The 55916-nt window shown below is 71.3% G+C and carries 52 protein-coding genes (2 of these 52 only partly in view); 24 read left to right on the plus strand and 28 right to left on the minus strand.

All coding sequences use genetic code 11. The features are described 5' to 3' along the window. Together ACFWYW_RS41190 and ACFWYW_RS41195 are read right to left on the minus strand one after the other, a co-directional pair. A protein-coding gene (locus ACFWYW_RS41190; protein WP_379610873.1) for an AAA family ATPase crosses the window boundary here: on the minus strand, positions 1-1919 show its 5' portion. Its footprint begins 796 nt before the window's first position; the window shows 1919 of its 2715 coding nt (coding positions 1-1919); its start codon is at positions 1917-1919; the stop codon falls past the left edge of the window. A gap of 160 nt (positions 1920-2079) precedes the next feature. Further along, a complete protein-coding gene (locus ACFWYW_RS41195) occupies positions 2080-3267 on the minus strand; it encodes a cytochrome P450 (protein WP_379610874.1) in 1188 nt (395 codons plus the stop codon). Between the two features lie 109 nt (positions 3268-3376). Here ACFWYW_RS41195 and ACFWYW_RS41200 point away from each other — a divergent pair, with 109 nt between their 5' ends. After that, positions 3377-4024 carry a TetR/AcrR family transcriptional regulator gene (locus ACFWYW_RS41200; RefSeq protein WP_379610875.1) on the plus strand — a complete coding sequence of 216 codons (648 nt, stop codon included), beginning with the start codon at positions 3377-3379 and terminating at the stop codon, positions 4022-4024. A 113-nt stretch (positions 4025-4137) separates the two neighbouring features. On the opposite strand, the gene ACFWYW_RS41205 is transcribed toward ACFWYW_RS41200, so the two are convergent. The 5 genes from ACFWYW_RS41205 to ACFWYW_RS41225 form a co-directional block, all read right to left on the minus strand. Further along, entirely contained in the window at positions 4138-4704 is a 567-nt protein-coding gene (locus tag ACFWYW_RS41205) for a class I SAM-dependent methyltransferase (RefSeq protein WP_379610876.1), read from the minus strand. 11 nt (positions 4705-4715) lie between these two features. Next, on the minus strand, positions 4716-5876 hold the full coding sequence (locus tag ACFWYW_RS41210; RefSeq protein WP_379610877.1) for a cation:proton antiporter: 1161 nt from the start codon (positions 5874-5876) through the stop codon (positions 4716-4718). A 12-nt stretch (positions 5877-5888) separates the two neighbouring features. Further along, entirely contained in the window at positions 5889-6371 is a 483-nt protein-coding gene (locus tag ACFWYW_RS41215) for a cation:proton antiporter regulatory subunit (protein WP_379610878.1), read from the minus strand. Positions 6372-6502: 131 nt separating this feature from the next. Then, on the minus strand, positions 6503-7492 hold the full coding sequence (locus ACFWYW_RS41220; RefSeq protein WP_379610879.1) for an alpha/beta hydrolase family protein: 990 nt from the start codon (positions 7490-7492) through the stop codon (positions 6503-6505). Then, positions 7489-8412, minus strand: a complete 924-nt coding sequence (locus tag ACFWYW_RS41225; protein ID WP_379610880.1) for a zinc-binding dehydrogenase — start codon at positions 8410-8412, stop codon at positions 7489-7491. The genes ACFWYW_RS41220 and ACFWYW_RS41225 overlap by 4 nt, the downstream gene beginning before the upstream one ends. Positions 8413-8500: 88 nt before the next feature. On the opposite strand from ACFWYW_RS41225, the gene ACFWYW_RS41230 reads away from it, so the two are divergent. After that, positions 8501-9433 (plus strand): LysR family transcriptional regulator, encoded by a 933-nt coding sequence (locus ACFWYW_RS41230; protein WP_379610881.1) that lies wholly within the window; start codon positions 8501-8503, stop codon positions 9431-9433. Here the strand turns inward: ACFWYW_RS41230 and ACFWYW_RS41235 are convergent. Next, positions 9423-12524 (minus strand): BTAD domain-containing putative transcriptional regulator, encoded by a 3102-nt coding sequence (locus tag ACFWYW_RS41235; protein ID WP_379610882.1) that lies wholly within the window; start codon positions 12522-12524, stop codon positions 9423-9425. The genes ACFWYW_RS41230 and ACFWYW_RS41235 overlap by 11 nt on opposite strands. 64 nt (positions 12525-12588) lie before the next feature. On the opposite strand from ACFWYW_RS41235, the gene ACFWYW_RS41240 reads away from it, so the two are divergent. Then, positions 12589-13440 carry an NAD(P)-binding domain-containing protein gene (locus ACFWYW_RS41240; protein WP_379610884.1) on the plus strand — a complete coding sequence of 284 codons (852 nt, stop codon included), beginning with the start codon at positions 12589-12591 and terminating at the stop codon, positions 13438-13440. Position 13441: 1 nt separating this feature from the next. Here the strand turns inward: ACFWYW_RS41240 and ACFWYW_RS41245 are convergent, their stop codons facing one another. Continuing rightward, entirely contained in the window at positions 13442-13888 is a 447-nt protein-coding gene (locus tag ACFWYW_RS41245; protein WP_379610885.1) for a winged helix-turn-helix transcriptional regulator, read from the minus strand. Between the two features lie 89 nt (positions 13889-13977). On the opposite strand from ACFWYW_RS41245, the gene ACFWYW_RS41250 reads away from it, so the two are divergent. The 4 genes from ACFWYW_RS41250 (at position 13978) to ACFWYW_RS41265 (ending at position 18769) form a co-directional block, all read left to right on the plus strand. Further along, complete coding sequence (locus ACFWYW_RS41250; protein ID WP_379610886.1) at positions 13978-15177, plus strand: MFS transporter; 1200 nt, start codon at positions 13978-13980, stop codon at positions 15175-15177. Between the two features lie 81 nt (positions 15178-15258). Further along, the gene (locus ACFWYW_RS41255) at positions 15259-16731 is read left to right on the plus strand and encodes an FAD-dependent oxidoreductase (RefSeq protein ID WP_379610887.1); all 1473 of its coding nucleotides are present in this window, start codon (positions 15259-15261) and stop codon (positions 16729-16731) included. A 98-nt stretch (positions 16732-16829) separates the two neighbouring features. Next, positions 16830-17036, plus strand: a complete 207-nt coding sequence (locus ACFWYW_RS41260; protein WP_379610888.1) for a hypothetical protein — start codon at positions 16830-16832, stop codon at positions 17034-17036. A gap of 881 nt (positions 17037-17917) precedes the next feature. Next, positions 17918-18769: a hypothetical protein gene (locus ACFWYW_RS41265; RefSeq protein ID WP_379610889.1), complete on the plus strand. Its 852-nt coding sequence runs from the start codon at positions 17918-17920 to the stop codon at positions 18767-18769. 66 nt (positions 18770-18835) lie between these two features. Here the strand turns inward: ACFWYW_RS41265 and ACFWYW_RS41270 are convergent, their stop codons facing one another. Further along, positions 18836-19447, minus strand: coding sequence for a hypothetical protein (locus ACFWYW_RS41270; protein WP_379610890.1), 612 nt, complete (start codon positions 19445-19447; stop codon positions 18836-18838). Positions 19448-20051: 604 nt separating this feature from the next. Between ACFWYW_RS41270 and ACFWYW_RS41275 the strand changes: the two genes are divergently transcribed. After that, entirely contained in the window at positions 20052-22601 is a 2550-nt protein-coding gene (locus tag ACFWYW_RS41275; protein WP_379610891.1) for a DUF262 domain-containing protein, read from the plus strand. Here the strand turns inward: ACFWYW_RS41275 and ACFWYW_RS41280 are convergent. Genes ACFWYW_RS41280 through ACFWYW_RS41325 form a run of 10 tightly spaced genes read right to left on the minus strand, consistent with a single transcriptional unit; the run spans position 22546 to position 31304 of the window. Continuing rightward, complete coding sequence (locus ACFWYW_RS41280; RefSeq protein WP_379610892.1) at positions 22546-23241, minus strand: O-methyltransferase; 696 nt, start codon at positions 23239-23241, stop codon at positions 22546-22548. The genes ACFWYW_RS41275 and ACFWYW_RS41280 overlap by 56 nt on opposite strands. A gap of 4 nt (positions 23242-23245) precedes the next feature. Beyond that, positions 23246-24337: an HAD-IIIC family phosphatase gene (locus tag ACFWYW_RS41285; RefSeq protein ID WP_379611134.1), complete on the minus strand. Its 1092-nt coding sequence runs from the start codon at positions 24335-24337 to the stop codon at positions 23246-23248. A 34-nt stretch (positions 24338-24371) separates the two neighbouring features. Continuing rightward, a complete protein-coding gene (locus ACFWYW_RS41290; protein WP_379610893.1) occupies positions 24372-25481 on the minus strand; it encodes an acyl-CoA dehydrogenase family protein in 1110 nt (369 codons plus the stop codon). Next, on the minus strand, positions 25474-25737 hold the full coding sequence (locus ACFWYW_RS41295) for an acyl carrier protein (RefSeq protein WP_379610894.1): 264 nt from the start codon (positions 25735-25737) through the stop codon (positions 25474-25476). Before ACFWYW_RS41295 ends, ACFWYW_RS41290 begins: the two co-directional genes overlap by 8 nt. Continuing rightward, positions 25734-26600, minus strand: coding sequence for a 3-hydroxyacyl-CoA dehydrogenase family protein (locus tag ACFWYW_RS41300; protein WP_379610895.1), 867 nt, complete (start codon positions 26598-26600; stop codon positions 25734-25736). The genes ACFWYW_RS41295 and ACFWYW_RS41300 overlap by 4 nt, the downstream gene beginning before the upstream one ends. 17 nt (positions 26601-26617) lie before the next feature. Then, positions 26618-27721 carry a Gfo/Idh/MocA family protein gene (locus ACFWYW_RS41305; protein ID WP_379610896.1) on the minus strand — a complete coding sequence of 368 codons (1104 nt, stop codon included), beginning with the start codon at positions 27719-27721 and terminating at the stop codon, positions 26618-26620. A gap of 10 nt (positions 27722-27731) precedes the next feature. Continuing rightward, positions 27732-28970, minus strand: coding sequence for an MFS transporter (locus ACFWYW_RS41310; RefSeq protein WP_379610897.1), 1239 nt, complete (start codon positions 28968-28970; stop codon positions 27732-27734). Next, positions 28967-29221 carry an acyl carrier protein gene (locus tag ACFWYW_RS41315; protein ID WP_379610898.1) on the minus strand — a complete coding sequence of 85 codons (255 nt, stop codon included), beginning with the start codon at positions 29219-29221 and terminating at the stop codon, positions 28967-28969. Before ACFWYW_RS41315 ends, ACFWYW_RS41310 begins: the two co-directional genes overlap by 4 nt. Before the next feature lie 5 nt (positions 29222-29226). Further along, on the minus strand, positions 29227-30036 hold the full coding sequence (locus tag ACFWYW_RS41320; protein WP_379610899.1) for an HAD family hydrolase: 810 nt from the start codon (positions 30034-30036) through the stop codon (positions 29227-29229). Continuing rightward, a complete protein-coding gene (locus ACFWYW_RS41325; protein ID WP_379611136.1) occupies positions 30033-31304 on the minus strand; it encodes a condensation domain-containing protein in 1272 nt (423 codons plus the stop codon). The genes ACFWYW_RS41320 and ACFWYW_RS41325 overlap by 4 nt, the downstream gene beginning before the upstream one ends. On the opposite strand from ACFWYW_RS41325, the gene ACFWYW_RS41330 reads away from it, so the two are divergent. The 3 genes from ACFWYW_RS41330 (at position 31242) to ACFWYW_RS41340 (ending at position 36618) form a co-directional block, all read left to right on the plus strand. Next, a complete protein-coding gene (locus ACFWYW_RS41330) occupies positions 31242-31379 on the plus strand; it encodes a hypothetical protein (RefSeq protein WP_379611141.1) in 138 nt (45 codons plus the stop codon). The genes ACFWYW_RS41325 and ACFWYW_RS41330 overlap by 63 nt on opposite strands. Before the next feature lie 621 nt (positions 31380-32000). Beyond that, on the plus strand, positions 32001-35621 hold the full coding sequence (locus tag ACFWYW_RS41335) for a beta-ketoacyl synthase N-terminal-like domain-containing protein (RefSeq protein ID WP_379641247.1): 3621 nt from the start codon (positions 32001-32003) through the stop codon (positions 35619-35621). Between the two features lie 10 nt (positions 35622-35631). After that, positions 35632-36618 carry a YdcF family protein gene (locus tag ACFWYW_RS41340; protein WP_379610901.1) on the plus strand — a complete coding sequence of 329 codons (987 nt, stop codon included), beginning with the start codon at positions 35632-35634 and terminating at the stop codon, positions 36616-36618. A gap of 23 nt (positions 36619-36641) precedes the next feature. Here ACFWYW_RS41340 and ACFWYW_RS41345 read toward each other — a convergent pair whose 3' ends face one another. The 4 genes from ACFWYW_RS41345 to ACFWYW_RS41360 are packed head-to-tail and all read right to left on the minus strand — an operon-like array spanning position 36642 to position 39016. Continuing rightward, positions 36642-37004 (minus strand): hypothetical protein, encoded by a 363-nt coding sequence (locus tag ACFWYW_RS41345; RefSeq protein ID WP_379610902.1) that lies wholly within the window; start codon positions 37002-37004, stop codon positions 36642-36644. 41 nt (positions 37005-37045) lie between these two features. After that, a complete protein-coding gene (locus tag ACFWYW_RS41350; RefSeq protein WP_379610903.1) occupies positions 37046-37177 on the minus strand; it encodes an aldehyde dehydrogenase family protein in 132 nt (43 codons plus the stop codon). Next, positions 37174-38022 carry a class I SAM-dependent methyltransferase gene (locus ACFWYW_RS41355; RefSeq protein ID WP_379610904.1) on the minus strand — a complete coding sequence of 283 codons (849 nt, stop codon included), beginning with the start codon at positions 38020-38022 and terminating at the stop codon, positions 37174-37176. The genes ACFWYW_RS41350 and ACFWYW_RS41355 overlap by 4 nt, the downstream gene beginning before the upstream one ends. A 13-nt stretch (positions 38023-38035) precedes the next feature. Then, complete coding sequence (locus ACFWYW_RS41360) at positions 38036-39016, minus strand: alpha/beta hydrolase (protein ID WP_379611137.1); 981 nt, start codon at positions 39014-39016, stop codon at positions 38036-38038. Positions 39017-39194: 178 nt separating this feature from the next. Between ACFWYW_RS41360 and ACFWYW_RS41365 the strand changes: the two genes are divergently transcribed. The 6 genes from ACFWYW_RS41365 to ACFWYW_RS41390 all read left to right on the plus strand — a co-directional run bounded on the left by ACFWYW_RS41365 (position 39195) and on the right by ACFWYW_RS41390 (position 43479). After that, entirely contained in the window at positions 39195-39755 is a 561-nt protein-coding gene (locus tag ACFWYW_RS41365) for a TetR/AcrR family transcriptional regulator (protein ID WP_379610905.1), read from the plus strand. A 20-nt stretch (positions 39756-39775) separates the two neighbouring features. Next, positions 39776-39922, plus strand: a complete 147-nt coding sequence (locus ACFWYW_RS41370) for a hypothetical protein (protein WP_379610906.1) — start codon at positions 39776-39778, stop codon at positions 39920-39922. Positions 39923-39950: 28 nt separating this feature from the next. Next, complete coding sequence (locus tag ACFWYW_RS41375) at positions 39951-40523, plus strand: TetR/AcrR family transcriptional regulator (RefSeq protein ID WP_379610907.1); 573 nt, start codon at positions 39951-39953, stop codon at positions 40521-40523. A gap of 137 nt (positions 40524-40660) precedes the next feature. Further along, a complete protein-coding gene (locus tag ACFWYW_RS41380) occupies positions 40661-41482 on the plus strand; it encodes an ABC transporter ATP-binding protein (RefSeq protein WP_379610908.1) in 822 nt (273 codons plus the stop codon). Continuing rightward, entirely contained in the window at positions 41479-42240 is a 762-nt protein-coding gene (locus ACFWYW_RS41385; protein WP_379610910.1) for an ABC transporter permease, read from the plus strand. Before ACFWYW_RS41380 ends, ACFWYW_RS41385 begins: the two co-directional genes overlap by 4 nt. A 30-nt stretch (positions 42241-42270) precedes the next feature. Beyond that, the gene (locus ACFWYW_RS41390) at positions 42271-43479 is read left to right on the plus strand and encodes a cytochrome P450 (RefSeq protein WP_379641249.1); all 1209 of its coding nucleotides are present in this window, start codon (positions 42271-42273) and stop codon (positions 43477-43479) included. 70 nt (positions 43480-43549) lie between these two features. Here ACFWYW_RS41390 and ACFWYW_RS41395 read toward each other — a convergent pair whose 3' ends face one another. Beyond that, entirely contained in the window at positions 43550-45325 is a 1776-nt protein-coding gene (locus ACFWYW_RS41395; protein WP_379612730.1) for a discoidin domain-containing protein, read from the minus strand. A gap of 203 nt (positions 45326-45528) precedes the next feature. Further along, on the minus strand, positions 45529-46038 hold the full coding sequence (locus ACFWYW_RS41400; RefSeq protein ID WP_379612729.1) for a MarR family winged helix-turn-helix transcriptional regulator: 510 nt from the start codon (positions 46036-46038) through the stop codon (positions 45529-45531). A 108-nt stretch (positions 46039-46146) separates the two neighbouring features. On the opposite strand from ACFWYW_RS41400, the gene ACFWYW_RS41405 reads away from it, so the two are divergent. Further along, positions 46147-46935, plus strand: coding sequence for an alpha/beta fold hydrolase (locus tag ACFWYW_RS41405; RefSeq protein ID WP_379612728.1), 789 nt, complete (start codon positions 46147-46149; stop codon positions 46933-46935). Between the two features lie 2 nt (positions 46936-46937). Further along, positions 46938-47429: a cupin domain-containing protein gene (locus ACFWYW_RS41410; protein ID WP_379612727.1), complete on the plus strand. Its 492-nt coding sequence runs from the start codon at positions 46938-46940 to the stop codon at positions 47427-47429. Here ACFWYW_RS41410 and ACFWYW_RS41415 read toward each other — a convergent pair. After that, a complete protein-coding gene (locus ACFWYW_RS41415; RefSeq protein WP_379612726.1) occupies positions 47417-48208 on the minus strand; it encodes an alpha/beta fold hydrolase in 792 nt (263 codons plus the stop codon). The genes ACFWYW_RS41410 and ACFWYW_RS41415 overlap by 13 nt on opposite strands. A gap of 76 nt (positions 48209-48284) precedes the next feature. Here ACFWYW_RS41415 and ACFWYW_RS41420 point away from each other — a divergent pair, with 76 nt between their 5' ends. Both ACFWYW_RS41420 and ACFWYW_RS41425 read left to right on the plus strand, forming a co-directional pair. Continuing rightward, on the plus strand, positions 48285-49169 hold the full coding sequence (locus ACFWYW_RS41420; protein WP_379612725.1) for a helix-turn-helix domain-containing protein: 885 nt from the start codon (positions 48285-48287) through the stop codon (positions 49167-49169). A gap of 48 nt (positions 49170-49217) precedes the next feature. After that, positions 49218-50444, plus strand: coding sequence for an RICIN domain-containing protein (locus tag ACFWYW_RS41425; RefSeq protein ID WP_379612724.1), 1227 nt, complete (start codon positions 49218-49220; stop codon positions 50442-50444). Positions 50445-50447: 3 nt separating this feature from the next. Here ACFWYW_RS41425 and ACFWYW_RS41430 read toward each other — a convergent pair whose 3' ends face one another. After that, on the minus strand, positions 50448-52091 hold the full coding sequence (locus tag ACFWYW_RS41430) for an alcohol dehydrogenase catalytic domain-containing protein (RefSeq protein ID WP_379612723.1): 1644 nt from the start codon (positions 52089-52091) through the stop codon (positions 50448-50450). Between the two features lie 89 nt (positions 52092-52180). Between ACFWYW_RS41430 and ACFWYW_RS41435 the strand changes: the two genes are divergently transcribed. The 3 genes from ACFWYW_RS41435 to ACFWYW_RS41445 form a co-directional block, all read left to right on the plus strand. Further along, positions 52181-53116 carry an AraC family transcriptional regulator gene (locus tag ACFWYW_RS41435; protein ID WP_379612722.1) on the plus strand — a complete coding sequence of 312 codons (936 nt, stop codon included), beginning with the start codon at positions 52181-52183 and terminating at the stop codon, positions 53114-53116. 155 nt (positions 53117-53271) lie between these two features. Continuing rightward, positions 53272-55557 carry a DPP IV N-terminal domain-containing protein gene (locus ACFWYW_RS41440; protein ID WP_379612721.1) on the plus strand — a complete coding sequence of 762 codons (2286 nt, stop codon included), beginning with the start codon at positions 53272-53274 and terminating at the stop codon, positions 55555-55557. An 82-nt stretch (positions 55558-55639) separates the two neighbouring features. Further along, on the plus strand, positions 55640-55916 hold the beginning of the coding sequence (locus ACFWYW_RS41445; protein ID WP_379612720.1) for a gamma-glutamyltransferase. The gene runs 1259 nt beyond the window's last position; 277 of the gene's 1536 nt are visible here — the first part of the coding sequence; its start codon is at positions 55640-55642; its stop codon lies off the right edge, out of view.

Here is a 55916-nt window from a genome sequence, read left to right on the forward strand (position 1 = left end):
AGCGCCCGGCACCGTTCCTCGTCGCCCTGGAGGGCGGCGAGGTCGGCCAGCAGGCTGACCAGGTAGATCTCGCTCATCCGGTGGCCGGTGTCGCGGGCGATGCGCAGGCCCTCCTCGGCGTTGGCGAGGGCGTCGTGCCGGTGGCCGAGCAGGATCTGGAAACGGCTCAGGGCGCACAGTGCCAGCGGCAGCACCCCGATCGCCCCCTGTTCCCGGCAGGCACGCACCAGATCGCCGGCCAGGCGCAGGCCGCCGGCGTCGTCGCCCAGCGCCCAGTACCAGGAGGGGACGAGCGCCGTCTCGCGCAGCTGTGACGAATCGGCGAGGCCGGTCAGCTCGCGCAGCGCGCGTACCCCGTCGGCGATGTCGCCGCCGAACCCGATGGCCATGCGCGCCAGGGCGGCGGCTCTGCGGGCGTGGGGTGCGCGGCGGCCCATCCGCTCCGCGGTCTCGCGTACGGCGGGCAGGTCGCCGGCCACGATCGCGGAGTCGACCGCGCGGAAGAGCAGCGAGTCGGCCAGTTCGGCGTCGAGGCCCGCCGCGAGCCCGGCCGAGGTCAGGATCCGCCGGGCGGAGGCGGGACGGTGGTGCTCGTCGGCGACGGTGGCGCGGATGGCGGCGGCCCGCGCGAGCATCACCGGGTCGGCCCCGGACTCGGTGGCCCGTGCGGCGAGGGCGCCGGCGTGGTCGAGGCGCCCCGCGTCGGTGGCCGCCTCGGCGGCGGCGAGCAGCAGCCGCCCCCGCCTGCCGCGGTCCTCGCTCAGGGCGGCGGCCCGCTCGTAGGCCGCGGCCATCGCCGCGTAGCCGCCGCGGGCGCGGGCGCGTTGCGCGCTGTCCTCCAGCAGGGTGGCGACGTGCTCGTCCGGTCCGGAGCTGATCGCGGCCAGATGCCACGCGCGCCGGTCGGCGTCGGCGGCGCCGAGCGTCTCCGCCAGCGCGCGGTGCGCCTCCAGGCGCAGGGCCAAAGGAGCGCTCTGGTACGCGGTCGCGCGTACCAGCGGATGCCGGAGCGTCAGGCGCCCCTCGGTGAACAGCAACAGGCCGGCCTGCTCGCCGGGCGCCACATCCGTGAGGGAGGCGCCCAGCCGCGCCGCCGCGCCGAACACCACGGCGGCGTCCGCGGTGTCGTCGGCCGCGGCCACCACCAGCAGCCGTCGTGTGGCCGCCGGAAGGTCCGCGATCCGGTGGGCGAAGGCCCGACGCAGCCCGTCGCCGGGTCCTCCGGCGGGTGGCGGGCCGTCGTGGAGGTCCACCGGGAGTTCCAGCAGCGCGAGCGGATTGCCTCGTGCCTCGTCCAGGATCTGGTCCCTGACCTGCGGCGCGAGACCGGCGGCGCGCTCGGCCAGCAGGCTCGCGGCGGCGTCGCGGTCCAGTCCGCCCACGGTCAGCTCGGGCAGGCCGGGCGCGGGGAACCCCGACGGGTGCTCGTCACGGGCGGCGAAGATCATCGTGATGCCCTCGGCGTGCAGCCTGCGTGCCGCGAACAGCAGGACCTCGGCGGAAGCGTGGTCCAGCCAGTGGGCGTCGTCGATCAGGCACAGCAGAGGGCCGCCCTCGGCGAGGTCGGCGAGCAGGGTCAGCACCGCGAGGCCCACGAGGAACCGGTCGCCGTCCGCGCCCGTGCCCAGCCCGAGCGCGGCGCGCAGTGCGGCGGCCTGGCGTCCGGGCAGCGCGTCCACGCGGGCGAGGTACGGGTGCAGGAGGAGGTGCAGGCCCGCGAACGGCAACTCGCTCTCGGACTCGATGCCGGTGCCGCGCAGGACCCGCGCGGTTCCGGCGGCGTCGACGGCGTGCCGGAGCAGCGCCGACTTCCCGATGCCTGGCTCGCCGCGCAGGACCAGCGCTTCGCTGTGCCCGGACCGGGCGCCCGCCACCAGCCGCTCGATCACGGCGGTCTCCCGCTGCCTCCCCCAGAGCATGACGAACAACCTACTGCTCCCCGGAGAACGGGCAGAGCTACAGACGCCCCGTCCGGCGGCGATCCTGCCAGACGAGCCCCATCGCATGCGAACGCTCACTCCCGTGAGCGCGTCGATCAGCCGGCGATCCACGCCGGTTCTTCCCCCGTCACGTTTCCGCTCACCAGGTGACCGGAAGGGCCTGCACGTTGTGTGAGACCGAGTTGACGCGGAACACGACGTCCTCCCTGGGTACGGCCAGCCGCAGGCCGGGAAACCTGCGCAGCAGCGCCGGGAAGGCGATCCGCATCTCCGTCCTGGCCAGGGGCGCGCCGATGCAGTGGTGGATGCCGTGGCCGAACGCGATGTGCGACACGGTCTCGCGGGTGATGTCGAAGACGTCGGGCTTGCCGGCGAGCGTGTGGTCACGGTTGGCGATGGCCAGCGAGCAGACGACCGCGCTGCCCGCCTTGATCAACCGGCCGCCCAGGGTCACGTCCTCGGTCGCGGTCCTGATGATGGGGATGCTCACGACGGACAGGTAGCGCAGCATCTCCTCCACCGCCTGTTCCACGGCTCCGGGCCGGTCGCGGACCAGGTCGGCCTGTTCGGGATGGTCGAGCAGGAGCAGCGTGCCGAGGCCGAGCATGGCGGCGGTCGTCTCGTGTCCGGCCAGGAGCAGCAGCGCGCCGATCCCGGTCAGTTCCTCGTCGGTGATCTCGTCGCCGTGCTCGCGTACCAGCATGCCGAGCAGGTCGTCGCCGGGGTCGGCACGCTGGAGGGCGACCAGCTTGGCCATGTAGGCACGTGACTCGGCGGAGATGGCGACCCTCTCCTGGACGCCGCGCCGGAAGTCGAGCTGGGCGCTGCTGCGCTCCTGGAACTCGGCGCGGTCTTCGTACGGGACGCCGAACAGCTCGCAGATCACCAGGGACGGCAGCGGCAGCGCGAACGTCTCGATCACGTCGACGGGCCCGCCGCCGCTCTCCATGGCGTCGAGCAGGTCGTCCACGTATCGCTTGATACGCGGCACCAGGGCGTGGATGCGCCTGACGGTGAACTCGGGGGTCAGCAGGCGGCGCAGCCGGGTGTGCTCGGGAGGGTCCTCCTCGATGAACCAGCCGGGAGATCTCATGCTGAGCCGGGCCGCGGACTCCTCGCCCAGGGACGCGGCCTGCGCCCCGCCGGTGCTGCTGAACAGGGCGGAGTCGCTCAGGACCCGGCGTACGTCCTCGTGGCGGGTGACGAGCCAGGCGGGCATGGACTGGAGGCCGATCGGCAGCCGGTACTCGGCGACGGGGGCCTCGTCGCGGAGCTGGTAGAGGGTCTCGCCGGGGTGGTAGCCGTCGCGTTGCACGTGGAGGGCCATGGACTGTCCTTTTCTCGCACGAACATGAGTGAGAGTCGACTCTCGTTTATGGCTGATTTCGACGGTAGCACAACTGGGAGCCAACTCTCACTAAGGTAGGATGGGCGCCGTGAACGCCGAAGCTCCGCGCAGGCTGCGCGCCGACGCCGCCCGCAATGTCGAACGCATCATCGTCGCCGCGCGTGAGGTCTTCGCCGAGCAGGGCGCGGAGGCGCAACTCGACGACATCGCGCGACGGGCGGGGGTGGGACAGGCGACGCTCTATCGCCACTTCGCCAACAAGGAGGACCTGATCCTGACGATCGTCAGGCGCAGGTTCGACGAGGACGTCGAGCCCGCCATGCACCGGGCGCTGGCCGACCCCGATCCCTGGTCGGGCATCGTGCTGCTGCTCGAAACGGTGCTGGAGGTGGCGGCGGGGGAGCGGGCGACGTTCGCCGCGGCGAGAGGTCCCGCGGCCTTCCTCGGGCTCGCCTCGCAGTACTTCGACTCGCTGGCGGTACTGCTCGGCCGCGCGCAGGAGGCGGGGCTGGTGCGCGCCGACCTGACGGGGGAGGACGTGCCCAGGTTGTTCACGATGCTCGTGGCGGTGCAACGGCTGGGCAGCGACCCCGGAGACCTGCTCATCGGCGCCAGGAGCCTGGGCAGCGAGCCCAATGAGGGGTGGCGGCGCTACCTGGTGCTCCTGCTGGACGCGCTGCGCCCCGCCGCCGCCAGCCCGCTACCTCCGCTGACGACGCGGACCTCTCCTCTGTAGGGCGTTCGGGCGGCCAGCGCCATCCGTCTCGTGGCTTCCTCCTTGCACAATCGAATGCGTTGCTCAGCGGTGAGCGGGATCCCGCCGGGAGCGGCTCCACAGCAGAGCGTCTGTCATCTCCCGGCGATGACCAGGCGGAACCAGGGAAACAGCACCGTCCCGCTGATCACGCGCTGCGCCTGGATCGCGAGTCCGGCGGCGGCCAGGTGGCGGGACAGGCCGTCGGGGCGTGGGCGGGCGCCCAGGCGGCGGGGCGGTGGGTGGGTGAGGTCGGCGTAGGCGAACACCCCGCCGGGGGCGAGCACGCGGGCGATCTCACGCAGCCCGGCGGCCAGGTCGTGCCAGTGGCGGCAGCTCAGGGTGGCGGTGACCACGTCCGCGCCGGCGTCGGCGAGCGGCAGCCGTTCCGCCCGCGCCCGCACCAGCCCGGAACCGGACGGGCAGGGGCGGGCGGCCGCGAGCATGGCGTGGGCGGCGTCCACCCCGATCAGGCGCGCGTCCGGATAGCGCTCGCGCGCCCGCCGGAGCAGGCGCCCGGTGGCGCAGCCCACGTCCACCAGCACGCCGGGCGGCGGCCGATGGTTGTCGAGCAGGTCCAGCAGGGCGGCCTGCACCGGCTCGCTCACGGCGGCCGGCAGGCTGTCGTCGTAGCCTGCCGCCCAGCGTTCGAACCGCCCCATGCCTTTTAGTTTCAGGTACGGCGGGCGATCGCGGTGATCAGCGGCTGGACCAGTTTGGCGGCCAGCGGCCCGAAAGCGGCCAGGATGAGGACGTAGGCGGCGGCCAGCGGCCCGAGGTCGGGGTGCGCTCCCGCGGCGACGGCCAGTCCGGCGATGACGATGTTGAATTCGCCGCGGGGGATGAGGGCGATGCCGGCGCGGGCTTGGCCGGCTTTGGCGATCCCGGCGCGGCGGGCGGCGTAGGCGCCGGTGAGCAGTTTGGTGATCATGCTGACGACGGCCAGCAAAATGGCCAGCCCGGCGACGGGCAGGATGGCGGCGGGGTCGGTTTGCAGGCCGAAGAAGACGAAGAAGACGGCGGCGAACAGGTCGCGTACCGGGGCGAGCAGGGTGCGGGCTTCGTGGGCGAGTTCGCCGGACAGGGCGATGCCGACGAGGAAGGCGCCGACGGCGGCGGAGACCTGGAGTTTGGTGGCGATGCCGGCGACCAGGAGCGCGAGCCCGATCACCTTGAGAAGCAGGACCTCGCTGGAGGGGCTGGCGACGAACTTCTCGATGAGGCGGCCGAAGCGCAGCGCGATGAGCAGGACGACGCTGACGGTCGCCAGCGCGATGCCGACGGTCACCGCGCCGCCGGCGAAGCTGACTCCGGCCAGCATGGCGGTGAGGATGGGCAGGTAGAGGGCCATCGTGAGGTCTTCGAAGACCAGGAGCGACAGGACGACGGGGGTTTCCCTGTTGCCGATCCAGCCCAGGTCGGACAGGACTTTGGCGGTGATGCCGGAGGAGGTGGCGTAGGTGACGCCGGCCATGGCGACGGCGGCGACGGGGCCCCAGCCGAGCAGCAGGGCGGCGATCGCGCCGGGCGCGGCGTTGAGCACCAGGTCCACGAGGCCGGCGCGGGCGTTGCTGCGCAGGGAGGAGACGAGCTCGGAGGCGTTGTATTCGAGGCCGAGGGTGAGCAGGAGGAGGATGACGCCGATCTCGGCGCCGGTGGCGATGAACTCGCCGCTGGTGGCCAGGGGGAGGATGCCGCCTTGGCCGAAGGCGAGACCGGCCACGAGGTAGAGGGGGATGGGGGAGATGCCGGCCCGTACCGCTAAGGCGCCGAGTACGCCGAGGCCGAGGATGATGGCGCCGAGTTCGAGGATGAGGATGGCGGTGTGGTGCACGCGGTGTCTTTTCTATCCGGTGGCGAGGATCTCGGCGACCGCCGCGGTGGACTCGGCCGTGCCGACGACGACGATGACGTCGCCGGCCAGCAGGGCGAGGTCGGGGGCGGGGCTGGTGATGACCCGGCCGGCGCGGACGACGGCCACGATGGAGGCGCCGGTGCGGGTGCGCACGCGCGCGTCACCCATCTGCCGGTCGGAGTACGGGCTTTCGCCGGTGATCGGCAGCTGGACGCTGACCAGGCCTTCGACCTGCTTGTGCAGCTGGTTGAGGCGCTGGACGATGCGGGGCGCGCCGAGGAGTTCGGCCAGGGCGTCGGCCTCGTCGTCGTTCAGGACGATGTCCTCGCAGGCGCTGTCGGGATCGTCGGGGTCGTAGATGATCAGGTCGCGGCGGCCGGTGCGGTGGGAGACCACCCCGATCCTGCGTCCCGCGTGGGAGGTGAACTCGTGTTTGAGCCCGATGCCCGGCAGCGCCGTCTGCTCGATCTCCATGGGGGTCTCCGTTCTCGATAGCGGAAGGGGTGGTCCGCTTGTGGGCTGCGTTCGCGGAGGTTCGCAGGTACGTAGACTATCGAAATGATCATTAATGGCCGGAACTCGGGCGCGAGGACGGACAGCCGTGATCAGCGCGGTCTTGTCAGTTCTCCGGAAAGCCAGTCGGCGGCCGCCGTCAGCCAGTCCGGGCGGGCGTTGCCGAGCAGGTGGTCGCCGTGCGGAACGTGCAGGTACCGCCCGCGTGACGCCAGGCGGGCCAGCGGCTCGCCGTTGGTGACGCCGGGGATGACGTCCTGGCCGCCGTCGATCACCAGCAGCGGGCAGGTGATCCGCGGGGCGAGGCCGGACAGGTCCACCTGCTCGGCGAAGCGGCGGGCCGCGTCTTCGCCGCCGGCGCGTTGGGTGAGCAGGTCGCGTACCGGGGGCGGCAGGGTGTCCCAGTCCAGCCGGAACGGGCCGCTGACCGTGACGGCAGCCGCGACGCGGCGTTCCATGGCGGCGCTTTCCGCGGCGTAGTAGCCGCCGAGGCTGAGTCCGACGAGCCCCACGCGCTCGGCGCCGAGCGCGTCGACGACCTGCGCGATCACGTGGTGGTAGTCGGCGCGGACGGTGGTGGTGGCGGTGAGCGTGCCCTGTCCAGGCCCGTCCATGGCGAACACGGCCATGCCGCGGCGCAGCAAGGCGTTGACCACGTCGTGGAACTCCTCCTTACCGGAGTCCAGCCCGGGGACCACGATCGCGGTGGCCGTGGCATCGGCCGGGCCGCGCAGCCAGCCGGTGAAGGTCGTGCCTTCGATCCGGCGCGCGTCCGGCTCCAGCAGGTCCAGCGCGCGGCCCATGGCGGTGTCCGCCTCTGCGGCCGCCAGCGCGCGCTCGTTGTTCGGCCCCAGGGTGGCGAAGTGGAACCAGCGCGCCGCGTCCTGGAGGTGTCCGGCCGCTGAGATCGCCGTTCCCGCCCGCGCCGCGCGGGCCAGGTGCCCGCGCGCGGCGCTCATGAAGGCTTGACCCCATTGGTCCAGGCCGGCCAGCTCGGCGGCGACACGCTGGTACTCGTGCGGGTCCAGCCCGGCTCCGGTCGCGCGCGACAGGTTGGCGGCGGCGAAGTCCGCTGCGTTCATCGTGATGCTCCGATCGTGAGGACGGCCTTGCCACGGATCCGGCGTTCCCGCAGGTCGATCAGGACGTCCGCGGTCCGGCTCCAGTCAGCGGTGCGGCCGATCTCCACGTGCAGGCGCCCGCCGGCCACCAGTCGCAGCAGGGTGGCCAGGTCGCCGCCGTACGGGCCGCCTGCGTAGTGGAAGTGCCGGATCACGGCGTTCTCCGGCCCGGCGAGCAGGTCGAAGAAATCCACCGTCGCGGGTGAACGGCCGGCCTGGCCGAACCAGATCAGCGTGCCGCCGGGGACCAGCCTGGCCAGCGCGTCCGCGAGCACGCCGCCGCCGGTGGACTCCATGACCACGTCGAACGGCCCCTCCGCGGCGGCCACGTCGTGCACGATCGCCGCGGCGCCCAGCTCGCGCAGGCGCGCGCCGCGCTCGGCGGTGGCGCTCACCGCGGTCACCTCCGCTCCGGCCGAGGCGGCCAGCTCGGTCAGATAGTGCCCGACTCCGCCGGAGGCGCCGGTCAGCAGGATCCGCCTGCCGGCGACGGCGCCTGCCGTACGGAGGAGCCGGAGCGCGGTGATCCCGGCCAGCGGCAGGGCGGCAGCCTGGACGGTGGTGATCTCGTTGGGCAGGACGGCGACGGAGTGGGTGGGCACCGCCGCGTACTCGGCCCAGCCGCCCATCGCCGGATGGCCTGCCACGCGGGTACCGGCCGGCGGCCCGGAGCCGTCGGCGGCGGCCTGGACGACCAGGCCGGCGACGTCCTTCCCGGGTGTCAGGCCGGGTTCCGGCTCTTCCAGCAGGAACGTCTCCCCGCGATTCGGCGAGAACGCCTCGACCTTGATCAGCACCTCGCCCGGGGCGGGCGTGGGCTGAACGTCCTGGGCGAACTCCACCGGCCGCGCCACATCTCCCGTAGGGATCAATCTACGCATGCGGCCATAAAACCGTCATCGGGGTCGGGTGCTCCAACAACGGTCGCGACCGGCCGACAACCATCGGTTGTCACCTAAGGTGACAGGCGTGGATCTCGACTTGGCGCAGGTACGTGCGTTCGTGTTGACCGCCGAAGGACGGCACTTCGGTCACGCGGCCGAGGAACTGTCGATCTCCCAGCAGGCGCTTTCCAAGCGGATCGCCCGCCTGGAGTCCACGCTCGGCCGCCGCCTGCTCGACCGCGGCGGCCAGGGAGTACGGCTCACCGAAGCCGGACGGCGTTTCCTGGAGCCTGCCCGGCAGGCGCTGACCGCCGCGGACCGGGCCGTGGCGGCGGTGCTGGAGGCGCACCGCCCGCTGCGGATCGACGTGTGGGGCCACCTGTACGCGCCCATGCGCACGCTGGCACAGGTGACCACCGCCGAACCGCGGCTGGAACCGGGACACGGCCGTGACCTGCCTTCCGTGATCGCCGCGCTGTCGCACGGCGACGTCGATGCCGCCTTCGGCCGCGTCCACGCCCCGCTGCCCGCAGGGCTGACGCATCGCCTGGTACGGCTGGAGCCGGTCGACGTGATCCTCGGCGCGGATCATCCCCTGGCGGACACGCCGGCGATCCGGCCCGAGCAACTGCGTGACGGCGTCCTGTGGGCCCCGGGCGCGCTGCACCGGCTGGACTTCCTGCGCCGCTTCGCCGACTCCTTCGGCATCCGCGAGCGCGCCGAGGGCGCCAACCTCGGACTGGACCACTTCCTGGCCGACCTGGCCGCTGACGCTCGGCGCTTCAGCCTGCTGCCCGCGGACGTGCCCCTCCCGCCCCGCCCGGCGATCCGCTCGATCCCGCTGATCGGCCCCACTCCCTTGTACGCCTGGTCACTGCTGTGGCGCGGCGACGGCGCTCATCCGCTGCTGGACACCCTGGTGAGCGCCTTCGTGGCGGAGGCGGAGCGGAACCGGTGGCTGGAATACGATCCCGTCCACCACTGGCTCCCCGAGAACGACCTCCCGGCTACCCCGTGAAAGAACCCCGCCGGCGAGCCACAGCCTGTAGCGCGGCGACAGACGCGCCGGCACCCTCCGACCGGCCGCGGGCGAACGCCTCGGCGAAGGCGTCCAACCCCAGAGCACGCCGGGCGGCGGCCGTGACGCGGTCGACGTCACCGCGCTCGCCCGCCGGCAACGGAGCCTTCACCGAGTCACGGGCCGCCGAACCGGCGCCCAGGAGGCGGGCCGCCGCCCGGTGGTCGCCCGCGCCCGCCCATGCTCCGGCGAGCCCTTCCAGGGCGAGCGCCACGGCACGCTGATCGCCCGTGGCCAGGGCGGCCTCCAGCCCTTCCCGGTGCAGGTCGAAGGCCGTTTCGTGGTCGCCGCGGAGTTCGGCCACGAAGCCCAGTTCGGCCAGGATGAGTGCGGCGCCGGGATCGCCCTGCCACCGCCGGCACCAGTCCAGCCAGGCCCGCAGATGCCGCTCGGCGGCGTCGAGGTCACCGCGCCGCCGGGCGGCCAGGCCCAGGCCCACCTCCGCGAACTGCTCGGTGAGGGTGTTCAGCTGCTCGGCCGCCAGCCGCCTGGCCCGCTCGTGGTACTCGTCGGCCTCGGCGTACGCGCCGGTGTGCAGCGCGATCCGGCCCAGCATGGCCAGGCTGTCGGCGACCTGGGGCCAGAGCCGGAGGTCCTCGGCGACGTCGAGGGCGTCGCGGTGCAGGGCGCGGGCGCGTTCGTAGTCGCCGCTGATCTGGGCGAGGGAGCCGAGCAGGTGCGTGGCCTGCAGGAGTCCCCAGCGGTCGCCTTCCTCCCTGAAGAGCGCCAGGCTCCGCTCGGCGTCGCGCCCGGCCGCGTCCAGGTCGAGCGCGAGGGTGTGGGAGGCGTGCACGCTCAACGTCGCGGCGATCCCCCACCGGTCATCCAGCGCGCGGAACGTCTCGAGTGCCCGGCTCGCCAGGCCCAGGCTGACGGACGGGTCGTCGAAGCCGGAGTGGGCCAGGCTGAGGAGCCATTGCGCCTCGGCGCGGGCCCGCGGGCCGGCGATCCGCGCGCAGAGCTCGTCGAGATGCTCCGGCGAGATCGCGGCCGGCCGGTCGCGGATCATCAGGCCCATCCCGGCGTGCCACGCGGCGGCCACCGCGCGCGCTTCGGCGTCGCCGCCGAGCGTCAGTGCCAGCTCCAGCGAACGGCGGGCCTCGCCGAGCCGGCCGCGCAGGAACCAGTACCTGGACAGCGCGGTCACCAGCCGAAGCGCCCGGTCCGCTGCGCCCCGCCGTACCGCGTCGTCCAGTGCCGAGCGCAGGTTGGCGGCCTCGGCGTCGAGGCGGCGCAGCCAGTGCCCCTGGTCGGGGCCGTGCAGGTGCGGCCGGGCGCGTACGGCGAGCGCGGTGTAGTAATCCCCGTGCCGCTCCCGCACGGTGTCCAGTTCGCCGGCCTCGTCGAGGCGCTCCAGGCAGTAGGCCTGGACGGACTCCAGCAGCCGGTACCGGTCGTCGCTCACGACCACCAGGGAACGGTCCACCAGCCGCGCCAGGAGACCGAGCACCTGCGAGGAGCCGACGCCGTCTCCCGCGCAGACCGTCTCGGCCGCCTCCAGCGCGCACCCGTCCGCGTGGACGGCGAGCCGGCGCAACACGGCACGTTCGGGGCCGGTGAGCGGCTCCCAGCTCCAGTCGATCATGGCCCCGAGTGTCCGCTGCCGCGGCGGGGCGCCGCGCCGGCCCGCGTCCAGCAGGTGGAAGCGGTCGCCGAGCCGGGCCTCGATCTCGCGGGCGCTGAGCGTGCGGGCCCGGATCGCGGCCAGTTCCAGCGCGAGCGGCAGGCCGTCCAGCCGCCTGGCGATGGCCTCCATGGCGGGCCGGTCCGCGGCGAACCCCGGCGCCGCGGCGGCGGCCCGCGCGGCGAACAGCCGGACAGCGCTGTCCAGGTCCAGCGGTGGTACGGCGTGCAGATGCTCGCCGGGAATGTCCAGCGGGATCCGGCTGGTCGCGAGAACCCGCAGGCCCGGCGCGCTGGTCAGGAGCCGCTCGGCGAGCTCGGCGACCGCGTCCACCACGTGCTCACAGTTGTCGAGCAGGAGGAGCAGGTGCTTGTTCCGCACGGTCGCGGCCAGGCGGTCGACCACGTCGTGCCGGACGCCGATGGCGGCGGCCACCGCCTCGGCCACCCGGTCCGGGCCGCTGTGCCGGTCGAGCCCGGTCAGGTCGGCCAGCCAGACGCCGTCGTCGTAGGCGGGGGCCAGCCGGGCGCCGGCCTCCAGCGCCAGCCTGGTCTTGCCGGCGCCACCAGGACCGGTGAGGGTGACCACGCGGGCGGTGGCGAGCAGCGCGCGTACCTCCTCGACGGCCTTCTCCCTGCCGACCAGCTCGGTGAGCGAGACGGGAAGGTTGGTGCGGGGAGGGTCGAGCGCGGGGTCGCGGCGCAGGATCGACCGGTGGAGCGCGCGGAGCTCCGGGCCCGGGTCCACGCCCAGCTCCTGGGCCAGCCGGGTGCGTACCTCGTCATAGCCCTTCAGCGCCTCGCCCTGCCGGCCGTCGCGGTAGAGAGCCCGCAGGTGAACGGCGCGCAGGCGCTCCCTGAGCGGGTGGCGGGCGACCAGGCCGGCCAGCTCGGCCGACAGCCCGTGCGCGCCGAGCGACAGCCGGGCCTGCGCCTGCTCCTCGATCGCGGCGAGCCGCTGCTCCTCCAGCCGGAAGGCGGCCGCGCGGGCGAACTCCTCGTCGGCGTACTCCGCGAACGCGGGCCCGCGCCACAAGGCCAGCGCGTCACCCAGCAGCGCTGTCTTCTCCGCGGGATCCTGCGCCGCCCGCGCTCGCTCGACCAGCGACTCGAAGCGGCTCGCGTCCACGTCCCCGGAGGCCAGGAGGTATCCGGGAGCGCGCCAGGCCACGAGCGCCGGATCGCCCAGGGCCTTGCGCAGCCTGGACACCTTCGCCCGCAGCGCGGCCTCGGGATGCTCCGGCGGCCGCTCGCCCCACAGGACGTCGATCAGCAGGTCGGCGGGGACCACGCGGCCGTGGTCGACCAGCAGGGCGGCAAGGACGCGCCGGACCTTCGCCTCGGGGACGCCGACCTCACGGCCGTCCGCCGACCGTACGGCGAGCGGGCCCAGCACGTCGAAACGCATGAGACCACGGTAGGCGGCATCCGACCGGCATCGAACCGGAACCCCCGCCCGGCACGCTCAAGCCATGAACACTCCTGTAACTGTCATCGGCCTGGGTCTCATGGGAAAGGCCCTGGCCGCCGCGCTGGCGGGGAACGGATATCCGACGACCGCCTGGAACAGGTCGGCGACCGCGGTCCCCGACGGCGTGACCCGGCTGGACACGGTGGCGGAGTCGAGCCCGACGATGGTCGTCTGCCTGTCGACCTACGACGTCATGGACGAGGTGCTTTCGACCGTTGAGCTGCGCGGCCGTACCGTGATCAACCTGACGTCCGGCACCCCGGGCGAGGCCAGGCGGGCGGCCGCGTGGGCGGCCGAGCGGGGCGCCGCCTACCTCGACGGGGCGATCATGGCCTCGCCGCAGATGATCGGCACGCCCCAGGCGCAGCTCCTGTACGGCGGGCCGAAGGATCTCTTCGCGGCCGGCGAGCCCATGCTGCGGGTCTTCGGCGGCACCACCGTCCATCTGTCCGAGGATCCGGGCGTCCCGCTCCTGTACGACCTCGCGCTGCTGGCCATGCTGTACGCGGCCGGCCAGGGCCTGGAGCACGCGCAGGCGCTGGTGGGAACGGCCGGCGTCAGCGCGACGGAGTTCCAGCCCTACGCGAACGCCTGGCTCACCCACGTGATCGGGCCGATGGCCGGCCCCGAGAACGCGCACGCCATCGACGCCGGCGAGCACGCCACGGACGTGTCCAACATCAACACCAACGCGCTCGCGATCGGCCACGTCATCCGGGCGAGCCAGGACGCGGGCCTGCCCGCCGACTGGCTCTTCGCCCAGCAGGCGCGGTTGGAGCAGGCCGTCGCCGACGGGTACGGCAGCGAGAGCCCGACGCGGCTGATCGACTACCTCAGGAAAGAGATGGGATGAGCTAACGGATCTTCCGCACGTGGGTGGTGCCGGAATCGAGGAGGGCGCCGTCGGCGCCGGCCGGCGCCACTTCCGGCACCCGGACGCCGTGCTGGTCGACCAGGGTGGAGTGGGCTTCGCCCGGCGCGAAGGCGTGGCGTTCTCCCCACTGCCGCAGGGTGAGGATGACGGGGAAGAGGTCGCGGCCGGCGTCGGTGAGCACGTACTCCTGGCGGCGGCCCGACGGCGCGGTGCGCTGGGCGAGGAGCCCGTGAGCGGTGAGCTTGCCGAGGCGGTCGGTGAGGATGTTGCGGGCGATGCCGGTACGCCGCTGGAACTCGGTGAACGACCGCGCGCCGTCCATCGCGTCACGGATGACGAGAAGGCTCCACCTGTCGCCGACGAGGTCGAGCGTGCGGGCGACGGGGCAGGTGGGGTCGGTCCAGCCGAGGTCGGTGCTGCGCGACATGACACCTCCGAATGAGTTGCGAATTGAAACCATTATGCCGTACGGTCAAAATTGGTGGCAATTTGCTACTAATCGAAGGTGGGAGTGCGATGGACATGCGGCGGCGGTTGCTGCTGGCGGTGGTGTGCGGTGTCGCTGTGGCGAGCATCTACGCGGCGCAGCCGGTTCTGGAGCCGATGGGACACGATCTCGGCGTACCGGCGGAGCTCACCGGGTGGATCGTGGCGACCGGCCAGATCGGCTATCTGGCGGGGCTGGTCCTGCTGGTGCCGCTGGGCGACGTGGCCGATCGGCGCCGGCTCATCGCCGCGCACCTGGCGCTCACCGCGGTGGGCCTGATTCTGACGGCCTCGGCGTCGGCCGCGTGGGTGGCGTTCGCGGGGCTCGCGGCGGCCGGGGTGTTCGCGGTCGTGGTGCAGACCACGGTGGCGTACGCCGCGTCGGTCTCGCCGCCCGCCGAACGCGGACGGAACATCGGTGTCGTGACCTCGGGCGTCGTGGTCGGCATCCTGGGCGCGCGGGTCGTCACCGGCGCGCTCGCCGAGGTGTGGGGCTGGCGGAGCGTCTACGCCGTGCTCGCGGTGCTGGCACTCGGGCTCGCGGCCCTCGTCCTCGCCGCCCTGCCACCGGAGGAGCGCCCCAGCCCGCCCGCGGGCTACCGGCGGGCGGTCCTCTCGCTGGGCGGACTGTTCCGGCAGCGCGTCTTCCTGACGCGCGGGCTCATCACGTTCTTCCTGTTCGCGTCGTTCGGAACCCTGTGGAGCGGGCTGTCCCTGCCGCTGGCGGACACGCCGTGGCGGCTGAGCGAGAGCCAGATCGGGCTGCTCGGCGTCGCCGGACTCGCCGGCGCGCTCGGCGCGGCACGCGCGGGACGGTGGGCGGACGCGGGACGGGCGGGCCCGGTCACCGGCCTCGCGCTCACCCTGCTCATCGTCTCGTGGGTGGCGATCGCGCAACTGCCGTGGTCACTGGGGCTCCTCATCGCCGGCATCGTGGTTCTCGACTTCGCGGTCCAGGCCGTACACGTGAGCAACCAGCAACTGCTCACCGCCGCGCATCCGGACCGCACCAGCGGCGTCATCGGCGGCTACATGGTCTTCTACTCGCTCGGCTCCGCCCTCGGCGCGGCCACGACCACCGCCGTCTTCACCGCCCACGGCTGGGTGGGCTCCAGCCTCCTCGGCGCCGGATTCGCGGCCTGCGCGCTGGCCGTCTGGGCCTTCGACAGGCGACGACCCCTCGGCGGCGCGACCCTCCGATCCGAGACCTTCGAGTCGCGACACCGTTGAACCGGCTGCTCACGGAGTGTCACCACGATCGCGAGGGCGGCGGCTGCCTACTCTGGCCCTTGCGGATCACAGGGGGGCAGCATGACGGTCAGCCGACGAGTACTTCTGCGAGCCGGGGCAGTCGTGGCGGGCGCCGCGCTGGTGCCGGGATCTCCCGCCCGGGCCTCGGCACTACCGGCGAGGCCGGAACCGGAGCCGGCCGCGTGGCGCCAGCTTCGGCGGCGGCTGAGCCCCGCCGCCCGCCTGTACCGGCCGGGCGCGCCGGAGTACCCGTCCCGGGCCGCGGTGGACAACCTGCGCTATGCCGCGGTACGGCCGGCCGGGGTGCTGGCCTGCGCCACCGAAGCCGACGTGAAGGCCGCGCTGCGCTGGTGCGCCGAGCACCGGGTGCCGTTCGCGGCTCGCTCGGGCGGCCACAACTACGCCGGGCACTCGGCCACCACCGGCCTGGTCGTCAGCGTGCGGGCGCTCAACCGGGTGGACCCGCGCGGGCGGCGGCTGCACCTGGGCGGCGGCGCCACCAACTCCGACGTCTACGCCGCCCGCGACGCCGGCCTGTACTTCCCGGGCGGCCGCTGCCCCGGAGTCGGCGTGGCCGGCCTCACGCTGGGCGGCGGGCTCGGCTTCAACGACCGCAAATGGGGGCTGACCTGCGACCGGCTCGTCGAGACCCGCCTGGTGCTGGCCGACGGAAGCGTCGTGCGGGCCGCCGAGGACGAGAACGCCGACCTGCTGTGGGCCTGCCGCGGCGGCGGGGGCGGCAACTTCGGCATCAACACCGCCTTCGTCTTCGACGCCGTACCGGTGGACCGTCAGCGCGTCACGGTCTTCGACCTGACCTTCCCCCTGGCCGCCGGGCCGCGCGTGGTCGACGAGCTCCAGCACATCCTGCACGCCGACCAGTCGGGCGAGTTCGACGTACGCATCGGCTTCAGGCACACCGGCACGGTGGCGGTGCTCGGCCAGCGCCTCGGCGACCAGGAGGTCCTGCGCCGCCTGCTCACCCCGCTGCTGCGCCTGCGCCCGGCCACGACCCACATCGAGGAGCTCGGCTTCTGGGCCGGACAGGACTACCTCATGGAACGCCCCGGCCCCAAGGACTGCTACGCCAGCAAGTCCCTGGTCCCCGACCGGTGGCTGAGCCCCGAAACCGTCGAGCACATCACCGAATGGGCCCGCACTTGGAAGCCAGGCCCCACCCATGCCACCGGCTACCTGACTCTGTTCGCCATGGGCGCCACCAGCGCCGCGCCCCGCCCCGACGAGAGCGCCTACCCGCACCGCGCGGGCACCTTCGTCATCGACATCGGCACCCACTGGCGACCCGGCACCCCCGCCCACCAGGTACGCCTCCTGCTCGGCCAGATCCGCGCCCTTCACGAGACCCTGCGCCGCCACCTGCGCACCGACGCCGCGTACGTCAACTTCCCCGACCCCGACCTGCCCGGCTGGCAACACGCCTACTACGGCGCCAACTACACCCGCCTGGCCGAGATCAAACGTCGCTACGACCCCACCGGCCACTTCCGCCACCCCCAAGCCATCGGCCGGTGACAGAGACGCCCGGCGGAACAGCCGTGGAACCGGGCTGGAACGCCCATCGGATGGTGGCCCCGCAACCGGCGGGGCCGAGCACCCGAAGGGGACAACCCATGAAGATCAAGCGCATGCTACGGCGGGCCGCGGGCATCACCGCCGTCGGCGGCGGCGGGCGCGTCACCGACGTCATCCACACCGACGCGACGCAGCGCCTGGCCTGGGAGAAGTTCGCGCTGGTACCCGTCGGGAACGGCTTCCACGCCATCCAGACGATCAACGGGCGCTTCCTGACGGCTGTGGGCGGCGGCCGGCTCCGCTGACCGGTTGCTGGGCTCGGCGGCGAAGACGCGTACCGGATGGTCCTGGCGCTCCCGAGCATCGCGCTGTCTCGCCTGCACGCGTACGCCCACCTGGGCGAGCCGAGGTGGTTGGCAGGACGCGATCACCGCGCTCGACACCACCGAGCGGGCGACGGGCCCGCTGGTCGAGAGCGGCAGTGCGAACTTCTCCCTCTGCCACGGGCTCCCGGGCAACGCCGAGCCCTTCCAGGAGCCCCGAGCGCTGCTCGGAACCGAAACGAACCTCCCGGCACTCGTCGCCGCCCACGGCCAACAGCGCCACGCGGACACGGGCTTCCCCCGGCCGTGCGGCACTCACAGGAAAGGTCACGACCACGTGATCGCCCAGGAGGCAGCAGCGGTGCGGACCTGTCGGCGATCGCTTGCGACGTGTTCCGATGGGCACGTTCCTCTGACCATGCCCCAGATCCGCCGCATGCTGGCGCCACTCATCCCGGGCCGGTCTCGATCTGCCGAAGAGCTCCTGTGCCGGCGTAAGTGCCGAATCGCCGTGACGCCGGCATGAACGGTGTGGCGGATGCGCGACCAAGCGGCGACATGAGATCTCAGATTGCTGGTGGCGGTCTGCAGTCGCGCCCGCTTGACCATGCGCTGCGCCGCTGTTCGGGATCTACCGGCCACCGACCGCCGGATTGTGCATCGCCGGCCCCCGGCCACGACCGGCATCCTGCTTGCCCTGACCACAGTGCAGCCGACGTGGCAGCAACGCCGGTTGCCGTCGGCAGTTCGCTATGTCCATGCAGAAAGACCGGTTTGTGCGTTCTTGGCGTGCCGGGTGAGCGAGAGGGAACGATGATGACGTGATTCCCCCGGGGGCAGGCTGGCGGACACTGGTCGCGGTCGTGACCCTTACGTTGCTGGGGGTACTCATCGCCTTCGCCGCGCAGGAGCTTGACCGCAAGGCCGAGGTCAGCCGGGCTGATCTGGCCGCCTTGGCTGTGGCCGCGGCGGTAGCGGCCGCAGGAGTGCTTTCCTGGCTCAAACGTTCCTTCCCTGCACCCGTCCTGCGGACAACCAATCTCGAGATGGCCCGGCAGACTCTTGCTGAGCAGGTGGAACAGCAGTGGAAGACGGAATCCCGGCTTCGGGTCTTGGACGATCCGGAACCCATGCCCATCGCCTGGCGGCTGACCGGCAACGCCGCGGTGATGAGTCAACCTCACCTGATCACGGCCGGAGATCCGCCCTTTTCCGCACGTGCTGATGACATCGCCGATCTGACCCGCCAGTTTCGCGCCCTCAAGCGCCGTCGGCTGATCATCACCGGGGACGGGAACGCTCGCTCCTTGGGTTTCGAAGTATCCATCCAGGTCCCGCGTCCGAGCCGACAGGCCATCCTGAAATCGCGGCATAGTGCTGTTTTCCCAGGAGATCAGGTCGGGCGACTCGGCGGCTTCGGCAAGCACTGGGAGAAACGCAGCGAGATCTTCGTGTGTCCTGATGCGTTGCACATGTCCAGCAAGATCCTCCACCGTGCCTTACCTGAATATCTTCGGCGCCTGTTTGGTCGCGAACTTCCTGCGACAATCCTTCTTGATCTCTTCTCGGTTGGTCGTGGGATGGGGCACTGGGTCTCGGTGATATATCTCATCATCCAAGGTGGTTCAGCTGCGCATAAGCAGTGCGTGGTAAGCATCAACCCAGAGCTCGATGTTCTCCAGTCTGTTGTCCAAGATCGGGTTCATCCTCTGTAAGACCATGGTGCCTGCAACCCGCGTTAATATGCCAATCAAGACGGATGCTTTGCATCGAATAGCATGCTATATAGCGATTGCAATGCCAAGCGCGGAAGAATATCGTTGCGCCCAGTATCGAGCATCTTCGTAGACGTTCAAGGAACGGTCGGGCGATATATGAATATCGCCTTGATTCATCCTTTCGAGAATCTCGCTTTCAAGTTGAGTGCTAGGGATGTCTCTGGCGATTATTAAGGCCTGCACAAGCCGGGCCGGATAGTTCGCCACCGGTAGCCAGGCATGCAGATTGCCGCGATATATACTCGATTCTGCGGCTAGCAGTTGGCATAGATCGAGGCGGCTCATAACGAACTTTGAAGCCTTTCCTGGGCCTTCTGTGAGAAATTCTTCGAGTGTGTCGTCGGCCTTTCGGGGCCATGTTACCTCGTTCTGTTCACTTCGAATGGGAATCGACATTCTGCCAAATCTGTCCATTTGTGGGCCGAAATTGACATCTCCGATGTTCATGTCCCATGACAGGTTGCCTGCGGCGGTCCGACTTACCCAGCCGACATATTCAAGCTCGCCCGACTCCCAGGCGGCCTCTCCGCCTCGCGTCAATGAAGCATGTCTCGGGATTATTCCGATTTCGACCGCCAGTCGGATGATTGCCGGAAGAGTCAGCGGTTTGGCCATTGGCTATCACCAGGTCACCAATTTCGAGGCCCGTCGGGCGTTTCCGAATAGGTCCAGAGCTCTCCATGCCTGGCACCCATCTTACCCATGTAGCGGCGGAGTCGCCTAGTGTTCGCCTTGATTCCGCTTTTGGTGTTGCGTTTAAGCTCTACCCGAGATCCGTTGGGCGTGAATCCGTTGTGAATATTGCCCTGCGATTAAGGCGCTCCTGCCATTCAGGCCCGTTGTTGCCGAGCTTGATGTTGGGAGGGCAATCGTCTTGGGTTGCCGCCGGTGCCGGCCGAGCGCGAGGTGAGCTTGCCGGCGGTGGGCCGGTAGTCGGGGTCGTAGGCGGTGAGGGCCTGGGTGTAGGGCTGGCCCCTTGATGGCGCTCAGTGGCTGTGAGTTCCGTTTTGTATCGCTGTGGCCGGGGATTTCCGTAGTGGCGTTATGCGTAATGTGTGCATCTCGTGGCGACTGGTTGTGGCGGAGTCAAGGGAGACGCCACGGTTGCGACTGACCAGGTATGACAGCGTCTTTCTTCCTCGACGAGGTTGCCTTGCGGGGCGCGTAACTTATTGTGTCTCTGCGGTGTACAGGATGCTCCGGCAATGAACGGGACGGCATGAAGGCGACCGAAACCACTCTTCGCAAGCTCATTCAGGGTGACCAGCAATTAGTGGTCCCTCTCTACCAGCGCCAATACACCTGGGAACGCCCGCAGCTCACCCAGCTGTGGGCCGACATCACCGCCCAGGTCGATGTGCTGGCCGAGCGGCGGCAGGATGCCCCCAGCCACTTCATGGGGTCGGTGGTCCTCGCGCCAGGGCCGGAGCTGGCGCCGAACCGGTCCCAATGGATCATCGTGGACGGCCAGCAGCGGCTGACCACCCTGATGCTGGCGCTCTGCGCGATCAGGGATCACCTCGTCGCGGAGGAGCCCACTGCTCGTGAGCGGATCAACGAGCTCCACCTGATCAACAAGTTCCAGCAGGGGGAGATGCGCTATCGGCTCCTGCCCACCCAGGCGGACCGGGCGGCGTTCAAGGCGTGTGTGGACGACGCGGCGGAAGGCAGGTCCGAGAGTCTGATCGGCAACGCCTATCAGTTCTTCCGCAGCGTGCTGAAGGAGTTCGACGATCCGGCCGACCCGCATGACGTCGCGCGGGTGGAGTCGGTGCTGCTGGATCGGCTGAACCTCGTGCAGATCCTGGTGGAGAAGGACGACAACGCGTTCCGGATCTTCGAGTCGATCAACAACACGGGCATGCGGCTCAGCCAGGTGGACCTGATCCGCAACTATGTCTTCATGTGCCTGCCCACGCGGGGCCAGCACGTCTACGACGCGTACTGGAAGCCGATCCAGGACCTGCTGGACGCCAAGGCCATGGAACAACTGATGTACCTGGTGCTGGTTCTGAAGGAGGGTGGCGACGCCCAGTACAGCGCCGTTTACCGTGGGCACCAGCAATTGCTGCTCGCACTGTCCGCGGATGAGAGCCGGGTCGAGGAGTACGTCCGGGATCTGCACCGCCGTGCCCGGCATCTCCGGCAGATTCTCTTTCCCGGCGATGATCTGCCGTTCGCCGGGAAGGTGCGCTTCCTCAAGGAGTGGCAGGCTTCGACCGCCTACCCGCTGGTGATGCGCCTGATGGAGTTGCGCGAGGACGACTTCATCGGCGACGAGGAAGTGGGGCAGGCGCTGGCCTATGTCGAGAGCTTCCTCGTCCGCCGGCTGATCGCCGGTGTCACTACCGGAAACCTCAACCGCATCTTCCAGCGGCTCGCCGTACAACTGTCGGCCGAGGAAGAGGTGCCGCAGGCGGTACGAGCCGCACTGTCGCCGGCCAGGCTGTACTGGCCTTCGGACGACCAGCTACGGGAAGAGATCCGCAGCCGTGCCTTCTACTGGCAGGGCCGCACGGTGCAGCAGAAGCTGGTCCTGCGGCGCATCGAGGAGTCGCTGGGCAGCAAGGAGCGGGTGGACCTCGCCGACAAGCGCATCACCATTGAGCATGTCCTGCCGCAGTCCATGACCGCCGACTGGCTGAGCGAACTGTCCGGCGGGGGAGAGGACGCCGATCTCCTGCACCGCCGGCTCGTTCACACCCTGGGCAATCTCACGCTCAGCGGCTACAACTCCGAGCTCGGCAACAACTCCTTCGCCGCCAAACGCCGGCAGCTGAGCCAGAGCGGGCTGGTCATGAACCAGGAGATCGCCGCCGGCGAGCGCTGGGGGAAGGCCGAGATTCTCGCTCGCGCCGACCGGCTCGCCGACCGGGCGATCGCCATCTGGCCCGGTCCGGAGGAGTCCGGGCGGGGCAGCGCGGCCTCACGCGACTGGACGCAGCTGCACAGCGCCCTGGCGGCGCTGCCGGCCGCCACCTGGACCTCCTACTCCGACCTCGCCGAGCTGATCGGCTCGCATCCGGTTCCCGTCGGCGTACACCTCGCAAGCGTCCCGGTCCTCAACGCGCACCGGGTCCTCACCAGGTCAGGACAGGTGTCCGACGGTTTCCGCTGGGTCGATCCCGACGACGATCGAGACGTGCACGACGTCCTGCGCGCGGAAGGACTCACCTTCGACGAGGCCGGACGGGCGGCCGCGGACCAGCACATCAGCGTCCGCGAGATCGCCGAGCTGCTCGGACTGCCCATCGCCGCGGATCTGGCCGAGACCGAGAGCGCGGGCGAGGAGAGCCTCTCGCCGCAGGCGTTGACGACGCTGGAGCAGCGCTTCCTCCGGCAGCTCAACGAGCAGAGCGGCCCGCAGGCGGCCGGCGCCGTCCAGCGTCTGCTGGAACACTGGCGGTCGCGGGGCGGCGAGCTTCAGTACGGCACGTCCGCCGCCGCCTCCTGCGCGCCGATCATCAAGGTCGGCGGGCAGACCATGTACGTCATCCGGTTCTACGCGAAGACCGCCGAGATCCCCTTCGGGCTGCTACGCAACCGCGAGCCGTTCAACGACCCGGGGCTGCGAGAGGAGCTTCGGCAGCGCCTCAACGACGCGCCCGGCGTGGACATCCCGGTCGCCAAGCTGGAGCTGTATCCCCCTGTCAAGAACACCCAGCTGGCGAGCCTGGCTGTGTTCGACGTGGTCGTGGCGGTGCTCGACTGGTTCATGGCCACGGTGACCGAATCTGAAGGCCGGTTGGGCGTTTTCGGGCCAGGGTGACGCCGTCGGCCATCGGCAGCAGGGCGATCTCCACGCGTTCGTCGGCGTGCAGCAGCAGGTTCAGCTCCCGGATCGCCCGCGTGTCGGAGTCCTGGGCGTCCTCGTCGACGACCTTGCCGAACAGCAGTGTGTTGTCGATGACGATCAGGCCGTTGGGCCGCACCAGGCTGAGGGCCAGTTCGTAGTAGGTGAGGTAGCCGGCCTTGTCGGCGTCGATGAAGATCAGGTCGGCGCCGGCCGGGCCGTACGTGTCGAGGAGGTCGGAGAGTGTGGTGGCGGCGTCGCCGATGCGCTGCTCGATCCGGTCGGCGACGCCGGCGCGCTGCCAGAACTCGCGTGCCACCGGCGACCACCGCTCGGTGATGTCGCAGGTGATCAGGCGGCCGTCCGGCGGCAGGGCGCGGGCCATGCACAGCGCGCTGTAGCCGGTGTAGGTGCCGACCTCGATCACGGTGCGTGCGCCGGTGAGGCTCACCAGCGTGGCCAGGAACTGGCCCTCCTCGGGCGAAACCTGCATGAGCCGGCCGCCGGGCAGGCGCTCGGTCTGCTCGCGCAGGCCGGTCAGGACGGGATCGTCGCGCAGGGAGACCTCGCGCACGTAGGAGCGCAGTTCGGGGGTCCATTCGAGCTGGCCGGCCATGGGTTCAGCCTCCTTGAGGGGCCGCGCGGGCCAGGTCACGGGCGGTCAGGTCGGGGGCGGTCAGGTCGATGGCCGCGGGGGCCGGACGCGGCGCGGGCACCTGGTGCAGCAACTGGGTGCCTTCGACGGCGTGCCCGTCCAGGCAGGCGCACGGCTCCAGGGTGTAGCCGGCGAAGCGGTAGGCGATCTCCATCATCCGGTTGCGGTCGGTGGGCCGGAAGTCGGCGGCCAGGTGGACGCCGGCGGTCGCGGCCTGGTCGCCGAGCCAGTTCAGGATGGCCGCGCCGGCGCCGAAGGAGACCACGCGGCAGGAGGTGGCCAGCAGCTTGACGTGCCACATGGCCGGGTGCACGCGCAGCAGTACGACGCCGACCGCGCCGTGCGGGCCGAAGCGGTCGCTCATGCTGACCACCAGGACCTCGTGGCCGGGGTCGCCGGTCAGCTCGCGCAGCGCCGCGGCGCCGTAGTGGACGCCGGTGGCGTTCATCTGGCTGGTACGCAGGGTGAGCTCTTCCACGCGGGCGATGTCGTCGTGGCCGGCACGCGCGATGCGCATCTCCAGCCGCAGCGAGCGCAGGAACTCCTCGTCGGGCCCGGCGAACGCCTCCTTCTCCGCCTCGCGCAGGAATCCGGCCTGGTACATGCGCCGGCGCTGGCGGGAGTCGGCGGTGACGGTCGCCGGGCTGAACTCCGGCAGCGCCGTCAGCCCCGGGAGCTGGCCGGGCTCGTACAGGCGTACCTCGGGCAGGTGGAAGGCGACCTCGGCGCGTTCGGCCGGCTGGTCGTCGATGAACGCGAGCGTGGAGTGGGCGAACCGGAGCCGCTCGGCCAGTTCGCGCACGGCCGCCGACTTCGGCCCCCAGCCGATGCGCGGCAGGACGAAATACTCGCTCAGGCCCAGCCGCTCCAGGCGGGCCCAGGCCAGGTCGTGGTCGTTCTTGCTGGAGATGGACTGCAGGATGCCCCGGGCGTCCAGCGCGGCGATGACCTCGCGGACCTGCTCGCTGACGCGGACGTCGCCGTCCTCCAGCAGCGTCCCCTGCCACAGCGTGTTGTCCAGATCCCACACGAGGCACTTGATGGTCGCGGAAATGATCTTCCTCCTGTCGCGAGTGTTGTCGCGAGTGTCGTCACGACCCGGTGAGCGCATGCCGGGCCAGGATCAGCTGGCAGATCTCGCTGCTGCCCTCGATGATCTCCATGAGCTTGGTGTCGCGGTAGGCGCGGGCCACCACGTGGTCGTCGCGCGCGCCCGCCGAAGCCATCACCTGTACGGCCGAGGCCGCGCCACGGGCGGCACCGCTGGCGCTGACGTGCTTGGCCAGCACGGTGGCCACCACGACGTCGGGGGAGGAGGCGTCCCAGCAGTCGCTGGCGTGCTCGCAGGCACGGGTCGCGCTCCGCTCGGCCACGTACAGCTCGGCCAGGTGCCGGCCGATGAGCTGGTGCTCGGCCAGCGGCTTGCCGAACTGGCGGCGGGAGCCGGCGTGCGCGGTGGTGGCGGCCAGGCAGGCGCGCAGGATGCCGACGCAGCCCCAGGCGACCGACATGCGGCCGTAGGCCAGCGCGGTGGTGACCAGCAGCGGCAGCGGCTGGCCGCCGCCGCCGAGCACCGCGTCGGCCGCCAGGCGCACCTCGTGGAAGCGCACGTCGGAGTGGCCGGCGGCCCGGCAGCCGAGCGGCGCGGCCACCGGCTCGACCGTCACGCCCGGCGCCGTGGCGGGCACCAGGACGGCGGCGGCCCCGTCGCCGTCCTTGGCGACGATGACCAGCAGGTCGGCGTAGGCGGCGGCGGTGACCCACTTCTTGTGGCCGGTGAGCACGACCGTGTCGCCGTCGCGGCGGATCTCGCTGGTCATGGCGGCCAGGTCGCTGCCGGCCTCGTCCTCGCTGAAGCCGACCGCGGCCAGGTCGCCGCCCACGAGCCGGGGCAGGTGCGCGGCGCGCTGGCCGGGGCCGCCGAGTCGCTGGATCGTCCAGGCGGCCATGCCTTGGGAGGTCATCACGCTGCGCAGGGAGCTGCACCGGCTGCCGACGTGGGCGGTGAACTCGCCGCCGTCGCGGCTGCCGAGGCCGGGCCCGCCGTACGCGGTGGGGACCTGTGCGCACAGCAGGCCACGCGCGCCGAGCGTGCGCAGCACCTCGGGCGGGATGCGCCCGGCCAGGTCCCAGTCGCCGGCGCGGCCGCCGATCAGCTCGTCGGCCAGCTCCCGCGCCCGGGTCAGGGCGGGCTCAGGCATCGGCCCGCTGCTCGCGCAGCCGGTGCACCAGCGCCGCCATCGTCTCGACCGAGCGGAAGTTGTCCAGTTGCAGGTCGGTGCCGGTGACGGCCACGCCGTACGTGCTCTCCAGGTGGACGACCAGCTCCATGGCGAACATCGAGGAGACCAGGCCCGAGGCGAACAGGTCCTCGTCCTTGGTGACGAACGACTTGGTGCGGCTGGTCAGATGGGCCAGCAGCTCGTCCTCGACGGTGGTGATGGGTTCGACGGTCATGACAGCGCCTCTCCGTAGTCGTAGAAACCTCGGCCGCTCTTGCGCCCGAGGTGGCCCTGGCGGACCTTGTCCAGCAGGACCTCGCATGGCCGGCAGCCTTCGTCGCCGGTCCGCTCGTACAGGGCCGTGAGGGAGTCGGCCAGGTTGTCCAGCCCGATGAGGTCGGCGGTGCGCAGCGGCCCGGTCGGGTAGCCGAGGCAGCCGTGCATCAGCGCGTCGACCTGCTCGACCGTGGCGGTGCCCGCGCCGACGACGCGCGCCGCGTCGTTGATCATCGGGTGCAGGAGACGGCTGGTGACGAAGCCGGGCGCGTCGCGTACCACGACCGGCTGGCGGCCCAGCGCGGACAGCAGCGCCATGGTGGCGGCCATCGCGGCCTGGTCGCTGCGCTCGCCGCGGATCACCTCGACCATCCTGATCAGGTACGGCGGGTTCATGAAGTGGGTGCCGAGCAGGTCGCCGGGCCGTTTGAGCGTGGCGGCCAGCTCGCCGATCGGGATGCCCGAGGTGTTGGTGATCAGCGGCGTGCCGGGCTCGACCAGGCCGCACACCTCGCCCAGGACGTCGGCCTTGAGCGCGGCGGACTCGGTGACCGCCTCGATCACGGCGCTGGCGTGGCGTCCGTCGGCGAGCTCGCCGGTGACGGTGAGCTCGGCGGGCGCGGCGCCGCGCGGGGTCCCGCCCAGCAACTGCGCGTGGCGGGTCTGCTGCCGCACTCTGGTGTACGCGCTGTCGCGCGCGAGCGTGCCGGTCTCGACCAGCACGACCGGGACGCCGTGCCCGATCGCCATGGTCGCGATCCCGACGCCCATCGTGCCTGCTCCGATGATGGTGAGCCGGTGTGCTGACTGCTCGGTGTCCACCCAACCTCCTGAAAGGGTCACAGTGTCTGGCGCTGTCCGCCGGCCGAGCCGCGCACGGCCAGGTCCATGAGCCGGTGGATGCCGGCGGCGAAGGCGAATCCGGGCTCGGCCGGCTCGCCGGTCCGCACCGCGCGCGCGAGCCCCTGGTAGGCGTGGGCGACGCTGGCGGCCGGTCCCGGCGCGAGGGCCGAGGCCGGGTCGTGCACGTCGACCGGGACGGCCAAGGGCCGGCTGGTCTCGCCTTCGAGCAGGCGGATGTCCCAGGGCGCGATCTGGCAGGGCAGTCCTGGTACGGCCGGTTCGATGGCCAGCGTGGCCTCGGAGCCGACGATCCGCAGGCTGAACCCGGCGGCGGCGGGCGGCGCCCCGGACAGGACGGCCACGGTGGCGGTGGCGCCGTCGTGCAGCGATCCGGCGATGACGACCTGGTCCGGCGCGCTCGCGTCGGCGAGCTGCCCGGTCTCGGCGATCGTGACGCGCGGGCGGCGCGTGTCGACCTGGGCGGAGAAGGTGGCGAAAGGGCCGAGAACGGCCCGCAGCACGGCCAGGGCGTGGCCGCCGCCGACGGTCAGCAGCGTCGCCCCGCTCGCCTGGTCGATGATCTGGCGGCGGGCCTCGGTGACGCTGGCCTCGCCGAATCCGGACAGCACTACCTGGAAGGAGGCCGACAGCACCTGCCCGATCCGGCCGCTTTCGACCAGGTCGCGGACGAAGCGGACGCTCGGCGAGCGCACTCCCTGCAGCCCGGCCAGGTGCACGCGGCCGGAGGAGGCCGACAATTCGGCCAGCTCGCGCGCCTGGTTCTCGTCCAGGGCGAGCGGCCATTCGCAGTAGACGTGCTTGCCGGCGGCCACGGCCGCGCGGATGAGCGTGTCGTGCTTGGGCACCTTCACACAGATCGTCACCAGGTCGACGTCGGGGCTGGCGATCAGCTCGGCGGCCTCGCCGAAGGCGAGGGGGACGTCGAAGGCCTTGGCCGTCTCCTCCGCGCTGTGCTTCCTGGTGGTGGCGACGGCGGCGACCGTGAAGTCCGGCAGCCTGCTCAGTGCCGCCAGGTGGGCGCCGACCGCCCAGCCGTTGCCGCTCGCGCCGATGATCCCGGCCCGAATCCTGCCGTTCATGTTCTTCCCTTCAGCTTGTGCCCGCGGGCGTGGGTGACACCGGCCGCAGTCCGCGTACCGCGGGGATCGCGACCAGCGCGAGGCAGCCGAGGGTGAGGACGGCGGCGCTGGCCAGCAGGACCGGCGCGCTGCCCGCCGTCTCGGCGACCGGTCCGGACAGTGCCCGGCCCACGGGGACCAGCATCATCGAGCCGGTGATCTCGTAGGCCAGCACCCGGTTGAGCACCTTGGGCGGCACCTGGGTCTGCACCGAGGTCGACCACATCACCGCCCAGTAGGAGCGTCCGACGCCGGCCGCGAACATCGCCGCGGCCACGAGCACGACCGGCGCCTTCAGCGCGATGAACAGGAACTGCGGGATGAACAGGGCCAGCCACAGCGCGCCGGTCAGCAGGGGCCGTTTCGGCATGCGTTTGAGTGCCAGGAAGCCGCCGGCGATCGCGCCCGCGCCGTGGGCCGACATCAGCAGCGCGTACGCCGAGGCGCCGCGGTCCTCGGTCAGGACGGTCGCGCTGAGCACGTGGTAGGGGCCGAACACGGTCAGGCCCAGGACGACGAAGACGCAGATGACCGACCACAACCACGGCCGGGAGGCGAAGGCCGTCCAGCCCTCGCGGATGTCCTTCAGCACGCGGGGACGGCCCGCGGCGGCGGCGCCGGACAGCCGCAGCGTCCAGACCAGCAGGCAGCTGATCAGGCAGGTGGCGGTGACGAACACCATCACGACCGGCGGCCCGGCCACGACGAGCAGCACTCCGGCCAGCGCCGGCCCGCCCAGGGTCACGCACGACTCGGTGATGCGCAGGGCGGCGTTGGCCTCGTGCACCCGGCCCGGCGCGACCTCCGGGACGATGCCGGAGATGGACGGCTGGAACAGGGCGGTGGCGGTGCCGAAGACGGCCTGCGTGATGAGGATCTCGGCCAGGCTCGGGCTGCCGGTCAGCAGGCTCACCGCCAGCCAGCCCTGCGCGGCCAGCCGTACCAGATCGGCGAGGACGAGCAGCGGCTTCGGACGGAAATGGTCGGCCAGCGCGCCGCCGAACAGCATCAGCACGATGGTGGGCCCGAGTGAGGCGGCCAGCGCGTAGCCGACGCCGCTGGCGCCGTAGCCCTCGCCCAGCACGGCGGCGATCAGCCCGATCGGCAGGATGATGTCGCCGAGCAGCGAGATGGTGCGGGCGGCGAAGTAGTTGCGGAAGTTCGCCGACCACAGGCGCGGCCCCGCGCCGGTCGCGAGATCCTCGGTCAAGGTTGGGCCCGGAGCTCGCGGATCGTCTCCCACAGGGCGGCCGGGGTGGCGAAGGTGGTGAAGGTGACCAGGTCGTCGGGCAGCGCGAGCTGGTACTCGTCCTCCAGCCTGGCCGCCAGGTTGATCATGCTGATCGAGTCGAGGCCCAGGTCGACCAGGGAGACGTCGGGCTCCAGCCCGTCGGCGACGACCCCGTCGGGCAGGCACTCGGCGATGGCCGCCTCGAACCGCTCGTCCCAGGTGATCTGCATGCTCTTCACTCCGTTCCTCGGTGGGGGAGAAGGTTTCCGGCCAGCCAGGCGGCGACGCCGTCGGCGTCGCAGGCTCCGGTGATCGCGTCGGCCGCGCGCAGCACGTCCTGTTCGGCGTTCTGTACGGCCACGCCCACCCCCGCCCAGCGCAGCATGCCGAGGTCGGCCGCCGAGTCGCCGAAGGCCACCACCTGGCCGGCCCGTACGCCGCGGTCCGCGCACCAGCGGCGCAGGGCCGAGGTCTTGTCGACGCCCGGCGCGACGATGTCGGCGAAGCCGTCGAAGCGGTGCGAGACCTCGGCCAGGCCGGCCACGGACGCGGCGACGGCGGCGTCGAAGCGGGCCGGGTCCATCCACGGGTTGCGGGCGAACAGCTTGAAGACCGGGCCGGCGACGCGGCCCTCCCCGGCCCGGCGTACGCGGACGGTGCTGAGCCGGTCGGGGTAGTCGTGTTCGACCTCGGCCGCCTCGGCGGTGACCCAGCCGAAGCTGGTGCGCGGCGCGGCGGCGGTGATCCGGTCGGCGATGGTGTGGATCGTCTCCGCATCCAGCACCTGTTGTCCGGAAATTTCGCAGGAAGGGAGGGCGTAGGTGATGGCGCCGCCGCAGCAGATGCCGGCCGAGACCAGCCCCACCTCGTCGGAGACGCGGCGCAGCGCGGACAGGTGGCGGGCGGTGACGTAGACGATGTCGAGCCCGGCGGCGGCGACCGCGCGCAGCGTGCCCACGGTGGCGGGTGACAGCGAGCCGTCGCTGCGGAGCAGGGTGCGGTCGAGATCGGTCGCCACGACGCGCAGGCGGGAGGCGTCGATCACCGGCCCGCCCCCCTGGCGGGGACCACGTCGGACAGGCGTACGCTCCAGTCGCCCGCCGCGGCGGTGAGGAAGCGGTGGATGCCGGTGGCGAAGGCGCTCACCCAGGGCCGGGAGTAGAAGTCGGTGCGGTAGCGCACGTCCACGCTGATGACGCCGGGCCGCTCGGCGCTCAGGATGCGCAGGCCGCCGCGCGGTACCGGGAGCACGGGCAGGCCGACCTGCCTGAAGACGGCCCGCCCGGTGCCGGCCGGCCCGGTGTCCGGCTTGGCGGCGGCTGGGTCGTTGTGGCTGCCGAAGTCGAAGTTGACGTAGCGCGGCACCCTGGCCGGGTCGGCGCCGTGGCGCACGCCGTACTGGGCAGGGTTGACGAGCTTGGTGACCAGCGAGTGCGGCAGCTGCTGGCGGCGCAGCGCCCCGAGGACCGCGCGCGTCTCCATGGTCAGCAGCCGCTCCAGCGTCGGGTCGCCGCTCAGGTCGGTGCGGAAGACGATGGGGGTGGCGAAGTAGCCGAAGACCTCGGCGACCTCGGGCAGCACCCGGTTGGCCGCCGAGCCGTAGACGGCGACGTCGTAGGGGTCGTGGGGGGTGGAGCCCGGCAGGCGGTGCGCGGCGACGGCCGCCTTGACCGCGGCCGAGACGATCCCGTAGACGCTGACGCCCGCGGCCGTGGCCGCGGCGGCGAGCTTGGGCTGCAGGTCCGGCGCGGTGGTGAAGCGCACCCGGTCGGCCCCTGTTTCTCCGCCCGGCGCCGCGGGGTCGGTCAGGCCGGAGGCCGGCAGCGGGTCGACGCCGTCCAGCGTGGTACGCCAGTAGTCCGACAGCCGCTCCAGGACGGCCCCCTGCAGATACGAGCGCTCCCAGGCGGCGTAGTCGGCGAACTGGACCGCGACCTCGGGCAGCCCGGGGTCGGTCCCGGCGGTCTGCGCGCCGTAAAGCCGGATCAGGTCGTTGACCAGGACGTCGCGGGACTTGCCGTCGGCGATGATGTGGTCGACGCTGAGGCCGAGCAGGCTGAGATCCTCCTCCACACGTACCAGCCACGCGCGCAGGAGCGGGCCACCGGCCAGGTCGAAGGGCTCCTGCAGGCGGCGCTCCAGCAGGCTCAGCGCCTGCTCGCGCGAGCCGGCGGCGGTCACGTGGAAGAAGTCGCGCAGTTCGGCCACCGGGCGCATACGCAGGCCGTCGAATGTGGCGCGTAAATTCTCGTGGCGGGCGGCGACGCCGTGCAGCGCGGTTTCGAGCGCGGAACGGTCGAGTTTCCCGGTTATCTCAATGCAGGTGGCGATGATGTTGTTCGGAATATGCCCGCCGCCGGCCAGGAGGCGTTCTTCCTGGGTGTGTGATACCGGCAGATCTCGGTCGGCTCTCGATAGGACGGTAATTCCCCCGGACCGCGCCAAATCTTCCTCCGTATGTCGTGTTCGGGCTGTATTTGCTGCCCCGTCGCCCGGACGCGAATGGAACTCCAACAGATCGCGTCCGGAATGTCAATGCGTCCGAGCGGCCCGCGCCGGCTGTCAGGAGCCTGATAGGCGTCTCGACATGCGTCCGAACCGCAGTGCCCCCTACCTGCGAAGAATCTCATAAGGGGGGAGCCGTAAAACAGGATTACGGCCCGTCCGGGCGCTGGTCGGCGGTGCCTTGTGACCCACGTCACAACAAGGTCGGGGATTGACACATTCATTTTCCGATGCGAATCTCGCCAATGATGTAGCCAGGGTTCAAATCGGGGGACGGTGCCTGTGCAAACCCATGTCTTGACGCGTTCAGGTCTGCTGCCCTGGATTGTCTCGGGCCCGGACGAAGCCGCACTGCGGGCCAGGGCGGCGGAACTGTCACGGTACGTAGCAGCACAGGAGCGGATCGACCTGACCGGCCTTTCCTATTCCCTTTCGAAGGCCGATGGCAGGTCAAGTAACCGGGCCGTTCTGCTGGCTCAGGACCGCGCCGGATTGATTGCGGGAATGGCCGCGCTGGCCGACGGCGAAGACGTTCCGGGGCTCTTTCGCGGCACCGGCCCAAATCGCCGGACGGCATTCCTGTTCTCCGGGCAGGGCGGTCAGCGCGCGGGGATGGGCCGCGAACTCGCCGAGGTCTTCCCGGTGTTCTCCGCGGCCCTCGACGAGATCTGCGCCCACTTCGACTTCCCGCTGCGCGAGGCGATGTTCGCCGCCGACGGCGCCACGCTGGACGAGACGCTGTACACCCAGGCGGGCGTGTTCGCGCTGGAGGTCGCACTGTTCCGGCTCGTCGAAAGCTGGGGGCTGCGGCCTGCCTACGTGCTCGGCCACTCCCTCGGCGAGCTGGCCGCCGCCCACGTCGCCGGCGTCATGTCGCTTCCGGACGCCTGCACGCTGGTCGCCGCGCGCGGCAGGCTGATGGGCCAGGTGGCCGGGGACGGCGCGATGGCGGTGATCCAGGCCGCCGAGCACGAAGTCGCCGCCGACCTCGCCGCGAACGTCTCCCTGGCCGCCGTCAACGGGCCCGCCTCCGTCGTGGTGGCCGGAGACGCGGACGCCGTGGCCGAACTCGGCGCGCGCTGGCAGGCCAAGGGTCGCGTCGTACAGCGCCTCAACGTCCGGCTCGCCGGGCACTCCCCGCACATGGACGCCATCCTCGGCCCGCTGGGCGAGGTCCTGGCCGGGCTGGAACTGCGGCCCGCGCGCATCCCCCTCGTCTCCAACGTCACCGGCGCCATCGCCACCGAGACCGACCTGCGCTCGCCCGCCTACTGGGTACGCCACGTCCGTGAGCCGGTGCGCTTCCACGACGGCATGCGCCGCCTGCGGGAGGAAGGCGTCACCACCTTCCTGGAACTGGGCCCGGACGGCACCCTCACCGGCATGGGCCGCGCCTGCCTCGGCGAGGACGCCGAGGCGGTACTCGTCCCGGCGCTGCGCGGCAGCAGGGCCGAGGCCCGCGCGATCGTGCTCGCGCTCGCGCAACTGCACGCCCGCGGCACCCCGGTCGGCTGGGACCCGATCTTCGCCGGCTCCGGCGCCGAGCCGTACCCGCTCCCGGCCGGTCTTTCCGATGGGAACACCGCGACGGGCCCCGGCGGCTCCCTCCGCGAGCGGCTGCCGGCACTGCCGGAGCGGGAGCGGCTGCGCGTCCTGACCGACCTCGTGCGCACCCAGGTCGCCTTCGCCGCCGACCACCTGGCCGCCGGCGAGGTCACCGGCACGCGTCCGTTCGCCGAGCTCGGCCTGACCTCGCTCAACGCCGTCGAGTTGCGCGACCGCCTGGCCGCCGCCACGGGCACCCGCCTGACCGCCACGCTGATGTTCGACCATCCCACCCCGGCCGCCCTCGCGCGTCACCTGCACGACCTTCTCGCGGGTACGGCCGGCGGCCCGCACACCGCCCCCGCCCCCATGGCCGGCGACCCGGTCGCCGTCGTCTCCATGAGCTGCCGCTACCCGGGCGAGGTGCGCTCACCCGAGGACCTGTGGCGCCTGGTGTCGACCGGACAGGACGCCACCGGCGGCTTCCCCACCGACCGCGGCTGGGACCTGGAGATCCTCAGCCGCTTCGGCGAAGGCAGAAAGGGCGCCACAGGACCCGCCTACCGCAACGCGGGCGGCTTCCTGTACACGGCCGGCGAGTTCGATCCCAGCGTGTTCCGCCTGTCACCGCGCGAGGCCCTGGCCATGGACCCGCAGCAGCGCCTGGCCCTGGAATGCTCCTGGGAGGCGATCGAACGCGCCGGCATCGACCCCGTCTCCCTCAAATCCACCGAAACCGGCGTGTTCGTCGGCACCAACGGCCAGGACTACGCCTCCCTCCTGCACGCCTCCCAGGAAGGCGTGGATGTCTACCACGGCACCGGCGGCGCCGCCAGCGTCCTGTCCGGCCGCATCTCCTACGCCCTCGGCCTCGAAGGCCCCGCCCTCAGCGTGGACACCGCCTGCTCCTCCTCGCTGGTGGCACTCCACCTGGCAGGTCAGGCGCTGCGGCAGGGCGAGTGCTCGATGGCCCTGGTCGTGGGCGTCACCGTGATGGCGACCCAGCGCAAGTTCCTGGAGTTCGCGCGCAACCGGGGCCTGTCGCCGGACGGGCGTTGCATGTCGTTCGCCGAGGCGGCCAACGGCATCGCCCTGTCGGAGGGCATCGGCGTCCTGCTGCTGGAGCGGCTGTCGGACGCCCGCCGTAACGGACACCGCGTCCACGCGCTGCTGCGAGGCAGCGCGATCAACCAGGACGGCGCCTCCAACGGCCTGACCGCACCCAACGGACCCTCGCAGGAGCGGGTGATCCGGCGCGCGCTCGCGCACGCCGGCCTGCGCCCGGACGACGTCGACGCCGTGGAGGCGCACGGCACCGGCACCCCGCTCGGCGACCCCATCGAGGCCAACGCCCTGCTCGCCACCTACGGCCGCGACCGCCCCGCCGGACGCCCCCTCTGGCTGGGCTCGCTCAAGTCGAACCTCGGCCACAGCCAGGCCGCCGCCGGGGTCGGCGGCGTCATCAAGGTCATCATGTCCCTGCGCCACGGCCTGCTGCCCCGCACCCTGCACGTGGACGAGCCGACCAGCCGCGTCGACTGGAGCGCGGGCCCCGTGCGGCTCCTGACACGGGAGACGGCCTGGCCCGCCCGCGACGTCCCGCGCCGGGCCGCCGTCTCGGCGTTCGGCATCAGCGGCACCAACGCCCACGTGATCATCGAGGAGGCGCCGCACCCGGAGCCTCCGCCCGCCCAAGAGCCCGCCCCCGAGCCCGCGCCCGCCCAAGAGCCCGCGCCCGCCCAGGAGCCCGCGCCCGCCCGGGAGCTCGCGCCCGCCCGGGAGCTCGCGCCCGCCCGCGACGTCAGCGCGCCGTGGGTCTTCGCCGCCCGCACCGAACCCGCGCTGCGCGCGCGGGCCGCGCAACTGCTCGACGTGCTCGACCGCGCCGCCACGCCCGCCGACGTGGCGGTGTCGCTGGCCACCAGCAGAGCATCACTCGAGTACGGCGCCGCCATCGTCGCCACGGATCGGGCCCACCTGGCCGAGGCCCTCAACGCCGCGGCCACCGGCGGCGAGGCGGACGGCCTCCACCGGCGCACCACCCGCAAGGAACCCGCGACCACCCTGCGCCTCACCGCGGGCGGCACCCGGTTCGCGGACGAACTGGCCACCGCCCTCCCCACCTACGCGCGCGAACTCGCCACGATCACGGCCGCACCGGATACCGGCGCGCGAGCACCATCCGAGCAGGAGGCCGGCCGCGCTCTGGTCCATTGCCTCGTCCACTGGGGTCTTCGCCCGGACGCCATCACCTGGCCGGAAGGCCTCGCCGCCGGGATCCCCGGCCTGGCCGGGGTGCCGGTCCTGGCGGCAACGGCAGAGCCGGACTCCGGTCTCGTGGTGACGATCGGCGACCCGGGGCCCGCTGACGAGGGCCACCTGGCCTACCGTCCCGGCGAGGGCGCCGCCGTGCGCGAGCTCGCCACGCTGCTCGCCCGCCTGTACGCCGCGGGCGTCCCGGTGAACTGGCGGGCGTTCACCGCCGAGTTCGGTGGCGAGCACGTGGACCTGCCCACCTATCCGTTCCAGCGCCGCCATTACTGGCTGAAGGCGCCGGCCGCGCCGTACACCTCCCACTGAAGCCGCCACGATGCCGCTCGCCACTCGCCCCGCGTCGAGGACCAGGGACTACCTCGCCTCCGTGCTCTCCCAGGCGGGCGCCGCCCGCGAGGACGCGGCAACCGCCGCGACGCAGGTGCACGTGGACCTGCCCGGCCAGGACGCCGCGGCGTTCTACCTGACGTTCACCGAGCACGACCTGCTGGGCTGCGGCGAGGGGGTGCTGGCGGCGGCCACCGCGGTGGCCCGCTTCGACGGCGGCGTCATCGAGCACCTGTGGAGCCGGCGCGTCACGGGCACCCGGGCGGTCATGTCCGGCCTGGTCAGCCTGGAGGGCTCCTACCGCGAACTGGCGGGGCTGCGCCGGGCCATGCGCGGGCCGAAATTCCGGGCGTGGGTCAACCGGCTGCGCCTGCCGTCCAGGGCGGCGCACCATCCGGCCTTCCGCCCGCGCGGCGGCCCGCCGCTGATCGTCATCCTGGGCGCGACCAACGACGACGCCGGCGGCCTCAGCCCGATGGCGCGGGCCAGGGCGGCGAAGGCGATCGAGGTGCGGCACATGCTGGCCGGCGCGCGGCTGGTGCTGACCGGCGGCTTCGGCGCCCATTTCAACACCACCGGCCACCCCCACTGGCGCTACCTGGCCGACCACCTGAGCGAGCGCGGGGTGCCGCCGCAGGACATCCTCGCGGTGACGGAGAGCAAGCACACCTACGAGGACATCCTGTACCTGCGCGAGGTCGTCGCCCTGCACCGCCCGAAGCGGGTCGTGGTGGTGACCTCCGACTACCACGCGGCCCGGGTTCGCTGCATCCTCGACCTCGTGCTGCCGACCGCGGGCCTGGCGGTGGCCTCCAGCGACGGCGTGGACGCCCGCCTGCTCGCGCGCCTGGCCGCGCACGACGAGGAAGCCCTGGCCAGGACGGTCGTGGCCGCCGCCCTGTTCGGCCCGGACCAGCTCAACGACGGTCCGCTCGCGGTCTGCCTGGGCCCGACGTTGTGCTGGAAATCCGTCTGATCCGGTACGCGGTCACAGGCGCTCTAGCGGGTGTTGAAGGTGTAGTCGGTGAAGTTCTTTCCGCCGGGGTGATAGGCGGTCGAGGTCCCGCCGGACGGGGCCCAGTTGCCGTGGACCGTGTCGCAGTTGTGGCCGGGGCCGCACCACTTGCCGACGATGCGCCACTCGGTCTGGCCGGGGCGCTGGTTCACGCAGCCCGAGATGCGGACGTGGGTGCTGGAAGCGCGAGGGGTCTCCCAGCAGGCCAGGTCGAGCGTGATGTCTCGGGTACTGGCGCCGGCGACTCCGAAACCAGTGGTGGTCAGGACCGTGGCGAGGGCCGCGACGGCGGCGGCCCTGGGAAGGAACCTGCTGGGGCGAGCGGACGGTGAGCGGGGGACTCGCATGGACATCTCCTTGTCGCGGTTGGTGACCAAGGTCTGGTGGGTCATCGTTCGTGGGCGACGCGGCCCGCGATCGACCGGGTTTCGAGGTATTCGGCCGGGCCCTGCCTGCCGAGTTCGCGTCCCATGCCGGACTGCTTGAACCCGCCGGCAGGGGTGCCGGCGTTGATGTTCACGGTGCCCGGCCGAAGGTGTATCTGAGCATCCCCTTGTCCATCCTGGCCAGGCCGGGGATCGCCCGCATGACGGCGCAGCGGATCTGTTCGCCGCGTGGCATCTTCGCCACTTCGGGCGAGCTGATGAAGCGTTCCTGCTCGGCCAGTTTCAGGTCCGGGTTCCAGCGCTCCACCTCGCGCGGGTTGTCGAACCCCTCGTTGACGGGGACGCCGATGGTCTTGATGGCCGGGACGACGGTGCGCATCATCCGGGAGGAGAGTTTCGAGAAGCCCAGCAGGAGGATCTCGCCGCTCTCGAAGTGGGCGGTGATCCTGCGCAGGAGCCTGATGAAGGTGGGCCGGGTCATCCACGGGTAGAGCCCGTCCATGACCGCGATGACCGGCCGGTGTGACGGGAGCGCCTCCAGCCAGCCTTCGTCGTCGAGTGAGGTGGCCAGCATGTGGATGTTGGCGGTCTCCTGGTACACCTGGGCGCGCAGGGCGATCATCGTGGGCAGGTCCACGTCGTACCAGTCGGCTTCGGGCGGCGGGCCGATCCGGTAGCCGCGGCTGTCGAGCCCGCAGCCGAGGTCGAGGACGATCGCGCTGGGGTGGCGGGTGAGGAATCCGCGGATCCAGCGGTCGAAGTGGACGGCCCTGATGGTGACGTTGAGCCGTTCCTTCTCTTCGAGTTTGGGGGTTGGCTGGATGCGCGACCAGTCGTAGTCGAAGGACTGGGCGACCTTCTGGGCGTACGGGTCGCCCAGGATGGGGCTGGCGGCGCCGGCGTCCACGGCGCGGGCGTGCAGGGTGATGAACGAGGTCTCCTCGATGCCGCCCAGGCCCGCGGTGCTGATTCCGGGCACGGTCCTTCCTTTCTCACTGCCGCATCGCGGCGACGGTGTCCGCGGTGGGCGCGGGGGTGGCGGACGGCAGCCGGGTCTGGCGCAGGTAGCGGTCGAACCAGCCGACCGCCAGCTCCATCGCCTTCTCCAGGCCGGGCCCCGTGTACAGGCCGAGCACGTCGTAGGGCAGGATTTCCAGCCGCTTCGGCTCACCGGCCTTGTCGAAGGCGCTCTGCGCCTCCTCCAGCACGTGGTACGGGTCGTAGTGGCCGTTGGCGATCATGAGCAGGGGTGTCGGCGCGAGCCGGTGGATGAGGTTCTCCGGGGCGAAGGTGAGCAGGTGCTCGGTGGAGTCGAGCGTCTTCTCGTTGCGGTAGGTGGGGTACAGCGTGGACGACAGCTCGTGCGCCTGCCGGGCGCTGTCGTGGTCCAGGCTCAGATGGGGCACCCGCAGGCTGGCGCCCGTCTCGTGGCGGCGTTGCCAGTCCAGGTCGAGCTGCTCGCGCATCGCGTGCACGCCTTCGCGGCCGAGCAGCCGTTCCAGGTAGCGCCAGCCGTTCCAGACGCTGGGGCTTTGCACGACCACCGCCTTGACCCGGCGGTCCAGGACGGCGGCCTGGACGGCGACGGAGCCGCCGACGCTGACCCCCCACAGCCCGATCCGCTCGGGCTCTACCTCCGGCCGGGTCTGCAGGTAGGAGACGGCGCTGCGGAAGTCGTCGACCTGCCGGTCCGGGTGGTCCAGGCCGCGCGGCTCACCCTCGCTGGAGCCGACCGTGCGGTAGTCGATGGCCAGGACGGCGAAGCCCGCGCTCACGAAGTAGGGCGCGAAGTACGCCAGCGCCTCCTTCACCATCACGCCGCTGTGGCCCAGCACCAGGGCGGGCGCGGGAGTCCGCTCCGGCAGATACAGGTCGGCCGCGCAGCGGGTGCCGAGGCTGTTGAACGTCACGTGTTCCGGCTGAAGAGCCATGTCTTCACATCCTTCTTGATATTTCAGCCATAACTGAAACAGCTAGCATCTTGGACTTAACCATCATTAGCATTAATCGGCAAGCTCTGCCAGGCTTCTCCGGCAACATCCTTGGATCTGGCGGACTTTGGTGATCGATGGTTAACTGCGTATCACCTGGAAGGAGCTCTTGTTGGCACAGCGCACGCGGCGCGGAAGACCGCCGGGAGATCGCCGCGCGGTGATCCTTCGCGAGGCCGCGCGGCTCTTCCACGAGCGCGGCTTCCACGGCACGAGCATCAGCGAGATCGGCGCCGCGGCAGGAGTGAAGGGCCCGACCGTGTACCGGCACTTCTCCGACAAGAACGCCGTGCTGGTGGCCCTGATCGAGCGGAGCGCCGACCGGTCGGAGAGCGATGTCGCCCAGGTTCGGCGCGACGGCGGCACGCCCGCCGAGCTGCTGGCCCGGCTCATCGGGGTGCAGGTGTGCCAGGCCGTGGAGGACGGCCCGGTGACCGCCGTCGCCGCCCGCGAGGTGCGCAACCTGCCCGCCGGGACGAGCGAGCCGCTGCTGCGCCGCGCCCGGCTGAACCACGAGCTGTGGACGGGCCTGCTCGCCCAGGCCCGCCCGGAGCTGGCGAAGGACGAGGCCCACGCGCTGGTGACCGGCGTGAAATGGCTGATCTTCACGCTCGCGACCGGCCGCACCGGCCTGGAGACCGACCGGCTGCACCGGCTGATCGCCGGCATGGTGCTCGACGTCCTGCTGCCAGGACGCCCGCGTCGCGCGGAACCCGGCTGATCCGCGAGATAGGAGTCCGCATGGACATCGCCAACGGGGTCGCACTGGTCGCGGGCGACGTCCTCATCCGGCGCGGCACCCCGCACGCCTGGAGCAACCGTTCCGGCGAGGTGTGCGTGCCGGCCTGCGTGGCGATCGGCGCGGACGCGGCCACCAGGCCACAGTAGGGTTCTGGCCGGGACGAAGGGGGAACGGGTGCAGCCCGCTGGCGACAGGCGTGAACCGATCATCCGGCAGGCGGCACGCCTGTTCGTCGCCCAGGGTTACCACGCGACCGGCATGGACGAGATCGGCGCGGCGGCCGGCGTCACCGGACCCGCGATCTACCGCCACTTCACCGGCAAGGACGACCTGCTGCTGGCGATCGTGGCGGCCGACACGGCACGGGCCGAGGCCGAGATCCGCGAGGCCTACCAGGAGGCCGGTTCCCCGGAACACCTGCTGCGGGCGCTGGTCGGCAAGCGCGTACGCCGGGCGCTCACCGACGCCCACCTCATGATCGTCGCGGCCCGCGAGGCGGGCAACCTGCCCGCCGGCCCGCGGCGGCCCATGGCCCGCCGCCGGCGCCTGATGCGCGAGGAGTGGGCCCACCTGGTCGCGGAAACGCACCCCGGGCTGCCCGACCCCGAGGTCCGCGCGATGGCCGACGGCGTCATGGCGCTCATCTACGGCCTCGTCGCCGCCGATGCCGGATGCGACGAGGAACGGCTCCAGCGCCTGGCGTATGAGGCGGCACTGGCCGCGTTGCGCCCTCGCGGGGACCACTAAGAGCCTGATGGACCGGCTACTCGGTGTTGCTATCTACCGGTAGTCGGTGTTACTTTGTACCGGTAGCTAGCGCCACCGAGTAGCTGGCGCGCCGGCCGTGGCGCATTCCCCCCGTACATCAGAGAACGGATATCCGGATGACAGTCCATCAGGCCCAAGGGCCCTCGATCCGCGTCCAGGGCCTGACGAAGGCCTACAAGGAACTCCAGGTGTTGCGCGGTGTGGACTTCGAGGTGGTGCGGGGCAGCATCTTCGCCCTGCTCGGCTCGAACGGTGCGGGCAAGACCACGGTCGTGCGCATCCTGTCCACGCTGCTCAAGGCCGACGGGGGCACGGCGCACGTGCACGGCTTCGACGTCGCCAAGCAGGCCGGGCAGGTGCGGGAGTCTTTCTCCCTCACCGGCCAGTTCGCCGCCGTGGACGAGATCCTCAGCGGCCGGGAGAACCTGGTGCTGGTCGCCAAGCTGCGGCACCTGGCGAACCCGGGCAAGGTCGCCGACGACCTGCTCGCCCGCTTCTCGCTGACCGAGGCCGGCGGACGCAAGGTGTCGACCTACTCCGGCGGCATGCGCCGCCGCCTGGACATCGCGATGAGCCTCATCGGCAACCCGCCGGTCATCTTCCTGGACGAGCCGACGACCGGGCTCGACCCCGAGGCCCGCCTCGAGGTGTGGCAGGCCGTCAAGGAACTCGCCGCCGGCGGCACCACCGTGCTGCTCACCACCCAGTACCTCGACGAAGCCGAGCAGCTCGCCGACCGGATCGCGATCCTGCACCAGGGCCGGATCATCGTCAACGGCACCCTGGCCGAGCTCAAGCAGCTGCTGCCGCCGGCCAAGGTCGAGTACATCGAAAAGCAGCCCACCCTCGAAGACGTCTTCCTCGCGCTGGTCGGCAGCGACGGCAAGGACGCCAAGCACCGCGTGTCCGTCCAGACGAAGAACAAGGACTCCCGATGAACAAGCACTTCCTCGGCGACACCACCGTCCTGCTGGGACGATCCCTGCGCCACATCACCCGCAGCCCGGACACGATCGTCACCACCGCGATCATGCCGATCGCCATGATGCTGATGTTCGTCTACGTCTTCGGCGGCGCGATCAAAACCGGCTCCGACTCCTACGTGAACTACATGCTGCCCGGCATCCTGCTCATCACCGTCGCCTCCGGCATCGCCTACACCGCCTTCCGCCTGTTCACCGACATCAAGAGCGGCATCTTCGAGCGCTTCCAGTCGATGCCGACCGCCCGCTCCTCGGTGTTGTGGGCGCACGTGCTGACCTCGCTGGTCGCCAACTCGGTCTCCCTCGTGGTCGTCCTGCTCGTCGCCCTGATCATGGGCTTCCGCTCCGGCGCCACGGTGGGCGCCTGGCTCGCGGTCGCCGGCATCCTCATCCTGTTCACCCTGGCGCTGACCTGGATCGCCATCATCCCCGGCCTCACCGCCAAGACCGTGGACGGTGCGAGCGCGTTCTCCTTCCCGCTCATCTTCCTGCCCTTCCTCAGCTCCGCCTTCGTGCCCACCAACACGATGCCCGGCCCGGTCCGCTTCTTCGCCGAACACCAGCCGGTCACCTCCATCGTCAACGCCATCCGCGCCCTGCTCGCAGAACAGCCGGTCGGCACCGACATCTGGATCGCCCTCGGCTGGTGCGTGGGCATCCTCGTCGTCGCCTACGGCTTCGCCATGAACACCTACCGCCGCAAGATCGCCTGACCAGGGAAAACATCGCGAGATGGGAATGCCATGAGTGAATCCCTCCACACCGTCACGACGATGCCGACGGCCCGCCGGCCCGGCTGTCCCTTCGACCCGCCCAAGGAACTGCTCGACATCCGCGAGCGCGGCCCCATTGCTCGCTACTCCTTCCCCGACGGGCATCAGGGCTGGCTGGTCACCGGGTTCGACCTGGTCCGGTCGGTGCTGGCGGACCAGCGGTTCAGCTCGCGCAAGGAGCTGATGCGCCATCACCCGACCATCGACTTCGGCGACATCGAGGTTCCTCCGGCGCCGCCGGGTGAGTTTCTGCTGATGGACGATCCGCAGCACAGCCGGTATCGCAAGCCGCTCGTGGGCAAGTTCACGGTACGGCGGATGCGGCAGCTCACCGAGCGGGTCGAGCAGGTCACCGCCGAGCACCTGGACGCCATGGAGCAGGCCGGAACCACGGCGGACCTGGTCACCGCGTTCGCCAAGCCGATCCCGGCCGTCATCATCTGCGAACTGCTGGGCGTGCCGTACGCGGACCGGGACTCCTTTCAGGAGAACATCGACAAGTTCCTCGGCGGGGAGGTCGGCGACGAGGAGCTGATCGCGGCCTACGTCGAGACCCAGCAGTACCTCGCGGAGCTGGTGGCCGCCAAGCGCGCCAACCCCACCGACGACGTGCTGAGCGACCTGCTCGACAGCGACCTGACCGACGAGGAGCTGAAGGGCATCGCCCTGATCCTGCTGTCGGCCGGGTTCGACACCACCGCGAACATGCTGGCCCTGGGCACCTTCGCGCTGCTGCGGAACCCGGAGCAGCTGGCCGCGCTGCGCGCCGACCCCGAACTCGCCGACAGCGCGGTGGAGGAACTGCTGCGATACCTGAGCGTGGCCAAGCAGTTCATGCGGGTCGCGCTGGAGGACGTCGAGCTGGGCGGCCAGAGCATCAAGGCCGGAGCGACGCTCATCCTGTCGTACGCCACCGCCAACCGGGACCCCGAGCGCTTCACCGACCCCCACGCGCTCGACCTGCGCAGGCAGGAGGGCGGGCACCTGGCCTTCAGCCACGGCATCCACCAGTGCCTGGGGCAGCAGCTGGCCCGCGTGGAGCTCCGCGTCGCCCTGCCCGCGCTGGTCAACCGCTTTCCCTCGCTACGGCTGGCCGTACCGGCTGACGAGGTCGCGCTGCGTCCGGAGAGCGCGGACATCTACGGCGTCAAGAGCCTCCCGGTCACCTGGGACGCGTGACCGGGCCTGCACGGCGGCCCGCCGCCGCTCCGGACGAGGGCGGCGGGCTCTGACCTCGGGGACGGGGGTGTCAGGCGGTCTCGTAGGGGATGATCTCGGCCAGGGCGGAGGCGCCGCCGAGGCTGTAGTCGCTGCGCAGCCTGATGTAGCGGGCCGAGACGCCGTCGAGCGCGACGTCGTTGGGCGCGGTCATCCGGGGCCACGTGACCCGCTTGACGTCCCTGAAGGTGACGCCGTCGTCGCTCACCTGCACCATGCCTTCAAGGATGGTGCCGTTCATGTTGACCCGGAGCTTGGGCTGGAAGCGTACGGCGGACAGCGTCCTGACGCGGCCGAGGTCGACGGTGATGGTGTGCGGCTGCGGCGGCACCACGGGGTAGTCGGAGTGGAAGTCGGTGGTCAGGTTGCCGTCGACGGCCCTCGACGGATCGCCGATCCCGGGCTTGAACGTGCTGGCGGTGGCGGTGAGCTCGGCGGGCGGGACGCGGCGGCCGGCGGGTGCCGCGGGCCAGATGTCGCGTCCCTTGCCGGGCTGTTCGGTGACGGGCGCCCGGTCGGGTCCCCTGCCCTTGCCGCGGATCAGGATGTCGGTGATGACGGAGCCGTGGTCGGAGTAGAAGGGGTAGGGCCGGTTGAGCGGCGACTGCTGGTGGCGGGGGAGGCGGTCGACGTCGGCGCGGGAGCCCAGGACGCGGACGTCCTTGCCGCGGGCGAAGACGTAGTCGATGCGGCCGGGAATGGCGCCCATGCCGTGGAACGGGCTCCACGTGCGGCCGGGGTGGCGTCCGGCGTCGGGGTTGGCGTAGCGGAAGGTGTCGAGGAAACCTGCGTCGCTGTACTGCTTGGTGTACGGCCAGGGCAGCACCACCCCGCCGTGACCGGGAGCGCCGGCGAACTGCTCGGACCAGTCCAGGTGCGACTGCGCGTTGAGGTCGCCGCCCATGAGGACGGGGGCGTCGTCGTCGCCGATGAAGGACGGGATGGCCTTCTCGAGGATGGCCCTGCCCATCGCGACCCGGCGGAAGTGGTCGCCCTCCAGGATCTGCTCGGTGGTCTTGGTGCGGGGCAGGCCGTGGGTGTTCTGCACGGCCGCGTCATGGGTGTCGCCGTACGCCCAGCCGTCGTGCCAGGTCCACAGGCTGAACGCGTGGACGTGTTTGCCGTTGGGCAGGCCGAGGCGGGCGCCGCCGAGGTTGAAGGAGGAGATGTCGGCGTCGGCGTAGCGGGGGTAGACCTTCTCGATCTTGAGCTTGGTGTAGAGCCACAGGTTGTCGCCGTTGACGCTGTAGTCCTGCGGCTGGGTGAGCTGCACCCCGGAGTACCGGTCGTTCGACGGCCGCCCGGCGTTGAGCCCGTCGAGGATCTTCTGCCCGGACCCGTATCCCTCGACCACGAAGAAGACGTCGGGGTTGACCTCGTTCATGTAGTCGATCATTTGGGTGAGGTTCTCGCCGGTCGTCTCCTTGCGGTCGAACGTGCCGCCGACGAAGAGGTTCCACGCCATCAGCCGGAGCGGCGTGCCCACGTGGTTCTCGGGCAGGGAGGTGACGGAGACGTCGACCGTGATGTCCTGCTCGGGAAGGGTGAAGGGGCGGCTGCGTACGCGCCCGTCCCGGCTGTAGAGGGTGTCTCGTGCCCAGACCTGCTCACCGCTTCTGACGGTGGTGACGAACTCCTGCACGCGGTGCGGCCGGGACTTGGCGGTGGCGACCACGGTGCAGGTGCGGCCGTCGCAGTCGAGGCGGTAGCTGGGCTTGGATCCCCGGTCGGCGGTGGCGGGAGTGGTGGCGGCGAGCAGTCCTGCCAGAGCCACGGCCACGGCCAGGGGAGGGGTTAAGACGCGCATGGGCATTCCTTCACGGCGAGACGTCGAGGGGAGATCTGAAGGGCCGCGGGCGCTGCCCACCCATGGTTGCTGCTCACTATTGATGGACTCCAGAGGATATAGCTCCGAACACGGCGCCTCATGTCGGGATCATCCCGTCTTCTGACGCGTTGTCGCAAGCCCTGTTGGAGAGTATCTATGGAGTCCAGAATAAAGACGGGCGGTTAAGGGGTGGCGGTGGACGGGGTGTCGCCGTAGGACCGCAGCAGGCCGGACATGATCGCGGCGAACTGCTCGCGGTGCTCCTCGTCCAGCGACTGGAGCAGCCGGGCCTGGTTGGCGATGTGCTCGGGGAGCACCCGGTCGATGACCTCCAGGCCGTGCGGGGTGAGGCGGATCTTGACCGAGCGGCGGTCGGCGGTGTCGCGTACCCGGGTGACCAGGCCCTTGTCCTGCATCTTGTCCACGCGCAGGGTGATCGCTCCGGTGGTGACCAGGGAGACCTTGAGGAAGGTTCCCGCGGTCAGCTCGTACGGCTCGCCCGAGCGCCGCAGCGTCGACAGGACGTCGAACTCGCCGGGTTCGAGACCGTGCCTGGCCAGCACTTCCTTGATCGACATGTCCCACATGCGCGACAGCCGCATGAGCCGGCCGACGATGCCGACCGGCCAGATGTCGATGTCGGGACGCTCCCGGCGCCACTGCTCCAGTACCGCGTCCACCGCGTCGGCCATGACGACTCCTCCAAATAGGCGAGCGCTCATCTACTTGACACTCACATAACTGCTCATTATCTTAGCGCTCATCTTATCAGGTATCGCCTTTCTCAGGGGTTGATTCACATGCCTTTCACCTCCATCCGGGGTGCCAAGGTCCACTACGAGGTGGACGGCGACGGGCCGGGCCTGGCCCTGGTGCACGGGACCGGCGGTGACGCCGAAAAGGTCTTCGGCAACGTCGTGCCGTACTTCGCGGACACCCACACGGTGATCCGCCCCAACTTCAGCGGCAGCGGGCAGACCGAGGAAGACGGCTCGGAGCTGACCGTCGAGCTGATCGCCGCCCAGGTCGCCGCGTCCGTCGAGGCCGCCGCGGACGGCCCCGTGGACCTGCTCGGCTTCTCCCTGGGCGCGGTCGCCGCCGCGTCCGTCGCCGCGACCAGGCCCGAGCTGGTACGCAGGCTGGTGCTGGCCGGCGGATGGGCGCATTCGACCGGACCCCGCGACGCCTTCTACTTCGAGACCTGGCGCAGGCTGCTGGAGACCGACCGGGACCTGTTCAAGCGGTTCTCCGCCCTGACCGGATTCAGCGCGGCGGCACTGGACTCCTTCGGCCACGACGGGCTCGCCGCCTCCCAGGCCGACGCGTGGCCGCCCGCCGGGATGGGCCGCCAGATCGAGCTCGGGGCGCGCGTGGACATCCGGGACCTGCTGCCCGCCATCACCGCCCCCACCCTGGTCATCGGGTTCGGCGACGACGCCATGATCCCGATGGAGGGCTCGCGGCAACTGCACCGGGCCATCGCCGGCAGCCGCCTGATCGAGGTGCGGGGGCAGGGCCACATGGACTGGTTTGCCGACCCCAGCGGGCTGGCCGAGCTCACCCGCGGCTTCCTTACCGAGGAGAAGTAACCATGTCCTACCCCGACCCCCGCTACTTCGGCGACCAGGGCGAGGTCAACGCCCAGTTCCGGTCGTCCGCCGCCGCGCCCGACTTCGTCTCGGGAGCGGGCACCGGCGGCGAGACCACATACCACTACCTGTCCACCAACGTCTCCACCGGAGGGGAGTACGGCCTGTACCGGGTGGACATGGGGCCGCGGTTCGGCGGGCCCAGCACCCACTTCCACAAGGCGATGTCGGAGTCGTTCTTCATCCTGTCCGGCACCATGCGGCTGTTCGACGGCGAACGCTGGATCGACGCCGTCCCCGGCGACTACCTCTACGTCCCCGTCGGCGGGCTACACGCCTTCCGCAACGAGTCGGGGGAGCCCGCGTCCATGCTGATGCTGTTCGCCCCCGGCGCGCCCCGCGAGGAGTACTTCGAGGGGATCACCCAGGTCGCCGGCCTCACCGACGCCGAACGCGCCGAGTTCCTCATCCACCACGACAGCTACTTCCTCTGACCGGCGGTGAAGGACAGCAGGACGGCGGCGGTCCGCGCCGGGTCCTCCAGGATGGGCGAGTGCCCGAGACCGGGCAGCATCTCGACCTTCGCGCCCGGGACGAGGCGGTAGTCGGCCGCGGACGCGGATCGCCATCTGCGGTCGTCCTCGCCGAAGATCACCAGGAGCGGCTTGCCGAGGGGCGCCAGCCGTTCCGGGAGAGCCCGCTCGTGCAGGTATTCGGTCGTCGCCCGCATCGTCGCGACGAGCGAGTGGTACGTCATGGCGCGTACCTCGTCCAGAAGTTCCCGGGGGACCTCGTAACCCGGGCGGCTGAAGCCGGTGCTCGCGAACCGGCGGATCTGCTCGTCGGCCGGCGGCCACGGCGTGGGGCTGATGGCGGCGGACTCCGATGCGATGAAGGCGCCCAGGCCGGGGCCGGTGTTGATGAGCGCGAGCGCGTTCACCAGGTCCGGACGCTGTTCGGCCAGAGCGGTGGCGACCACGCCGCCGCTGGAGTGACCGGCCACGACGGCGTGCCCGACGCCGAGCCGGTCCAGGGCCGCCCCGGCCCGGCGGGCCTGGTCGGCGCTCGCGTAGCTGACGTCGTCCGGTTTGGCCGATCGGCCGTGGCCGAGCAGGTCGATCCGGATCACGTGATGGGATCCGGTCAGCAGCGGAACCAGCCAGTCCCACGAGCGGGACGAGGACGCGGAACCGTGAATGAGCAGAAGCGCGGGGGCGTCGCGAGGGCCGTCCTGGCACACGTGGAGGTCGCCGTCGTCAAGGGAAACAGTCATGCGCTCACTGTCGCCGCCGATGCGTGGCGCTGTCTTGGACGAATGTTCCCCCACCGGGCCGCCGTAGCATGGGGCCGTGCGGACGTTCGTACACGGTGCGGCCACGTGGGAGGTCGCGGTCCCGCGGCGGCCCGGCCGCGTGGCCGGCGTCACCATGGCCGGTTTCCGGGTCGGTGACCTGGACGCGCTCCGGATGGTCCCGCACCCCGCCGTGACGTTGCTGCTGGAGTTCGGGAGCGGCGCGCCGGTCCTGGACCACGCCGCCGGGCGGCAGGGGGGAAGCATCGCCGCCGGGCCCGGGTTCGGCACCGGAGGCACGGCCTGGGCGCGGGGCGAGAACGTCGAATGTGTGCAGGTGCGGCTGTCTCCGCTGGTGGCCCGCGCGGTTCTGGGCGTTTCCCCGGCTGAGCTGGACGGCGCCGCCGTGGCCCTGAGCGACCTGTGGGGGCGGGAGGCCGCGCGGCTGCTCGAGCGGCTGGGCGAGGTCCCCTCCTGGGATGACCGCTTCGCCTTGACGGAGGCGCTGCTCGCCCGCCGGTACGAGGCGGGGGCGGGCGTGGATCCGGAGGTGGCTCGGGCCTGGCGGCGGATCGTCGCCGGGCGTGGCCTGGCGCGGATCGACGGGCTGGCGGCCGAGGTCGGGTGGAGCCGTAAGCGGTTGTGGTCGCGGTTCCGGGAGCAGATCGGGCTGCCGCCCAAGCGCGCCGCCACACTGGTCCGCTTCGACCACGCCGCCCACCGGCTGGTCGCGGGTGAGGGCGCGGCCGGGGTCGCGGCGGAGATGGGTTACGCCGACCAGTCCCACCTGCACCGGGACGTCATGGGGTTCACCGGGGTGACCCCGGCGAGCGTGGCCGGCGAGGCGTTCCTGGCGGTCGACGACCTCGCCTGGCCGACGAAATTCACCGCAAGAGAGCGCTCTCTTGACAGCGGGCTTGTCGTGCCGGACAGTCTCGGGTAAATCCATTTCTGTGAGGAAAACCGAATGGATCACACCCCCCGTTGGAGAATGTCGCTCGCCATCGGCGCCGCCCTCACCACCCTCCTCGCGCCGCTGACCCCCATGGCCCCCGTGGCCGCGAGCGCGACCGCCACCGCCGCACCCGCCCCCGGCCCGCTGGTCTGGTCCGACGAGTTCAACGGATCCGCCGGCGGCGCCGTGGACCAGTCGAAGTGGCGCTTCGACATCGGCGGCAGCGGCTGGGGCAACAACGAGCAGCAGTACTACACCGGCAGCACCCGCAACGCCGCCCTGGACGGCGGCGGCAACCTCGTGATCACCGCCCGCCGGGAGAACCCCGCCAACTACCAGTGCCACTACGGGACCTGCCAGTACACCTCGGCCCGATTACTGACCGCCGCCACCTTCACCCGGGCCTACGGCCGGTTCGAAGCGCGCCTGAAGGTGCCCCGCGGCCAGGGCATCTGGCCGGCGTTCTGGATGCTCGGCAACGACATCGGCTCGGTTGGCTGGCCCAACAGCGGCGAGATCGACATCATGGAGAACATCGGCCGCGAACCCAGCACCGTTCACGGCACCATCCACGGTCCCGGCTACTCCGGCGGCGCGGGCATCGGCGCCGCGTACTCGATCAGCGGCGCGTTCGCCGACGCCTTCCACACCTTCACCGTCGACTGGTCGCCGAACCTCATCATCTGGTACGTCGACGGCAACGAGTACCAGCGGCGCACGCCTGCCAGCCTCGGCGGCAACCGCTGGGTCTTCGACCACCCGTTCTTCATGATCATGAACGTCGCCGTCGGCGGCCACTGGCCCGGCTACCCCGACGCCACCACCACGTTCCCGCAGACGATGACGGTCGACTACGTCCGCGTCTACGCCCCGCCCGCGGGCGGCGGCGGCCAGATCACCGGCGTCGGCGGCAAGTGCGTCGACGTGGCGGGCGCCAACCCCGCCAACGGCACGGCCGTGCAGCTCTGGGACTGCAACGGCTCCGCCGCCCAGAACTGGACGTGGAACGGCGACGGGTCCGTGCGGGCGCTCGGCAAGTGCATGGACGTCACCGCCGCCGGCACCGCCAACGGCACACAGGTGCAGCTCTATGACTGCAACGGCACCGGCGCCCAGCGATGGACCTTCAACTCCGGCACCGGCCAGATCGTCAACCCTCAGGCGAACAAGTGTCTCGACGCGACCGGAGCGAGCTCGGCCAACGGCACCCGGCTGCAGATCTGGGACTGCTCGGGCGGCGCCAATCAGCGATGGGCGCGTTGACACTTATTGAGAACGCGCTCTCTCGGTGCCATTCATGCGCACCGTGACCTTTCCCCGGATATTCCCGCGCTCGGCCGCTCGGTGCAGGTCCGCCAGCGCCGCCGGTGGCCGGGCGTCCACCTCGACGTCCACCACGCCCTTGTCGATCAGCGCCACCAGTTCGGCGAGCTGGCCCGGATCGTTGCGGGCCACGAAGTGAACGGCGCGCGGATGGTCGATCGGCCGGGTGATCGACACGAACGCCCCGGCGAGCCGCGTCACCGAGGCGGGCGGTTCGGCCACCAGATTGATCAGCACGTCGTTGCCGGACGGCAGGGGAGCCGCGGTGTAGTCGACGACCTCGTCGGCGCCCAGCGCGAGCACCGCTGCGGCGCTGCGCGGGCTCGCGGTGGCCACCACGTACGCCCCCGCGTGCTTGGCCAGCTGCACGGCGAACATCCCGACCCCGCCACCGGCCCCGTTGATCAGCACCCGGCTGCCGGGCCCGACGCGGGCATGCTCGAAGACCGCCTGCCACGCGGTGAGCCCGGCCACCGGGACGGCCGCCGCGTCCGCCAGCGGGATCCGCTCGGGCGCCCTGACCAGCAGGTCCGCCGTGGCGACCGCGTACTCGGCCGCCGCCCCGCCGATCAGCCCGATCACCCGGTCGCCGGGGGACAGGCCGCCCGCGCCGGTGATGACGGTCCCCGCGACGTCCCAGCCGAGCGTGTGCGGCAGCGTGATGCCGAGCGTGTCATGCAGCAGCCCCGTCCGCAGCCCGATCTCCGACGGGTTGAAGGAGGTGGCGGCCACCCGGATGAGCACCTCACCGGGGCCCGGCCGCGGCACCGGCACCTCGTCCAGCGAGATCACCGAGGCGTCGCCGTACTCGTGGATGCGGGCGGCCCGCATGGGGGCGAGGAAGTCCGCGGCGTGCTCGCTCGCCCAGGTCTCGAACGTGCTCGCGGGCACGCCCGTGACCTCCTCCACGGTGCCGGTGGGGTCCGGGCCGGGCGCGGCGAGCGCGCTCAGCATCCCGTCCACGGCCGGCGCGGGCCATCCCAGCCCGAGCAGTCGTCGCCGCGCCTCCTGCGGAGGCTCCTCCTCCCAGCGCACCGGCCGCCCGATCGCGGTGCCGATCGCCGCCGCCTGTTCCCGCTGGGTCAGTGGCCGGGGCCCGGTCAGCGTGTAGACCGCGCCGTGGTGGCCCTCGCCGAGCAGCGCCCGTACCGCGACGGCCGCGACGTCCCGCTCGTGCACGGGAGAAAAGCCCGCCTCCCCGTACGGCTGCCGCACGAAGCCCGCACGAACCTGCTCGGCCCACCGCAACGTGTTGGCCGCGAACGCGTGCGGGCGCAGCACCGTCCACTCCCGCGCGGTCGCGGCGACCAGCCGCTCGATCTCCACCTCGTACGGCCGGGCGGCGGCCGAGGACAGGTACACCACCCGCCGCGCCCCGACCAGCTCCAGCACCTCACGAGCACCCTCGGCCGACGCGAACGGCCACAGCAGGAACACCGCGTCCACACCATCGAGCGCCGCCGCCAGCGCGACCGGGTCGGTCAGTTCTCTCGTCACCGTGCGCACGTCGGCGCCCGCGTCCCGAAGCCGGCTCACCAGCGGACGGCCGATCGTGCCGGTGGCCCCGCTGACCAGAATTCTTGTCATGACGTCCACGCTAGGGCGCACAGAGGAGCCGCCCAATGCCCTGCCGTCTGCGAGAGATACGCGATCGTCTCTCGGGTTAGACTGCCGCCATGGACGTCCTGAGCGACGTGATCGCCTCCATGCGCATCGGCGTGCCGCGCTCGGCGCGGGTCGAGTGGCCGGCGCCCTGGGGGCAGCGGTTCCCGTCGGCGCCCGGCTCGGCTGGTTTCCAGGTGATCCTGAAGGGCTCATGCTGGGCGATCCCGCCGGAGGGCGAACCGATCCCGGCCGGAACCGGCGACGTGCTGTTCTTCCCGCACGGCCACGGCTACACGCTGGCCGACTCGCTCACCACGCCCGTCGCCGAGCCCGACTGCGACCCCTACGCCGACGCCGAGCTGTTCGCCTCGGCCACCATGGAAGGCGCCGGGCCCACGACGGTGACGCTCTGCGGCGGCTACCGGCTCGACCCCAGCCGGGCCCATCCGCTGCTCAGAGACCTGCCCGAGATGATCCACCTGCCCGCCAGGCTGGGCCACAACACCGACCTGCGCGCCGCCGTCGACCTGCTCGGCAAGGAGATGGACACCCCACGTCCGGGCGCCGACCTGGTGGTGTCGGCGCTGCTGGACACCCTGCTCCTGTACATTCTGCGAGCCTGGTTCGACTTCTCGACGGAGCACTGCGCGACCGGCTGGGCCGCGGCGCTGGCCGACCCCGCCATCAGCGCCGCGCTGGACGGCATCCACCGTCACCCCGCCGGCCCGTGGACCGTCGAATCGCTCGGCCGCCGCGCGGGCCTGTCCCGCGCGGCGTTCTCCCGCCGGTTCGCCCAGCTCGTCGGACAGCCGCCGCTGACCTACCTGACCTGGTGGCGGCTGGGCACGGCCGCCCGGATGCTGCGTGACAGGGACGCCGCGCTGAGCGAGATCGCCACCGCGGTCGGCTACAGCTCCGAGTACGCCTTCTCCAACGCCTTCAAGCGCCGCTACGGCATGGCCCCCGGCAAATACCGCCGCCTGGGCTGCCCGCCGCCCGCTCGCTGACCACGACCGTCCGGCGTCACCTGGAGCTCCCGCGCACATGAGTCTCCTGTGCGTACGACATTCGCGAACGGAACGGTGTACGCACTGCGTACGTTGTGCGTATAGTGAACGTCGTACACATCGAACGGCCGGTCCGGCCGTCGAAAGGAGACTCCATGCGACTGAGCGACTCCCCTTACAAGACCGCCGAAAAGCTCCTGATGCACAACCGGAGCAAGATCGTCTTCGGCGACAGGGTCGTGCCGAACTGGCTCGGTGACGGGGCCCGCTTCTGGTACCGGTCGAGCACCGCCACCCGGCGGCAGTTCCTCGTCGTGGACCCGGAGGCGGGCACCCGGCGCCCCGCCTTCGACCACGAGCGGCTCGCCAAGGCCCTGGAGACGGCCTCCGGCCACGAGGTGAGCGCCGCCAAGCTGCCCTTCATGGCCATCGCGCTGGTCGGCGACTCCGTCTACTTCGCCGCGTTCGACAAGACCTGGCAGGTGTCACTCGACACCTACGAGGCGCAGGAGACGCCGGCCCCGCCGGCCGTCAACCCGATCGAGGCCGTCTCGCCCGACGGGCAGTACACCGTCTACCGCGACGGGCCCAACCTCGGGCTGCGCCGGATCGCCGACAACCAGACCCGGCCGCTGACCACCGACGGCGACGCCGGCCACGAGTACGGCGTGAGCCCCGACTACTTCCAGTACGACAACCTCATGACGGCGATCGGCCTGCCGGAGAACCCGATCTGCGCCGCCTGGTCACCCGATGCAACCAAGGTGCTGAGCCACCGCACCGACCAGTCGGGCATCGGCCTGGCGCACCTGATCGACAACTGGCCGCGCGGCGGCGGCCGCCCCGGCCTGCAGCCGCAGCGGCTGGCCCTGCCCGGGGACAAGCGCATTCCGACCGCCGAGATGACCGTGGTCGACGTGAACAGCGGCCAGGTCGTGAAGGCGCAGGACGAGCCGGTGCTGATGACGATCATCTCGCCGATGGTGGTGCGCTGGGCCTTCTGGGCGGAGGACAGCTCGGCCGTCTACTACCTGAGCCAGTCCCGTGACGTACGCACCCTGAAGCTCAAGCGCATGGACCCGGTCACCGGCGAGGTGACCACCCTGATCACCGAGACCGGTCCCACCCGCGTGGAGCCCACCCAGACGGCGCTCAACTTCTTCCCCATCATCAAGGTGATCAACGGCGGGGCCGAGGTGCTGTGGTACTCCCAGCGCGACGGCTGGGGCCACCTCTACCTGTACGACACCAAGACCGGCGAGCTCCGCAACCAGGTGACCTCCGGCGGCTGGGCCGTCCAGGAGATCCTGCACGTCGACGAGGCGAGCCGTACCGTCTACTTCACCGCGAGCGGGCTGATCTCCGAGGACCCCTACCGCCGCTCGGTCTGCAAGGCGGGGCTGGACGGCGGCGGGTTCACCCGGATCACCGACGACGCCCTCCACCACGTGGTGAGCGTCTCGGCCGACGGCCGCTACTTCGTCGACAACGCCTCCACCACGAGCACGCCGCCGGTGATCACCGTGCGCGGCTGGGACGGGGCCGTCCGCGTCGAGCTGGAGCGGGCCGACATCTCCGCGCTGCAGGCCACCGGCTGGAGCGCCCCCGAGCGCTTCCGCGCCAAGGCCGCCGACGGCCTCACCGACGTCTTCGGCGTGCTCTACAAGCCGCACGACTTCGACCCGAACAAGTGCTACCCGGTCATCGACGTGGCCTATCCGGGTCCGCAGGTCCTGCGCGTGCTCCCGACGTTCGACCCGGGCCCGTTCGGGTACGAGGCCGAGGCGCTGGCCGCGCTCGGCTTCGTCGTGGTCGGCATGGAGGGCCGCGGCACTCCGGGCCGCGACAAGGCCTTCCACGACCACTCCTACCGGAACTACAAGAGTGCCGGCGGCATGGAAGACCACGTGGCCGCGATCACGGAGCTGGCCCGGAGCCGGCCGTGGATGGACATCGACAAGGTGGGCATCACCGGCATCTCCGGCGGCGGCTACCAGACCGCGCGGGCGATGCTCGACCACCCCGAGTTCTACAAGGTCGGCGTCTCCCGCTCCGGCAACCACGACAGCCTGACCTACCAGCAGGGCTGGGCGGAGACCTACGACGGCCCGGTGGGCGAGGTGGACTACGCGCTGTCCTCCAACGCCGAGTCCGCGGCCCGCCTGCAGGGCAAGCTGCTGCTCATCCAGGGCGGCGTGGACACCAAGGTCCTGCCGGAGCAGACGCTGCGCTTCGTCGACCGGCTCATCGCCCACGACAAGGACGTCGACCTGCTGATCATCCCCGGCGCCGAGCACCTCTACCTGGGCTACGAGCACTACATGTTCAGGAAGCTGTTCGACTACTTCGTCCGTCACCTGCTCGAGGTGGAGCCGCCGGCGTACCGGCTCGCTCCCTCGGTGCTCGACGAGGAGCGCATCGCGGAGATGTTCGTCGGATGACCCGGCCGTCCCGGGCGGCCGGGGGACCGCCCGGGGCGCGCCGTCACAGCATGTCGAGCTTACGAACCGAAGGAGAGACCTGATGAGTGGAGTACCGGCGCGCCCGGCGTGCCCCGACCCGGAGCACGTGTCCGCCACCGGCGGCAAGGGCATGATCTCGACCTCCCACCCCGCGGCGTCGGCGGCGGGCGTGGCCGTGCTGCGCAAGGGCGGCAGCGCCGTGGACGCCTACTTGGCCGCCGCGGCGGTGCAGACCGTGGTCGAGCCGACCATGACCACGTTGGCCGGCGGCCTGTCGATCACGGTCTACGACCCGGACACCCGGCAGAGTCTGGTGATCGCGGGCATGGCGGGCCTGC

It is taken from the genome of Nonomuraea sp. NPDC059023 (assembly GCF_042740095.1).
GTDB lineage: Bacteria > Actinomycetota > Actinomycetes > Streptosporangiales > Streptosporangiaceae > Nonomuraea.

Excerpts from the sequence above, each read along its gene's own strand:
- ACFWYW_RS41195 (WP_379610874.1), bottom strand. The coding sequence starts at position 3,267 with ATGGCCCTCCACGTGCAACGCGACGGCTACCACCCCGGCGAGACCCTC.
- ACFWYW_RS41205 (WP_379610876.1), bottom strand. The coding sequence starts at position 4,704 with ATGGGGCGGTTCGAACGCTGGGCGGCAGGCTACGACGACAGCCTGCCG.
- ACFWYW_RS41215 (WP_379610878.1), bottom strand. The coding sequence starts at position 6,371 with ATGGAGATCGAGCAGACGGCGCTGCCGGGCATCGGGCTCAAACACGAG.
- ACFWYW_RS41220 (WP_379610879.1), bottom strand. The coding sequence starts at position 7,492 with ATGAACGCAGCGGACTTCGCCGCCGCCAACCTGTCGCGCGCGACCGGA.
- ACFWYW_RS41225 (WP_379610880.1), bottom strand. The coding sequence starts at position 8,412 with ATGCGTAGATTGATCCCTACGGGAGATGTGGCGCGGCCGGTGGAGTTC.
- ACFWYW_RS41235 (WP_379610882.1), bottom strand. The coding sequence starts at position 12,524 with ATGCGTTTCGACGTGCTGGGCCCGCTCGCCGTACGGTCGGCGGACGGC.
- ACFWYW_RS41240 (WP_379610884.1), top strand. The coding sequence starts at position 12,589 with ATGAACACTCCTGTAACTGTCATCGGCCTGGGTCTCATGGGAAAGGCC.
- ACFWYW_RS41245 (WP_379610885.1), bottom strand. The coding sequence starts at position 13,888 with ATGTCGCGCAGCACCGACCTCGGCTGGACCGACCCCACCTGCCCCGTC.
- ACFWYW_RS41250 (WP_379610886.1), top strand. The coding sequence starts at position 13,978 with ATGGACATGCGGCGGCGGTTGCTGCTGGCGGTGGTGTGCGGTGTCGCT.
- ACFWYW_RS41255 (WP_379610887.1), top strand. The coding sequence starts at position 15,259 with ATGACGGTCAGCCGACGAGTACTTCTGCGAGCCGGGGCAGTCGTGGCG.
- ACFWYW_RS41260 (WP_379610888.1), top strand. The coding sequence starts at position 16,830 with ATGAAGATCAAGCGCATGCTACGGCGGGCCGCGGGCATCACCGCCGTC.
- ACFWYW_RS41270 (WP_379610890.1), bottom strand. The coding sequence starts at position 19,447 with ATGGCCAAACCGCTGACTCTTCCGGCAATCATCCGACTGGCGGTCGAA.
- ACFWYW_RS41275 (WP_379610891.1), top strand. The coding sequence starts at position 20,052 with ATGAAGGCGACCGAAACCACTCTTCGCAAGCTCATTCAGGGTGACCAG.
- ACFWYW_RS41280 (WP_379610892.1), bottom strand. The coding sequence starts at position 23,241 with ATGGCCGGCCAGCTCGAATGGACCCCCGAACTGCGCTCCTACGTGCGC.
- ACFWYW_RS41290 (WP_379610893.1), bottom strand. The coding sequence starts at position 25,481 with ATGCCTGAGCCCGCCCTGACCCGGGCGCGGGAGCTGGCCGACGAGCTG.
- ACFWYW_RS41295 (WP_379610894.1), bottom strand. The coding sequence starts at position 25,737 with ATGACCGTCGAACCCATCACCACCGTCGAGGACGAGCTGCTGGCCCAT.
- ACFWYW_RS41305 (WP_379610896.1), bottom strand. The coding sequence starts at position 27,721 with ATGAACGGCAGGATTCGGGCCGGGATCATCGGCGCGAGCGGCAACGGC.
- ACFWYW_RS41315 (WP_379610898.1), bottom strand. The coding sequence starts at position 29,221 with ATGCAGATCACCTGGGACGAGCGGTTCGAGGCGGCCATCGCCGAGTGC.
- ACFWYW_RS41335 (WP_379641247.1), top strand. The coding sequence starts at position 32,001 with ATGGCCGCGCTGGCCGACGGCGAAGACGTTCCGGGGCTCTTTCGCGGC.
- ACFWYW_RS41340 (WP_379610901.1), top strand. The coding sequence starts at position 35,632 with ATGCCGCTCGCCACTCGCCCCGCGTCGAGGACCAGGGACTACCTCGCC.
- ACFWYW_RS41345 (WP_379610902.1), bottom strand. The coding sequence starts at position 37,004 with ATGCGAGTCCCCCGCTCACCGTCCGCTCGCCCCAGCAGGTTCCTTCCC.
- ACFWYW_RS41370 (WP_379610906.1), top strand. The coding sequence starts at position 39,776 with ATGGACATCGCCAACGGGGTCGCACTGGTCGCGGGCGACGTCCTCATC.
- ACFWYW_RS41380 (WP_379610908.1), top strand. The coding sequence starts at position 40,661 with ATGACAGTCCATCAGGCCCAAGGGCCCTCGATCCGCGTCCAGGGCCTG.
- ACFWYW_RS41385 (WP_379610910.1), top strand. The coding sequence starts at position 41,479 with ATGAACAAGCACTTCCTCGGCGACACCACCGTCCTGCTGGGACGATCC.
- ACFWYW_RS41390 (WP_379641249.1), top strand. The coding sequence starts at position 42,271 with ATGAGTGAATCCCTCCACACCGTCACGACGATGCCGACGGCCCGCCGG.
- ACFWYW_RS41395 (WP_379612730.1), bottom strand. The coding sequence starts at position 45,325 with ATGCGCGTCTTAACCCCTCCCCTGGCCGTGGCCGTGGCTCTGGCAGGA.
- ACFWYW_RS41400 (WP_379612729.1), bottom strand. The coding sequence starts at position 46,038 with ATGGCCGACGCGGTGGACGCGGTACTGGAGCAGTGGCGCCGGGAGCGT.
- ACFWYW_RS41405 (WP_379612728.1), top strand. The coding sequence starts at position 46,147 with ATGCCTTTCACCTCCATCCGGGGTGCCAAGGTCCACTACGAGGTGGAC.
- ACFWYW_RS41410 (WP_379612727.1), top strand. The coding sequence starts at position 46,938 with ATGTCCTACCCCGACCCCCGCTACTTCGGCGACCAGGGCGAGGTCAAC.
- ACFWYW_RS41415 (WP_379612726.1), bottom strand. The coding sequence starts at position 48,208 with ATGACTGTTTCCCTTGACGACGGCGACCTCCACGTGTGCCAGGACGGC.
- ACFWYW_RS41425 (WP_379612724.1), top strand. The coding sequence starts at position 49,218 with ATGTCGCTCGCCATCGGCGCCGCCCTCACCACCCTCCTCGCGCCGCTG.
- ACFWYW_RS41430 (WP_379612723.1), bottom strand. The coding sequence starts at position 52,091 with ATGACAAGAATTCTGGTCAGCGGGGCCACCGGCACGATCGGCCGTCCG.
- ACFWYW_RS41435 (WP_379612722.1), top strand. The coding sequence starts at position 52,181 with ATGGACGTCCTGAGCGACGTGATCGCCTCCATGCGCATCGGCGTGCCG.
- ACFWYW_RS41440 (WP_379612721.1), top strand. The coding sequence starts at position 53,272 with ATGCGACTGAGCGACTCCCCTTACAAGACCGCCGAAAAGCTCCTGATG.